This window comes from Terrihabitans rhizophilus (assembly GCF_033898525.1).
GTDB classification, from domain to species: domain Bacteria; phylum Pseudomonadota; class Alphaproteobacteria; order Rhizobiales; family Methylopilaceae; genus Flaviflagellibacter; species Flaviflagellibacter rhizophilus.
In genome coordinates this window covers 1-57,671 of record NZ_JAXAFJ010000008.1, presented here as the reverse complement: position 1 = coordinate 57,671, position 57,671 = coordinate 1, and the positions used below count along the sequence as shown (strand labels likewise).

The following is a 57,671-nucleotide window of genomic DNA, read 5'->3' as shown; positions in this document are numbered from 1 at the left end:
TTGATGTTGCAGCCGATGGCCTGCTTCTGCTCGGAGGGGCGCTCCACGCCTGCAAGAATGGCCTCGGTCGCCGCCCGCAGATCGACGCCTGTCACGGGCAGGTCGTTCTTCGGCCGGCTGTCGTCGAACTGGCCGTGGTAGAACAGCTTCTGTTCCCCATCGAACAGGTAGAGGTCGGGCGTGCACGCAGCCCCATAGGCCCGCGCCACCTCCTGCTTGCCGTCCTTCAGGTAGGGGAAGGCGTAGCCATAGGTCTCTGCCTCGATGCGGACGGCCTCGGCCGATTCCTCGGGGTACGCGCCATCATCGTTGGAGTTGATGGCGATGACGCGGATACCCTTTGCGGCGTAATCGCGGGCGTAAGCTGCGAAAGCCTCGCGAATGTGCACGACATAGGGGCAGCGGTTCGAGAGGAACGCCACCAGCAGCCCCTTGGTGCCAAGAGCGTCCGCCGGCGTCCAGATGCGTCCGTCGGCATCCGCCAGGGCAAAGCTCGGCGCCGGGGTGCCAAGGGCAATCTCGTTGGAATGGGTAAGCGGCATCACATGCTCCTGGATCGATAAGGAAGATGAAGAGGCTTGTTTCAGCTGAGCGGGGTGCCATCCGCGCGGCGGGTCTTCCAGAAGCCTTCGAGGCCCAGGTCCTTGACCGCCTTGTTCAGGAAGCTCGGGTCGATCCACGTCTTCAGATCGACGGGCTGCCGGATGAACTTGCTCTCTATGGCGAAGGCGGAGCCCGTCTCGTATTTCGCCAGCGTGAACTCATCGAGCAACGGGCTGAAGCGGGAGCGCGGGTCCTGGCTTTCGGAGTCGAGTTCGAGGGAGGCGCGCGGCGTTCCGTTCAGCTCCCAGATGTCGATCAGTTCCTTGCGGTTCTTCTCGTCGGAGGCCCAGGCGGCCGCTTTTACGAAGGAGGCGACGATGCGCTGCGTCGTCTCGGGATACTTGGCGGCGAAGCCTTCCGTGACTGTGAAGGCGCCGAACTGGTTCGCCGGCCCGATCTCCCCGCGGGAGGAATAAGTGATCTTGCCGACGCCTGAGAGCGCGAGCTCGATCAGGTTAGGGCTCCCGAAGGCAGCGTCGATGTCACCTGAGGTCAGGGCGGAGGACTGATCGGCCGCCTTCAAATTGAACACCTTGAAGTCCCGTTCCGAGAGGCCCCTCTTCTCGAGGTATCGACGGAAGCTGAGGTGATTGACGGTGCCGAAGGCCACGCCGATCTTCTTGCCCTTCAAGTCCTCGATGCTGTCGGCCGGCACATTCTTGCCGGTGACCAGGTAGGAATTGGTGACGCCGTAAGAGGCGACGATCTTCGTGGGCAGCCCGGATGCCCTGCCGACGATGTTCGGCAAACCGCCGTAGTTCGCGAAGTCAGCCTGCCCGTTCGCGATCGCTTCGTTGATCGCTGGCCCTGTTCCCTGCGGGAAGGTCCATTCGAAACGCACGTTCTCGCCCGCGAACTCCTCCTCGAGGAGCTTCTTCTCCTTCAGGACGGCGATGACGGAATGCCCATGCGGCTTTCCGTAGCCTGCGCCCTGGCCAAAGATCCGCACCACCTCCGGCGGGGCCTCCTTGGCTGAAGCGGGACCCGCGACAAGCGCGGTCAGGGCTGCAACGACAAGGGCGGTGACGCGAAAGGCCATAGACAATCTCCATCAAGTTGATAGTCATACCAACCTGATAGGACATCCTAGTCAAGATGTTTATCTACAAAGAACACAATTATCGTGTTTATTTGAGGCGCTTTTTGGCATGGCTTCGCATCGACTGACACGCAGGCCACCGGACTTCGTTGTCTTCGCCGCTGGCCAAGGCGTCTCCGCAGCCGGGATGTGGATGCAGAAGACCACGCTGGGCTGGCTTGCCTGGGAACTCACCCATTCGCCGGCTTGGGTGGGTACATTGGCGTTGACGGAGCTGTTTGCGGCAGTCGTCGTCACCCCCTTCGCGGGGGCCATGACCGACCGCACCAACGCGTTCCGCCTCATCCTTGCCACGCAGGCCGCCATGCTGGCCGTGCCTCTCGCACTCGTCGCGAGCCTGCTCGCGGGAACGCTCACGATCTGGGCGCTCCTCATTTTTGCTCTCGTTGATTCGGTGACGCAGGCGTTCAACCAGCCGGTGCGGATGAGCATCATCGGCGCGCTCGCGGGGCGTGATCGGTTGCCGCAAGCCGTGGCGAGCAATTCCATCGCCTTCAACCTTGCTCGCGCCCTCGGCCCGGCGATTGCGGGCATGATCCTGCTGAAGACCGGCGAAGCCGCCGCCGTGTTCACAGCCGTCATCCCGGCCTATGCCGCGATGCTGCTCGTTCTCGCGGTGCTGCGCATGAAGCTCAATCGCGCGGCGCCGCCGCCATCCGGGACGAACCTGTTTGGCGAAATCACGGACGGCTGCCGATACGTCCTCGCGACCCCTTCACTGCTCGTGGTCTTCCTCATGGCCGTCACGTTCTCGCTGCTTGGCCGCCCCTTTACGGAGCTTTTCCCCGCAATTGCCGGACAGACCTTCCAGGGCGGGCCGGACGTTCTATCCGCTCTGATGAGCGCGCAGGGGGTGGGCGCTCTGGTGGGGGGCTTGATCATGCTGAAGCCACGAACCTTGCCGGCGTTGGCGTTGGTCACCCTCGTCGGCGGGCTCACGATGTGCGCATCGCTCATGGTGTTTTCCGTCGCGGGCGGTGTGACGCTCGCCCTCGCGCTTATGGCGGTCGCAGGGCTCGGGCATGTGATTTGCAATATCGGCATGCAGTCCCTGATCCAATCGTCAGCGGGTTATCGCATGCGGGGCCGCGTCATCGCGCTCTACGGCCTCATCTTCAGGGGAGGACCAGCGCTCAGCGCCGCAATGCTCGGCCTGGCTGCAGAGTGGATCAGCCTCCAGCATCTTATCGGCGCCTGCGCCATGCTCTGCGCGGTGTTCATGCTCGGCATCGGGGCCGTCAGCCGCAGCATCTTCCTGCGTCCGGCGCCGGCGGAGTAGACGCATGATGCCCACGCCGGAAGCCGCGCCCTTGCCTTCGCATCAGGCAAGCGCATCGCGCCTCGTCGCCGCCGTGGTCGCCTCGGCGTATTTCATGCTGAACCTGGACGGGACTGTGATCGTCACGGCCCTGCCTTCTATGGCGGCAGATTACGGGGTGTCGGAGATCGCCATGGGACTTGGCATCACGGCGTACCTGATGGCGCTTGCGGCGTTCGTGCCGCTCGGCGGCTGGCTCGGAGAACGCCTAGGTGCACGCAAGGTGCTGGCCGCCGCCATGCTGGCCTTCAGCGCGACATCGCTCCTTTGTGCGTTTGCGCCATCCCTCGGACTGTTCGTGCTGGCGCGGGTGCTGCAGGGCCTTGCCGGCGCGTTGATCTTCCCGGTCGGGCGCCTTGCCGTGCTGCGGAATACGCCGAATTCCGGAATGCTGCAGGCGATCTCCACGATAACCTGGCCTGCGCTGATCGCCCCGGTGATCGGGCCCGTCGTCGGAGGCGCGCTGGCCGACTGGGCTGGCTGGCCTTGGATATTCCTGTTGAATTTGCCGGTAGGCGTTGCCGGTGGGGTGCTTGTTCTCATCTTCGTGCCCGGGGAGGACCGCGCACCCGCCCGTCCCTTTGACATGCGCGGGCTGGCGCTGACCTCATGCTCCTTGCTGCTGCTGGTCTACATGCTCGATGCGCTTTCCCAGCGGCAAGGTGCTCTCCTGTCTGCGGCGCTAGCTGGAACGGCGAGCCTTCTTTTGGGTGTCGCCGCGCTCCGCCACCTGAAGCGCGCTCCCCATCCGCTGATCGGCCTCCAGCCGCTGCATGATCGGGTTTTCTCCCTTACCTCGTTGGGCGCAGGCACGTTGTGTCGCGCGGCCATCAACGCGGCTCCGTTCCTGCTGCCCCTGATGTTCCAGCTCGGCTTCGGCCTGTCCTCAGTCGAGGCCGGAAGCCTCGTGCTGGTCTATTTCGCGGGAAATCTGGCGATGAAGAGCGTGACCACGCGTATCTTGCGGCGTCTGGGGTTCCGCACTGTGCTTCTGGCCAACGGCATGCTCGCGGCTGCGAGCCTTTACGCGCTGGGCTTCGTGGATCGAGAGACCCCCTATCCCGCGCTGGCGGCGGTGCTGTTCACAGCCGGCATGTTCCGCTCGCTGCAGTTCACCGCGTTGAACACGCTTGCCTTCGTCAACATCACGCAGGCAGATCGGGCCTCCGCCACCACGCTCTGGAGCATGGGTCAGCAGGTCGCCAATTGCCTTGGCTTCGCACTCAGCGGCGTGGCACTGACCGTGTCCATGAGCCTGCGAGGCGAGAACAGCTTGTCGCTCGCTGATTTCCAGATCGCATTCCTGGCAGCGGCGATGCTTGCCGGCGGCGCCGTCTGTCGCTTCGCCCTGCTGGATCCGGCGGCGGGAGACGACATCGCCAAAGCTCCTTAGCACGGCCGGGTCGAAGACCTGAGCCTCCGAACACGGGCAGAAGCACCGGGATCAGTTGCGCTCTGGTCTTGGTGGCAAGGAAACGACGCGGGATGATTGGCCAGACTCCAGATCTGCAAGCTGCGATCTGTTTCGTCCAGCTTTCTTCGCGGCGTAAAGAGCCCCGTCTGCCGCAGCTATGAACTCGTCGATTGATTTCGCATAGTCGGGGATCACGGATGCCGCCCCGATGCTGACCGTGACTGCAGCGCCACCGCCCGCAGCCCCTGTTTGTTGCAGCTTAGCCGACACAGCGAGCCGGATCGTCTCGGCAACCTTCATTGCGCCTGCCTCGTCGGTGTTCGGAAGAACGATAGCGAACTCCTCGCCCCCATAGCGAGCGGCACTGTCGGTGGCTCGCCGAAGGTTGCCGCGTATTTCGCTCGCAAGTTCCCTCAACACCTTGTCGCCTTCAGCATGCCCGAAACGGTCGTTCACCTGCTTGAACCGGTCGGCGTCGATCATGAGCAGTGACAACGGAGTTCGCTCGCGTACAGCACGCCGCCATTCGCGTTGCACGATGACATCGAATTCACGCCGGTTTGCGAGCCCGGTGAGCGCGTCTTTCGAGACGACCTCGGCAAGTGCGGCCTTGGCGTTCTCAAGTTCATCGACCTTCCCCTGCAACAGCAGTGCGAGGAAGACCAAGGCGCAACTGACGGCTAAGGAAATCCCACCGATGAGAACCGCCTCACGCCACCAATCGGCGAGGATTTCCTCCGTCGCCACCGAGACGTTCACCAGGAGAGGATACCCCGTCACCTCACCGAAGCTGATGAGCCGCTCGACACCGTCAATGGATGTGGTTGCCACCAAGGTGCCGCTGCGGCGCCCCTTGATCTCGCGAAAGTTGGCGCTGGCCGAAATATCCCTGCCAACGTCGCCCTGAGCATCACTTGAAGGCTGCCGCATCATGACGACGCCATCGTTACTCACGAGCGATATCGTGCTCTTCGGTCCAAGATCGATGCTCGAGAACAGGCTTCGAAAATGCTCAAGGCGGATTGCCGCGACAACAACTCCGCGAAACTGTCCCTGATCACCTGTAATCCGGCGGCTCAGCGCGAAACTCGGATCTCCACTGCGCAATCGGCTATTGTACGGTGGCCCGAGGTAAAGACCCTTGTCTGCTTGATCGCGGTGGACGGAAAAGTAATCCCGATCGGCGAAGTTGTCCGTTCGTTTGCTCCGCCCCGATGAATCAGCGACGCTGAAGCCCGCCGGGTCCAGTACGATAACGACCCCCGCCGCCTCAAAGTCGTGAACCATCCGGGCCAACATGCCGGAAGTGAGGTCCTGGGGCAGGCCTGCGAACTGTGGCCCGCCAAGGAGTCCCTGCGCAATGTCCAGCATCCGGCCATAAAGGGTTAGTTGCGACCGGACATCTTCAACAACGGCGCGCCTGACGTTCTCTGCTTGTTGCTCAGCTTGTTCCCAGGCTTGAGATCTGGCGATCATCAAAGTTGCCGCGACCACGACAAGCATCACCGCGATCATCGCAATGCTCATCGGCAGCAGCGCTTTTCGAGCTCCAACCAGCCGCAATACGCGGCCGAGCATTCGATCGATGTGAGGCTTACCCGAGATCATCTGCAAAGCTCTAAACACGACACCTTACCATAGTCCCCCAAAAGCTTGCTAAGATCGGCCGTCAGGATGGGTGCACAGCAAAGTGGATCTGCCGGCGGCCCCGAGCAGCGTGCCGAGCGAACCCTGTCCGTGACACCGTACGTCACGAGCAGCCGAGGCTCCCCAGCATGCATGTAAATCCGGAGGCTAGTGACTTTCAGGGAGCGACCGATGCGCGGCCCGAGTAGCAAACTTCACCTGCGTGGGCTCGAAACGCACGCTGACAGGCGACCGAAGCCTCTCGTGTCTTCGCCGGAGTTCGCCCCACCAAGCGCGGATTTCTGATAGCAATGGGACTCGCCGAACGCTGAGATCAAGCGGTTCGGCTGAGGACATCGGGATGAACGAAGCAACGGTGCTAAAAATCTCTGCTCCCGCCTCATTCCAGAAGTTAGGGGACGGAGCGGTCGTGCTAATGGCCGATAGCGGCCAGCTGTACACGGGCAACGAGACAACCGAGGCCTTTCTCGCCGCTGTCGACGGAAAGCGGACGATCGGCGAGATCGCAGACCGCATGATGTCGGAGTTCGACGTGCAACGGGACGTTCTAGCGCGCGACCTGATCGACCTTGCCGGGGATCTTGCATCGGAACAGATTGTAGAAGACGTGCGGCACCTGGCTGAATGATCGGAAGGCAGAGCCTGCTTTTGCGCCTTTTCGTGTGGTGCGAAGCGCGAAGCCTTCCTGTGAGGCTGCGGAACAGGCCTCTAGTTGATGTGCTGCGGATCGCCGACAGCCCGCCATTCATTGATTTGAGTGGAGTGCCTCAGCACGATCTCTTGAACCTGGTTGTCCGAACGACGCGGCGGCCGTGGACCATGAGGCACAGGCGCTGCCTGCGGCAGGGCGTGCTAGGCTACCGGCTTCTTCGCGCCGCCGGGGAAACACCTGAACTGGTGTTCGGTGTGGATCCAAGCAGTATCGAGGCCCCCATCGTTCGCGCCCACTGCTGGGTGGTGTCTCGTGGCGAGGTCGTTCTCAATCCTCCTGAGCCTGGGCTGGTGACCGTCCTGCGCCATACCTCCCGGTCTTGATGGCGCACGCATTTTTCAACCTGGCGGGAGCAACCCTCTGCCTGGAAAGCACCGATCCGGCCTTGCTTGCCCCGCTGCGGCTTTTGCTGGGATCGCTGGAGACGGATCAGGCGCGTGGAAAGACCACACAATGGTCCGTGGCGCATGGCATGGTGCCGCCATTGCCGCAGGACGAGATCCTGTTTCATGGGCGGTTTCCGGGTCTCGATGGGGATTGCACGCTGGCCGGCAGCGGAGAGCATCTTGTTCTCACGCTGGAGGAACAGGTTCACATTGAATTCGATCGGCTGCGAGGGCGCGGCGCAATCCTAGTTGCGCAGGGTGCCGAGCGGATCCTTGCCGGTGACATTGGTATGAGCATCGTGGATGCGGCCATCGATATGACCGGGCAAACATTGGTTCACGGAGCAGCCTTAGCCGTGCCTCACCGCGATCGCGCCATTCTCGTCTTTGCACCAAGTGGAACAGGCAAGACCACCACGGCTTTGGCGCTGTCCGCTTCGGGCTTCGCGTTGATGAGCGACGACGTGGGGGTGCTGCGGCGTGACGGGGCCGGCTTGGAGATATGGGGACTTCCCCGCAAGCCGAAGGTTCATCGTCGCACCGCAGCGCTTCTGCCGTGGCTGCTGCCGCACCTGCACGGCGACTGGGACAATGAAGGCGAGCAAGTGATCCGTCCGGAGGACGTTCCGGAGATTGCGATTGCGGCTCCCGCCGCTGCGCTGCCGCTGGCAGGCTTAATATGGTTGAGACCTCACCGGCAGGGGGCAACCATCATGGAAACTGCCGACAAGCCGGAGCTTCTGGTTGCTTTGGCTGCCGACAATCTGCGGCGCGCAAGGAGCGGAACTCCCGATTATCAGATGGACCGCTTCGAGCTTTTCTCGAGCATGGTCCGCAACGTGCCGAGCTTCACACTCGCAGTGGGCGACCGTCTGGACGGTGTAGCGGCGGTACTCTCAGCGCGTTTGGCCTGAACCATACGCGCTGAAAGGAAGGAATGCGGTAACGTTCAGCGGTTGGCGGGCCCGATTTACTTGACGCCAGACCCGGCGCTGATCGCTGTCACCGCCGACAAGGTCTGCTTCTTGGTCAGCACCGGCTTTGCATACTTCTTCATGCGGCTTCCCCCTTATAGATTGTCGAATGAAGCGTATCAGCCCTCTACTCGTCAACCTCAAGCGATATAACTTTGGATCTTCATGCAACGTTGATGCAGATGGATACGACAGAGCAACACGTTCAGCCTCTAAGCGCCGTCTTCTTTATTCACGAGAGCGTCGCTGTGGGGCCGATGATCAATGCATGGCTGGACGCCGGGCATACCGTATCGGCCATTGTCACCTGTGCGCCGACGGCCGGCTTCAGGCACCCGCTCAGGTATCTGGCACTGAAGCGTTCCTATCGGCGGAGGCTGGGTGCCACTCCGTTGCTCAACCTGCCCAAGCGACCGGACTGGGACGATCTCGCCCGGAATCTAGGCGCGACTGCGCCGGACATCGCCGTGACCTACGGCTTTATGCGCCGCATCCCCCGAGTTGTGCTGCAGGTGTTCCGACATGGCGGGGTCAACTTCCATCCCGCATTGCTGCCGCAGTACCGGGGCCCTCGCCCTTTCCACTGGCTTGCCTATGACGGCGCCTGGCGGGATTTTGGCGGCGTTACGCTGCACTTGATGACGCAGGGCTTCGACGAAGGAGACATCCTCGCATACTCGCGCTTTACAGCGCAGGACTGGTCCAGCCGAGCAAAGCGCGACCTTGCACTTGCATCGGCCATGGCGAGCATGCTTACGGGGGCGGTCCCCGAGTTCTGCGCCGGACGCATCGCTGCCACGCCTCAAGAACCGGGAACTTACCCCTATGCCCGCCTGGAGACACCCGTGGCCATGGTGCAACCGAGACATGGGCGCGATGACGTGGCCGCCTTGTGCTCATGCTTCCATCAACGACCCGGGGTTCTGGTGGATGTCGACGGCCTGCCGGTACGCCTGCTGAACGAGGTCCGCTCCCTGGGTGCGGCAACCGGAGAAAAGCCCGTGCTGACACGGTGGAGGATCGCGTTCGACACGGCGGACCACCGGGTCCTCTACCGCCGCTATAGCAGCCTGGCGCGGCGCTTGGAGCGCCTGCGGGAACGATGGAACGCGGGATTGCTGCCCGCCGAACCCTCAGCCTTCAGACTCGGTGCGCCCCCGTTCACCTGCGAGAACGGCTCTTGAGGTCTCTCCGCAGCAGCTTGAGCGGCGAACAGGCGGCGCTGCTTGTCGCCTTATCTGACCCGCTCCGCCCCGTCGCACCCGCGCTCCACCTGACCTCCGAGGAGCGCCTTTATCTGGTGGAAGCGGCGCGCAGTCACGCCGTGCTGCCCATTGTCTGGCGGAAGCTTGAGCCTTTCCTTTCCGGCGTCGAAATGGACGTGGATGAGCGGATAACGGCTATCAAAGACGAACTGCTGATCTCATCCGGTCAATCATTGCTCCTGCATCACCACGGGCGGCGCATTACGCAGGCGTTTGACGGAGCGGGTATCCGCCATTCCGTCGTGAAGGGCGAAGTCTTCGCGCGAGTTCTCTATCCAAGCCCCTCAGACCGCCCATTCACCGACATCGACGTGCTCGTCGATCCCGGGGATATCCCAAGGGCCAACGGCATCGTTGCCGATCTTGGATTCGTAGCCGAGCGCAAAGCGCTATGGGACAATTCCGAGCGAAACCAGGAGTACAAGTGGACGGTCGCAGACAACCCGAAGCTCCTGTTCGAGATCCACGGGAATCTCGTTCACTATCCCGGTCTGCGAAGACGCCGCTCCTTCGGCTACGGCGATCTGCTATCGGTCGCGGGCAGTTCCAAACATCCGGCCGCGCTCCTGATGACGGCTGTCGTTCACGCCACCTCTGGTCACAAGCTGCACATGCTCCGCCTGGTCGTGGACATCGTCCAAGCCGCTCGAGCTATCCCGGAAGGCGACGAGCAATTGTTTGCGGTGGCTGCTCGCCGGCTGCACCTCGGCTTCGATGCGGCGGTCTGCCTGGATTTCTGTGCCAAGGTCTATGAAGATCGCCGCTGCAGGGAATTAGCTCGGTGGCTTCAAGATGATTTACCGAGGCGATTAGCTCCGTGGATACTCACCTCTGCAACGGTGGTGAACGCGCCATTTGCAAACAACGGGACATCCCGGCTGCGCCGCCATGCGTTGCGAGCGCTCCAGCACCTGGCGCGCTAGCTCAAAACTGCCCTCATTTGCCTGAGCGGAAATCGGTGCGTCTTCGCGGCCCATGAACTGGAGTGCCGCCTCTGCCGGAAGAAACTCCACCTAATCGGACTTTCGACAGCGACTTACCGCCAAGCCGAAGGCGGAACCTCTCGTCCGTCAATCCGAGCCGGAAGTTCCCCCGTCACGTTACCGGCAACAGGCGATCCACGGCACCTGCACCGCCTCCCCGGGCACGGCTCGGTGTCATGCCGTAGCGCTGGCGGAATGTCCGGTTGAAGTATGACAGGTCACCAAAGCCTGCTTCGAATGCGATCTCGCTGATCTTGCGCTGAGGACCATCGCTGAGCATGTCCTTCAGGGCTGCGGCGAGGCGCGCGCTGAGGACGAATTCCGAGAACGTCGTCCCCTCTCCTTCGAACATCTTCTGCAATGTGCGTGCGGAGATGCCGTGGCGGTGGGCGACGTCTTCGACGCAGAGGGTGCTGTGCCGCAGGTTGCGCACGATGTGAAGTTTGATCGCGTCCAGCCGCGACAATCCCCCGTTCTGGTTTTCAGCCTTCAGGAGCAGGGAAAGAAGATCCTGAAGATGGTGCGCGGCCATGCGCTGCGTATCGGCCGTACCGAGTGGCAGGCTGCCCTGAAGCAGCGCTCCGCCGTAATGCGCCAGAAGCTGGAAGGCAGGCGTGTCCCGCGAGATCATGAACGGCAGCAACTCGACAAGGTCCGTCGGAGCGCTCGTTGCCACCAGGCGCGGGACGCGCAGGCAGTCCAGCCGCTCGGTGTCGCGGAGTTCCCACTCCCACGGCCGTGACGTGGAGATGACGATTGCGTCCCCGGCGGCAACGCGAAGGCATCGGCCGTTCTGTTCGACGGTCACGGTACCCCCGACAGGCCGCAGGAGCATGATGTCATCGGACCCGTCGTCCCGGCAGTGACTCTGCCGGCGGCACGCCCGGGCGCATTTCAGGAAGCAGCTTGCAAGGCTTGCTCCAGGCAATGCGCATGACAGCGTTCGAACCTCCAGAGGAATGTTCGCGATGGGCTCGAGATCGAGCAAAGACAGCAGCCCGCTCAGTTGCGCACGGCAGACAGTCAGGCGGTCGCGGTCCGCTACCCCTTCCGCCGAAAACGAGAACGGCGCGAACGCGGCTGCCATGCTGATCCCTGATGCCGTGTAACCCAGACGCATCAATACCGCGCGCTTCGCCAGAGTCCTAGTTTTACTTCGCCGCATTCCAAGATGGCGCTGGTCCTTAGGTCTAAAGAAGCCCCAGTCATGGCTTCGGGGGCCGAGAACAACTATGCGTATGCCAGCCTGGTCTGTAATTGGAATAACTCTAATCTTCCCCAGCGCAGTATTGGCGCAGGGGGAAGATGTCGCCGTCGAGCTGGAGGAGATCATCGTAACCGGGGCTCGGGCGGATCGCCCCGTATCGAGTACGCCGAGTTCCGTGAAGATCGTCGAGCGACAGGAGATCGAGGCCCAGACGCGCACCACATCGAACCCGGCTGAAGTGCTGTCGCGCCTTGTCCCCGGCTTTTCGATGTCGAACCAGACCATCTCCGGAGCTTCGGAGACCTACCGGGGCCGTGATCTGCTCGTGATGCTGGACGGCGTGCCCCTCAACACGCCGCTCCGCGACGTGTCGCGCATCCTCGCATTGATCGACCTGAACACGGTGGAACGCATCGAGTTCGTCTCGGGCGCGTCCAGCCTGTACGGCTCCGGGGCGACCGGCGGCACGGTCAATTTCATCACGAAACGGGGGAGCGAAGGCCGCCCGCAGGTTCGGATAAACACCGCCCTCAGGACGTTCACGGCGGACCCTGCCGAAGGCCTGCGTCCCGAAGCATCCGTGTCCGTCTCCGGGCGCAAGGACCAGACGGACTATGTGTTCGTCGGCTCCGGCCGTCTTGCGGACCGGACGTTCGACGGTGCCGGGCGCGAGCTGCCGTCCGACGGCATGCTGGGACAGGGAGGTGCCGATCGTTTCGAGAACGCCAACATGTTCGGGAAGGTCGGCCACGATTTCGATGCCGGGAAGCGGTTCGAGGTTTCCGCGAACTGGATCTACCTCGATCAGGAGCCCGACTGGCTGACGAGCTACACCCAGCCCTTTGCCCGCCCCGACTTCACGCGTCCCTATACCGGGAAGAGCGTGCTGGAGGATTCGAAGCAGTTCGCCGCCCGCTACACGGACGAGGGTTTCGCCCTTGGCGACCTCAAGGTCGTCGCCTTCTACAACGACGTGCAGAAGCGCTTCAATTACTCGGAGTTCGACCCGTTCTATAACAGTCTCGTCTACTATTCCGGCAACCCGCTCGCCCCGACGAGCCCGTTTAACCAGTCGGAGCTTTCGAACAAGCGCGGGGGCGTCAATCTCACCGTCGACAGTTCGCTCGACCGCGTATTCGATGGCCTGCGCCTGACCTGGGGCGCGGATGTCATCCGCGAAACCACCGCTCAGGTGACCACCGGGGGCGACGACACCTTCAATCCCATGGAACAGATGACCTATGCGGCCTTTGCCCAGCTTGAAGCGCCGCTGACGGACCGGTTCACCGTGCGCGGCGGCATGCGCTACGAGTATTTCGATCTGACGGTCGAGGACTCGGTTCGGCCGGCGGCCTATGCGGAGCTCAGCGGCTTCGACATCGTGCTGCCCGAACTGTTCGTCGGAGGCGGTGAATTCGACTACAGCGCGCCGACCTTCAACATCGGCGGCACGTTCGACCTTGTCGAGAACACCCAGTTGTTCGGCGGCTTCAGCCAGGGCTACGCCTTGCCGGATATCGGGTCGTTCACCCGGCGCGCCGGCGCCATGGGTTTCGCCGATGTGCTCAGATATGGCTGCATCGCTGGCATCAGCCCCGGAGGGCTGAACTGCACGCCGACCAGCAGCGCCACCAGCTTCGCCGCCATCGCTCCCGAAGCACAGATCGTCAACAGCTACGAACTGGGTGTGCGCGGCTCGCATGGACGGCTTCGCGGCAGCCTTGTCGGCTTTGTCAGCACCTCCGAGGAAGGCGTCACGTTCGACCCGGCTACAAACTCCATCTCGCAGCAGAAGGAAGAGATCTGGGGTGCCGAACTCACGGTGGAGATGGATGTGACCGACAAGCTCAGGCTCGGCACGTTCCTCGCCTACCGGGAGGGCCGCTACGACAGCAACAAGGACGGAGAGATCGACACCTGGCTGCCGAACAACCGCATCGCGACGCCGTTCCGGGCACTGGTCTATGGCGACTACCGCTTCGACAACGACGTCACCCTTCGTCTCGAGGGCGAGGGCTGGTCCGGCCGCGAGCGGCAGGTGCGCACCAGCACCTATCCGCTGGAGGGCGCTTTCCTCGTCAACGCGGCACTGTCCGCGCCCGTTGCGGGGGGCACCTTCAGTGCGGGTGTGCAGAACCTGTTCGACATCGACTACATGAATCCCACGGCAAGCTCGGTGCGCGAAAATCCCGCCCTCGGCACGCTGGAAGTTCATGGCTTCGGCCGCACCGTCTCTGTCGGCTACGCGAAGACTTTCTGATGGTGGAGATCGACGAGCAGGGTGCCCTTGTCACCCTGCGCTTCCAACAGCCCTATGGTGACGAGGATGCGGCGAGGTATCTCGCCGCCCTCCGGCAGGTGGAAACCAAGTCCGCACCCTTCGTGATGCTGACGGTTCTCGGCACCGGGGGTGCGTTCTCCCCCGCCGACGAGCGGGAGCAGGCGCTCTGGTTCAAGCGATCCCGCGACGGCATGAACAGGCATTGCCGAGCCATGGCGATTGTACGCCCGCATGTGAGCGAGCATATGCGCCACGTCTTCAGCAAGCTGTGGACATTCCCCGTCCTGCTCACGACAGACGAAGAGGAAGCCGCCCGGTTCCTCGATCAGCACGCGCAGGCACTGGCATGAGCGAGATCGCGGATGACCGGCCGGCCGCGGCCTCGCGCTGGCGTCTCTTCATCGTGCTGGCGGGTCTCTATCTCGCGCAGTCCATTCCCTCCTATCTGTTCGCGGCCGCATTGCCCCCGATCCTCCGGGAGGCCGGCGTATCCCGATCCTCCATCGGTCTGATCGCCATCCTTTTCCTGCCGCTCGTCCTGAAGTTCCTCTGGGCACCCTACGTGGACCGCCTGCGGCCTTTCGCGCGGCAACACAGGGCTGGGTGGATCTTCATCACGCAGGGCCTGACCGTCTTTTGCCTCGGAGGGCTGGCTTTCGTCGAGCCGCTGAACCTCTGGGCCGTGCTGATCATCGGGTTTGCGGTTTCGGTCCTCGTGTCGACGCAGGACATCGCGACTGATGGCTATGCCGCGAAACACCTGCCGCCAAAGGATCGTGCGATCGGAAACGCGATTCAGGGCGGTTCGATCGCACTTGGCGTGGTGATCGGCGGCACGCTGAGCCTGGTGCTCTACGAGCATGTGGGCTGGACACCCACGGTCCTCACCATTGCCGTGCTCTCGCTGATCCCGCTGGCTGCGGCCTTCGCCATGCGCGAGGCCGACCTTGCCTCCGCGCAGCCGCAATCCCCCACCCGGCCAAGCTTCAAGGCCTTCTGGATCCGCCCCGAAGCGCGGCAAATACTTGCGGTGGCCCTGATCTACCGGGCGTCGGAAGGCCTCGTGAAGGCCATGGAGGGCTCCTACCTCGTCGACCGGGGCGTACCGCTCGACTGGATCGGCTACATCTCGGGCGGTGGTGCGGTCACTGCCGGGCTTGCCGGTTCGGTCGTCGCGGCCGTCCTCGTCCGCAGGATAGGCACGGGCGGTGTGCTGATCCTGCTCGGCATCCTGCGCACGGCGTGCTTCGCCCTCTTTGCGCTGCATGCATTGGAGTGGATCACCGGATATGTGCCGCTGTTCGGAGCCGCAGCCTCCCAGACGCTGATCCGCTACATGGAGATCGTCGCGCTCTACAGCCTCTTCATGAGCGTCTCGTCGTCGGACCAGCCCGGCACCGACTTCACCATTCTAGCCTGTGCACAACTCGGGGTGTACCTGATTGGGTCTCTGGTGGCGGGGAAGCTCGCCGATGCGCTGGGCTATGGAGCCTTGTTCGGCATCGCGGCCGCTCTCTCGGCGGTGGCTGTTGTGCTAACCGCGGGGCTGTTGTCGAAACATCGGACGACCGCGACCGCAAGCTAGATCGGTACAGTCCCTCCAATCTGATGCCGCGCGTCGCCCGCTGCGGGACGCATGTAAAATCCTTCTCAAGGGGCTCCGCGAGAGCCCCTTCGACAGCCATGAGGACAGGCACCCTAGAAGGTGGACGGAAGCGGGAACGTGCGTCGAAGGCCGGGCCATCCGACGGCCACTGATTCGAATGGGGATGAGAGTGTCGCAAGGGGCGAAGGACGCGATTCGCTGCTGCAGCCGTGGTGAACCCGCTTTTTCGAGCCAAAGCCCGTTGGAGTTCGTTGCTCCTGCGTAGCTCCGACCCCGGAGCGAGCAACAAGCATCGCGCTAAGTTATTGAAATGAGTGGTAGCGGGAGAGGGACTCGAACCCCCGACACGCGGATTATGATACCTCTATTCAGCGTGCGAAATCAACGACGTAGGCCTTCCGCCTCCTTCTAGAACGTGTCCCGAGAACAACAAGTTAGCGTGCATTTGTCTAGAATGTGAGCCGGCCGGTCATGAGCTAATTCAGCGCGCGAAGAAGTTTGCGGAGGAGCGCAAGCCCGTCCGCAAGCAGGGGAATATTCGATCTCATCCGTCGAAGTGGTGAAGACCAGCAGGCCGTGTCCATTGACCTGCATTAGCTCCGTTATCCTGCCCTCTCTGGCAACACGGTCGAACCTCTCGGTTCTCGCCCTGTCCGGCTTACCTTCAACCGGACCATGACCTGCGGTTGTCGCTGCCTCATGCGCGAGGCTTTCAACAGAGCCGCAATCCTTGTGGAGTCTTTCTTCCGGCCGGGCGCCGGAACGGCTTCTACAGCGTAGCTTCGCTGCCTTTCCGTGTTCGTCTCTAGCTGGACTCATCGCGCCGGTCTTCGTCCCGGTGTCACGGTCTAATAACAGGGCCAGTATGGGCGGAGTCGGACAACACTCCGACGCCTCGAGGCCATCATAGCGGCGCGCTCGTCGGGATGACTTAGAATGATCGAAGGCTGATCGAAGGTCTGCTAAACGCAGCTTGAAGATGCCGCTCGGCCTGTGGCTTCGAGCACCTGCCTGCCTGTCATCATCTGTCGACGAACCGTGGCCGGAGGAACTGCAACGCTGCCAATGGCACGCGCTCTCCTTGAATGATCAAGGCGGCAGAGGTGCAGTTAGAGCTTCGCTGAAGGGTGCGGTTCAGGTTGCATCTGTCAACATACGGGTACGTTTCATGTTGCATCTGTCAACATTGGCCCGATTTCCGGTGCTCAGATACCGCTAAACAGCCTATCTAGGTTGACGATCAGGCTTTGCAGTGACCGGAAATCGGTCACGAACCAGCCGAAACTTAACCGTAAGTTTCCCAAAAGTTGACAGAAATGCCCGAAAACGGCGTTTTTGCCCAATCTGTCAACATAGAGCGCTCAAACCGAACTGCTGACACCGACACGCACCAGCGATCTATAAGCGGATAGACGCACACATCAGCACAGACGCACCGACAGCGCGCAGAACAGTCACCGACGTGATACGAGAGCGGTCAAACCGAATGCGTCTCAGCGATCACCCCTGAAGCATATCTAACTGGAGCCTCAAGAGAGGAAAGCCTCGTCCAGCTAGATGATCAAATAGCTATCCTCGGGTACGAGTTATGGACACATTCGTGCCGGCCGAGGGACGAGTGACGAACCTAGGGCTAGCCGGCGTCGATCCAGAAAGGCGCGACTGAGGATGCTTGGGAACGCGTGTAGACACGCGATGCCTAATCAATCGGTGAAAGGTGGAGGACGGGGAGACGCGCGCCGCAGACTGCTATGCGATCCGGCTGTAAATGCCCAATCCTCCGACGAGGACAGGCGCGGCTCATCTGGGAGCCGCCTAACAGGAGGAACGTGTCGGCCGGTCCGGAGCGATCATGTTCAAGAGAACGTAGCCGGCTCACCGTTCCGGAAGCGCATCCCGAGCCTTCGTCTCACTAATATATATACTACTAGATACACCTCATAAGATTAGTGAGACGTAGGCTTTTTGTGAGCGGGATGACGCTCCCGGACCAGACACTGGCAGCCGGAACAAAGCAGCGAGTTCGCTCGACCACCCTCGGCGCTAGCCAACGCAGCCCGCTTGTGCATTTCTGTTACAACAATCAGAGGTGCAGTATGGACCGGGCAAACAGCGGAGCGAGCAAGAGAGGCGTAGGGCGTCCCCGTGGTCCCGGCACGCAAGTCGTACGCTTGCCTCTGCCGGTGGCGAACCTCGCCCGTCGATTGGCCAACCAAACGCTGCGTGCTGGTGACATCAACGAGTTTCTGGACGTTGAGGCGCGGACGCACATTACAGTGCCCTTAGTCGGTGCCAATGTCGCCTGCGGCTTCCCCTCCCCGGCTGATGACTATCTGGATCGGCCGCTCGACTTCAACGAGCTGCTGATCGAGAATCAGGCTGCCACCTTTGCCGTTCGGGTGTCCGGCGAGAGCATGACGGGCGCCGGCATCTTCCCCGGTGATATCGCTGTGGTCGACCGCGCCAGAACACCGGCCAACAACTGCATCGTGCTGGCACTGGTGGAAGGCGAGTTCACGCTGAAGCGCTACTGCGTGCGCAGCGGCAGGATTATACTGCAGGCCGAGAACAAGGCTTTCCAGGACCTCCTGATCGAGGAGCACACCTCGTTCGAGGTCTGGGGCGTGGTCACCCGATCCATCCGCATGTTCTGAACATGGCGACGCCGATCGCCCTGGTCGATTGCAACAACTTCTACGCCTCCTGCGAACGCGTCTTCCAGCCGAACCTGGGTGGCAAGCCGGTGGTAGTGCTGTCGAACAATGATGGCTGCGTAATCGCGCGCTCGAACGAGGCCAAGGCTCTCGGCATCGTCATGGGCGATCCCTGGCACCTCTGCAAAGACCGCTTCAAGCGGGATGGGGTGATCGTCCGATCGAGCAATTACACTCTCTAGGGCGACATGAGCGCGAGAGTGATGCAGATCCTAGCCAATGCCGCGCCAGCCATCGAGATCTACTCCATCGATGAGGCCTTCCTCGACCTCAGCGGCTTCGGCGATCGGCTGTTGGATCATGCAGGCGCCGCGCGAGCGACGGTGCTGCAGTGGACCGGTATTCCGGTTTCGATCGGGATCGCGCCCACGAAGACCCTGGCGAAGGTCGCCAACCGCACGGCCAAGAAGCATCCCGACAGCAAGGGCGTGTGGTCGCTGATGGAAGGGGACGCGCAGACCGCCGCGCTCGAGAAGCTGGAGCTGACCGATCTGTGGGGCGTCGCGAGGTGTTTGGGGGAGCGACTGTGCGCGCTGGGGATACGGACGCAGTTGCAGCTGAGGGACGCAGATCCTGCCTATGTACGCTCGCACTTCAGCGTCGTGTTGGAGCGCATGGTGCTCGAACTCCGGGGCATCCCCTGCATCGATCTCGAGCACACATCACCCGATCGCAAGAGCATCGTGGCCTCGCAGTCATTCGGGCGCCCGGTCGAAACAGAACACGAAATGCGCGAGGCCGTGTCCAGCTACACCGCACGTGCAGCGGAGAAGATGCGCCGGCAGGGTTTGGCGGCTGCGAGCCTCGTGGTGTTCGTGCAGACCAACAAGCACAAGCCCATGGAGCCGCAGTACTTTGCAAGCCGGGCTGTCCAGGTGCCGGTCGCCACCGCCGACACCAGCAAGCTGATCGGCGCCGCCATGCATGCTCTCTCCTGCATCTGGAAGCCTGGCTACCGCTACAAGAAGGCTGGCGTGATCTTCCCGGAGCTTGGACCGGCCGGCAGCGTGCAGGGCGATCTATGGGAGACACCGGACACGCGGGAGCGCCAACGGCTGATGAAGACGCTCGACGGTCTAAACAGGCTGTATGGTCGTGATGCGGTATCGTTCGGAACGGTGCGCCGCAAAGCCTGGAAGCTCCGCAACGAGCAGCTGTCGCCGCGCTTCACAACCTGCTGGCAGGAGCTGCTCCGGGTATGAATAAGGCTGATCAGCTCAGCTGGCCTTCGTTTGATCGGACAGCAGCAAGCATGTCGCTAGATTAATGCCGTGCGCCTCATCGGAGGACCTCGTAGAGACCAGCAAGCCTGCCATGCAGTCTGGATCGCAGCGCGAGTCCGCGCTCGTTCCCCGGTCTCCTAGGGTCAAGCGGCTTCAGCACCTTTTCTCCAGTAGGAGACAATGAGCTGCTGGGCCGGTGGAATTTTGCAGCCCCTGCGGAAGAAGCGTCGAAGATCCCGGAACGTCTCGAACTCCGCGCCGGCCCAGACAAAGGTGCCTGCCTGGTCAGGCAGATCCAGCTCTTGCACCGCGCTTGCGAGGCTTGCGCCAGCATCGCGGTGTATCCAGCGAACCTCCAACCCTGCCTTAGATGAAAGCGGCACCTCGTCAGCAGGGGAATCGACCTCGATGAGCGCGAGCCCTCGCTGAGATCCGGAAAGCGTGTCCATGATCCTGCCGATCGCAGGTATCGCTGTTTCATCGCCGAGCAGCAAGTAGTAGCTAGCTGCCGGAACTGAACGCCCGCCCGGACCGATCATCCCCACGCGATCGCCGGAACTGGCCGATGCCCCGAACTTGGAGCCGGGCCCGGGATCATCGTGCAGGACAAAGTCCACGTCGATCTCGCCAGTTGCCACATCGATGCGGCGGATCGTGTATTTGCGCACAGCCGGCTTGTTCGGCCCCTCGGGCCAGCGAACAAGCCCGCTTGGCATCAGTTCAGGCCACAGGGGAGCCGATGAAATTGGCGGGAACAACAGCTTCACGTGCAGGTCCGCATTGGAACTGTAGCGCGCAAGATCCTGTCCCGTGAGGGTTACGCGACGCATCCGCGGTGCAACCATGCGCGCGCGCTTCACCGTCATGAGCCTGAAGAAAGACGGGTGAACGGCGTCGATCCCGTGCCCGCTCCAGATGAGTTCCTCCGCAGGACGTTTGCTGAACTCGATGAAGTGCGAAGCCGCGACTTCGCGGAGCGCGAGGAGATCGCCCGATGTCGCCGCCATCACCTTAAGCGCAAAGCGACCGCCATCCTCCCAGAGGCGGATGCTGCCCTTGTCGAAGACCGCTTCCCCCCGGCCCGCCTGAACGCGGACTTGGGCGCGGTGCTCTTCCAGATGCTCGCAGATCTGGCCGATGACATTAGCAGGCAGGCTGCAGACGAGCTGCGCCTCCGCCGTGAACGGGTAGTTGCTCACAAAACTCATCGCCTACAGGGCTATCGTGAAACGACCGGGAAGGGGCACCGCCAGGAAGCGGGCGTTGATCTCGGCCAAGGTGGCCTCGGGATCGAGGTCGGCGAACAGGTCGGGGTGGATCCACCGGGCCAGCGCCTCAAGAGCCACGATGTTGATCGGCGTCGCGTGAAAGAGGTGCCAGAAGCCGAAGACCCGGCCGTTTTGTATGGCTTGGATCTCCGCCACTCCGGACGCAGCCACCGCCTGCTTGAGCGTGGCCCGGGCTTCCTCGTCCCCGACGCCCGGTCCTGCCACGAGCCCTGCCTTACCGCGAAGGTGCGGCCCGCCTGTGGCCACGAACAGGTCTATGGGGTGCGACAGCACGTATTCCTTGCTGGCTTGCACCCAGGGCAGATCCCGCAACAGACCGGCTCCGATATTGGTCCCACCCGCGAACTCCACGAACCGCCCCAGCCCAGCCGATCCTGTCACCCAGCAACAGGTCCAGCCGGTCGCGCCGGCCATGGACTGCAGCATGACCGAAGGACGGTGGCCGACGGTTTTCAGCCGCTCGGAGATGCGGCGCAGGCGGCCCTCGTGGAAGCTCGCGAAATCCTCTGCCTTGCGAACGGCATCGCCGCCCAGGACCGCACCGATGCGCCGCATGCTGTCGGCCGTGTTCTTCAGCGGATCACGGAAAAAGTCGACAAACACCACCTTCATCCCCGCGCCTTGCAAGCGATCGATCAGCGCGGTGGACTGCGGGCCCGGGCCATAGCAGCCACCGACGATGGCGAGCTCCGCTCCGCTGGCGATCGCAAGCTCTGCCGAGAAGGTGTCTGCACTCGCGCGACCGACCCGCGGCACGTCTCGCAAAGCGGGAAAGCGCTCGGCGTAGATGTCCAAAATCTGAGGGCTGTGCAGGGCAAGATCGCCTTGCCAGCCGGCCAGGAGGCTCACCGGATCGGGATGGACCAGCGCCAGAGCGAGGAGCAGGTGCCCATCGCCTAGCAGCAGGCGCGGGGTCTCGGCCGCACCCGCACTTGCCGTGAAAGCCGAAGCTGCGGCACCACCGAGAAGCGCAAGCGCATCCCGGCGTGAAAGGCCCTTGCGTCCCGTCATGGTGCTCACAGCCTCACCACCGGTAGCTCACGGTCCCAAGCACCGTGCGGCCATTGCCGTAATAGCAGGTGTTCACGTCACCGCAGGTCGCCACGTAATCCTTGTCGAACAGGTTGCTGGCGTTCACCGAAACGGTTGCGCCCTTGAGCCTGTTGTCCAGATTGGCGAGATCGTATCGGGCCACGGCATCGACCAGCGTGTAGGACGGAATGTCGATATTGTTCAGCGTATTGCCGGTGTGATCGCCAAAATAGCGCACGCCGCCGCCGAGCATCAGGCCTGAGAGCGGTCCGCCATCCCAGGTGTAGCTGGCGAACAGCGCAGCCTGATGCTCCGGCGTCACCGGAAGATCGTTGCCCGAAATGTCGATCCCGCTTTGCACACCTCGGACGATTTCCGCGTCGAGGTAGCTGTAGGACGCCAGCAGGTCCCAGCCACGCGCAAGGGACATTTTGCCTTCGAACTCAAAGCCGTTGATCTCGACCTCACCGATCTGGCTGGTGGTCACACCTGTGCCGACGACGAGATTGTCCTGTTTCAGGTTGAAGACGGAGGCGGTGAACAGGCTATTCGTGCCCAGCGGTACGTATTTTACGCCGGCTTCGACCTGCTCACCCTTGGTGGGTTCGAATGGCTCGCCGTTGATGACGACAGGGCCGCTTACACCGCCGGAAAAGCCGATGTTCACCGTCGGCTGGAACGAGGTCGAGTAACTGACATAGGGCGAGAAGCCGTGGTCGAGTTCCACGACGAGGCCGGCGCGACCGGTAAACTCGCGGTCGTCCTGCTCGACCGGCGCCGCGCCCGTGAGGACGTTGGTGAAGCGGTTATCCACCCAGTCATGCCGACCGCTCAGCATCAGGATGAAGCGGTCGAAGCGAATCTGGTCCTGGAGGTAGATGCCGGTCTGCAGGATGTCCTGGCTGACATCGCCGGTCACGCCGATCACGCCAAGTGAGCCGCCGTAAACCGGATCAAAAATGTCGATAGGAGTGGCAGTGGCGGCACCGAGCGGATGGGTTGTAGTCGAGAAACGCGATTGCAGGTCACGCACGTCAATGCCGGCCAAGAACTGGTGTTCTACGGGTCCCGTCCTGGTTTCCCAGAGAAGCTGGTTATCCACGGTGAAAGCATCAATCTTGTCGTCAAAGATGACCGTACGACGGGTAACATTGCGGCACCCCGCGACCGTCGGCTCGACGGGGTTGCAGCTTGCTCCAAACCCAAAGCCGCGCACCACCGGCAGGTTCACGTCCACCTCCGTGTAGCGCAGGTTCTGGCGGAACGTCAGGCTCTCGGAAAACCGGTGCTCGAACTCGTAGCCAAGGCCGAACTCCTCGCGCTTGAAGTCGTCGAAGCCGGGTTCGCCGAGAAAGCGGTTGCGCGGAATCTGGCCGTTGGGGTTCGGCGTCAGCGTGCCCTGGGAGGGCAGGAACTGCAGCGACTTCGCATCGTCCTTGATGTAGTGCGACAGGAACGTCAGGGACGTGTCGTCCGTCGGCTTCCAGGTGAAGCTCGGCGCGATGAACGCACGGTCATCGTTGACGAAATCCACTTCGGTGTCGGACAGCCGCCCAAGACCAACGATGCGGTACAGAAGCGACTTGTCGTCGTTCATGGCCCCTGTGAAGTCGAACGCGCCTTGGAAGCGGTCATAGCTGCCAACCTGAAAACGCACCTCGCGCTGCGTCTCCTCCAGCGGGCGTTTGCTGACGAAGTTGACGAGGCCGCCGGGCGGGGATTGACCGTAGAGGATCGAGGCGGGGCCCTTCAGCACTTCCACGCGCTCGACGCCGAACGGCTCGTAGCGCGGCGTCGCGTAGGTGCTGTTCGGCAGCAGCAGGCCGTCGAGGTAGCTCGGCACGTCGATGCCCCGCACCTTGATCCAGTCATAGCGAGGATCCGCGCCGAAGCGCTCCACCTGAACGCCGGCCGTATAGCGCAGCGCCTCACTGGGATTTTGCGCGCCCAGGGTCTCGATCTGGTCCTGCGACACAACCGAGATGGATTGCGGCGTCTCGGTGATCGGGGTGTCGGTCTTCGTGCCGGTTGCACTGCGGGTCGCGACAAAGCCGTCTACAGGTCCGTTCGCGCGTTCGACGGCGATCCCGGAGGCCGAAGTCGAAGACGGCTCGCCCTCCCCTTGGACAACGATGGTCTCGAGCTCGATCTCGGCCGTTCCCTGCTGAGCCATCGCCGCAGTCGAACATGCCAAAAGCGACACCCCGGCGAAGAGGCCATGCCTGAGCACCAGAAAAAAGCCTGAGCAATCCATCATCGTCCTGCACCGGCGCCTTTCCAGGCGCCTCCCACCCCGAACCAGGGTTTGCCGTAGACCTTGAGGACGGATGACAGCAACGCGCTGCGCGTTCGCGATCTTGCCTTTGTTTTTCGCAGAAGATTAGAGGATTTGCGATCTGCCCTGACTAGCCTTGAACGGTTCTAGACGTTCGCGGGACCAGCGAACTGGGAGGCACCCCGAACCTTCTCCCGAACAATGTGGCGAAATGAGCCTGCGTGTATCCAACTGCGTTGGCTACCTGGCCGACATTCTGATGACCGCCAGCAAGCATCCGGTAAGCCGTCTGCAGGCGATGCTCCTGCAGGAAGGCATATGGGGTGGTTCCGTAAAGAACGCGGAAGCTGCGGTTGAGCTTCCCCGGGTTCATTCCGATGCGCGCAGCCAGGGCGGCAACATCTGGTGGCGCGTCGATCGCGTTGATCATGAGATCGCGCGCATGGCGGATCCGCTCTGCATCGGCCGGGGGCAGCCGCCTGCTGCTGGCGCGGCTTCGGGCGGAGTCGAACCCGTCGAGCACCAGCGAGCTGAGCTCAAGCGACTTTCCGAGCCGGTAAAGATCGTGATCAGGTCCCTCGGGGCAGGCAAGTATCTGGGCCGCCACGGCTTCGCTCGCCGGATCGGCCGGGCGAACCGCGATGACTAGGCGCGGCGTGTCCAGCGTGGCGTTCGAGGCTCGCAGGATATCTCGCGGATCCGCCCCGTGCTCGTCGGCGATGAGGGCGCGATCAATCTGAATCAGAACATATCGGAACGGCTGGCCCTCACGAAAGACCTGATCGCGCGCCACCTCACCTTCGCTGACAACCGCCACAACAGCAGGCGCGCAAACATCGATAGGAGCGTGTCGCTCGACTGTGAGGCTCATCTCGCCATTGAGCACCACCAGCAGACGCACACCATCGCGGATGGGCGATGTGACCTGGGCTGGCTCGCTGTAGAGCGTGTCGCCGGCAGCGATGAGAATGCCGCCACCAAGATGCGTTGAGATGGTGTGCGGTCCGCTACTCAACGGCAATCCTCTGATGTCTCTCGTTCAATCAAGAGGCAGAGCCTCTCGCTGCGCTACTTGTTTGGCGTCCCTCACCTAGGGATCTGACCTGCTGCAGGACATGGTGACCACAGGATCCCTGCACCTGGCGCCAGCGATGTTGAAAGCACTTCAAAAGACCTAGGCACGACTTGGTCCCCGGAACTCCGGCACCGCCGTTCCGACAGCACCGGCGTGGGCAGGCTGTTAGCTACGCTACTGCGGGCAGCTTGCCGATGAGCTTGTCGAGCGTGATCGGGTACTCGCGCACCCGAACTCCCGTCGCGTTGTAGATCGCGTTCGCCAACGCACCACCGACGCCGCACAGGCCGAGTTCGCCGACACCCTTCGCCTTCATCGGCGAGGACATTGCGTCTGCCTCCTCGAGGAACACCACCTCTTGGTGCGGAATGTCGGCGTGGACCGGCACCTCGTAGCCGGCAAGGTCATGGTTGACGAAGAAGCCGATGCGCTTATCGACCGCCAGTTCCTCCATTAGCGCCCCGCCGACGCCCATGGTCATCGCGCCGATCACCTGGCTGCGTGCCGAGATCGGGTTTAGAATGCGCCCGGCTGCACACACCGCCAGCATTCGCCGCACCCGCGTCTCACCCGTATAGGCATCAACCGCGACTTCGACGAAGTGGCCGGCGAAGGTCGACTGCTGGTGCGTCTTGCCGAGATCGCCATATTCGATGTGGTCCTCGGCGACGAGTTCGCCCGATTGCGCGGCGTCCTTCAGCGCAACACTGCGGCCGCCCGACGAAACCTGCCCGCCGGTAAAATCGACATCGCCGGAGTTGAAGCCCAGCCGCTGGGCCACCGCTTCACGCAGCTTCACGCAAGCGGCGTAGACACCGGCCGTGGAGTTGTTGGCGCCCCACTGCCCGCCGGACCCTGCCGCAGCGGGGAAGTCGCTGTCGCCCAGCTTGACCACGATGTCATCTATGCCGAGGCCCATCATTTCCGCCGCCGTCTGGGCGATGATGGTGTAGCTGCCGGTGCCGATGTCGGTCATATCCGTCTCGACCGTCACCCGGCCGTCGGCGCCGAGGCGGACGCGCGCGGCTGACTTCATCAGGAGGTTGTTGCGGAAGCCCGCCGCCACGCCCATGCCGACCAACCAACGCCCGTCGCGCACCTGCCCGGGCTTGGCCGAACGTCGGTCCCAGCCAAACTTCGCGGCGCCTTCCTGGAGACAACGCACCAGTTGGCGCTGGGAGTACGGACGATCAGGGTTCTCCGGATCGACCTGGGTGTCATTGATGATGCGGAATTCGATGGGATCGATGCCGAGCTTTTCCGCCATCTCGTCCATGGCGACCTCGAGTACCATGAGGCCCGGCGCCTCGCCCGGGGCACGCATGGCATTGCCCTCGGGGAGATCCAGCTCCGCGAGCTTCATCGCGGTAAGCCGGTTCGCCCCAGCGTAGAGCAGCTTCGTTTGTGAGACCGCCGTCTCCGGCTGCCCCTCAGGAAGATCGCCTGACGTGCTCTCATGCGCGATGGCCGTCAGCTTGCCGTCCGGCGTGGCACCCAGCCGCACGCGCTGAATGGTGGCAGGGCGATGAGTGGTGTTGTTGGCAATGAGCGGACGCTGCAGCGCCAGTTTGACCGGGCGCTTGGCCGCGCGCGCCGCCAGCGCCGCGACTACGGCATCGGCGCGGATGAACAGCTTGCCGCCGAAGCCGCCGCCGATATAGGGCGAGTCGAGCCGGACATTCTCTTCCTTGATCCCGAGCGACTTGGCGATGTCGCTCTTGCCCCAGGCGATCATCTGGTTCGATGTCCACAGGGTCAGCTTGTCGCCCTCCCAGGCCGCAATGGTGGCGTGCGGCTCCATCGCGGCGTGGCTCTCGTCGGGCGTGGTGTAAGTCTCGTCCATCTTCACCGGCGCCGACGCAAAACCGCCCTCGAAGTCGCCGTCCTCGTCGATCGGCGGCGCGCCGCTGCCCTCGCCGCTGTCGGCACCGACCGGCTTGGCGTTGATCGCCTCCTTCTGGAGATCGAAGCGGCCCGGCGATCGCTTGTACTCGACGCGCACGAGCGATGCGGCGTCGCGCGCCTGCTCGAAGGTCTCAGCCACTACGACCGCGATGGCTTGATGATAGTGCTGCACCTCCGGCCCGCCGAACAGGAAGGCGGTGTTCTTGCTGCCGCGCTCGACCCGCGGCATATCCAGCGCGGTCACGATGGTGATGACGCCGGGCGCGCGCTTGGCCTCGTCGGTAATGATTGCGGTGAGGCGGCCCTTCGCGATGGGCGAGCCGATGATCCAGCCATAGGCCTGGTTCGCCACCACGTCGTGGCGCTCATAAGCATAGGGCGCCGTGCCGGTGGTCTTGAAGCGGCCATCAATGCGCGGCGTCGGCTTGCCGACGACCTTCATCTGGTCGATCGGGTTCGTAGTGGCGGGGGTGTCGAACTTCATGACTCAGGCCCTCGCTTCCGCCAGAACGGCCGCAAGGGTGCGTTCCGCCAGCGGGATCTTGAAGTGGTTGTCTTCAGTCGGCTTTGCGCCAGCGAACAGACGCTCCGTCGCGGCCTTCGGGCCACGCGGCAGTTCGGCTTCAGCCGCCTCGTCGCGCCACGGTTTATGCGCCACGGCGCCCACTGCGAACTTGCCGGAGCCATCGGGCTGGACGACGGCCGCCACGGAGACCAGCGCAAAAGCGTAGGACGCGCGGTCACGCACCTTGCGGTAGATCTGCTTGCCGCCGACCGGCTTCGGCAGCGTCACGGCGGTGATGAGTTCGCCTGCCGTCAGGGCTGTCTCGATGTGCGGGGTTTCGCCCGGCAGGCGGTGGAAATCCGCGATCGGGATCTGCCGCGTTTGGCCGTCCGGCTTCACCGTCTCCACCACGGCATCGAGCACGCGCATGCCCACCGCCATGTCGCCGGGATGGGTGGCGATGCAGGCTTCACTGGAGCCGATCACCGCCAGTTGGCGCGTCACGCCGCCGATCGCCGCGCATCCGGAGCCGGGGCGCCGTTTGTTGCAGGGCATGTTGGTGTCGTAAAAATAGGGGCAGCGCGTGCGCTGCAGCAGATTGCCTGCCGTCGTCGCGCGGTTGCGCAACTGGCCGGATGCGCCCGCCAGGACCGAGCGTGCCAGCACGCCGTAGTCGCGCCGCACCCGCGCGTCCGCCGCCATGTCGGTGTTGCGCACCAACGCGCCGATGCGCAAGCCACCTTCCGGCGTCTCTTCGATCTTGTCGAGCGCCAGCGTATTGACGTCGATCAGATGCACCGGCGTCTCGATCTGAAGCTTCATCAGGTCCAGCAGGTTGGTGCCACCGGCGATGAATTTAGAGCCGGGGGTACGCGCCGCAGCCGCAGCGGCATCCGCCGGGCTCGTCGCGCGTTCGTAGGTGAAGGGCTTCATGCCGGCGTCCCCGCGACTTCGGTGATGGCTTCGACGATGTTAGAGTAGGCGCCGCAGCGGCAGATATTGCCGCTCATGCGCTCGCGCACTTCAGCTTCGCTGAACTCCACCTGAGTGTTGAGATTGGCCGTGACATGGCTGGGAACGCCGGCCTTGATCTCGTCCAGCACCGCAACCGACGAGCAGATCTGCCCGGGCGTGCAATAACCGCACTGGTAGCCGTCGTGCTTCACGAACGCGGCCTGCATCGGGTGCAGGTTGTCCGGCGTGCCGAGACCCTCGATCGTGGTGATCTGGCTGCCCTCGTGCATGACGGCAAGTGACAGGCAGGAGTTCATGCGGTGGCCGTCGACGATCACAGTGCAGGCACCGCATTGACCATGATCGCAGCCTTTTTTGGTGCCCGTCAGGTGCAGGTGCTCACGCAGCGCGTCGAGCAGCGAGGTGCGGGTATCGAGATCAAGCTCTTGGCCCGCCCCGTTGACAGTGAAAGACACCTTGGCCACGGAAGGTGCTGGGCCAGTGCCAATCCCCTGCGCATGAGCAACTGAATGCGGAACGGCAGCGATGGCGACGGAGGCTGCACCACCTGCGATCAAAGCTCGCCGAGAAACAGCTAAGTCCAAGGGCGTTTTCATGCCTCTGCTCCAAAAACGGTTCCGGCGGTGGCCGAGGTTCGTTCCTAGTTATAAGAGATACAATCTAGCCACGGTTCCTTGCAGGACTACCCCTCCCGGCCGGATCATCGCTGTCATGAGATCACGAAAGGGCGCGACACGGCGCCCGCAAGAAGGACGCCGACATGATACACGGCGGCCGGAAGTCGCTCGGAGCGATAGCCCCGTGATGAGGTTGCGTCTTATGACCGGAATGGAAACTGTCGGAGAGCATCGTTTCAGAGCCTGATCGTGCTCTGAGTTGCCCGTGTCGGAGCCGCGTGGTCGGCCTGCGCTTGAAACCTCACAGGGTCCGTAGGCTTGCTCGGCAGCGCTCCGTTCGAGAGTTGGCTGTCCAGTGAAACTGGTCTCTCGTTCTCGGCGCCATCCAATCAACTGGCCAGTGTTCTGGAGCAGGACGCAGGACGATAGATCCAGCCCGTGCTGTAGGAGGGCTTCATCGTCCCCTGAAGAGACGAGGCAAATGGACTGAGCAGAGGTGGATTTGCCTTTGGCAAAGGCGAGAGAATAAATGTTTTCAGGTTCGCTCGCTCCTTGGCGAGTACCTGAAGAATGTCGATCAGACGCGCATCTGCCCCGAACTGCACCGCCAGACGGACCAGTCGGCACACCCCTCGCCGCGGCAGCCCACGCAGGTGATGCGCACCTTCACTCAAGGATAATCGGAGAGTCGAGTCGGCGCTCACTGTGGGAACAAGTGGGACGCGCATAGGTGTCAATCCATGGCACAGAGACCCTGTTCTTCGCTGAATCCTTCGGCATCGATGGGCGGAAGCTGGTCGGCAGCACGGCCGAGAAGTTCACCACCGCCGAGCTTCCCAAAAGACGCCGCAGCGCATGGCGGCGACGAACGTTTGGGCTGTGGCCTTCCAATTCACCGGCGATTACGACAGCGAGTTCGACCCGCCTGTGACGCTCTTCGAAGCTTGCCGGCTGCCGAACGACCTCAAAGAGGCTGAAGTTCTGGGCCAGCCCTGACTTCGGGCTATAGAGAGCGCATCGCCCGCGCTGTGTGACGCAGATTTTGCGTATTCGCTAAGTTGTGGCTCAAGAGGCACATACAACTATGGTGTCAACGGGTAATCTGCACGCGATCCATGAGGCCACAAATGCTGCGCACCCTGCTTCTTACTTCTGTCGCTCCCGTGCTCATGGCCGGCGCTGCACTTGCGGCTGATATGCCGGCCTATCCCGTTGAGGCAGCCCAGGTTGCACCTGTGAGCGACTGGACTGGCTTTTATGCGGGTGTCCACATCGGCTACGGCTTCAGCGACTACGACTTCTCATCTTTGGAAACTGGAGACGGTGATTTCGACTATGATGGCCTGAGCCTCGAGGATGAAGATGGCATCATCGGCGGCGGCCAGGTCGGTTACAACATGCAGTTCGGAAGCTTCGTGCTCGGTGTGGAGGGCGACATCGCCGCCACCGGCATCGAAGCCAACGATCTGGACGTCGAAGATGGGTTCGACATGGATACCCGGATCAACTTCATCGCCACTGCCCGCGGCCGGCTTGGCTTCACGTTCGACAATCTCCTCGTGTATGGCACCGGTGGTGCATCGTTCGTCAGCTTTGATGCCAACTACTCTGGTGATGCAGACGAAGACATCGCTTTCGGCTGGGCAGCCGGCGGCGGCGTTGAATGGCGTTTCATGGAGAACGTCTCCGCGAAGGTAGAATACCTGCGCATCGAAGCTGATGCGGAAGATCTCGCTCTGGTGCCCGACACCGATGTCGACATCAAGCTCGACACCATCAAGGTGGGCCTGAACTACCACTTCTGAGATAGAGGAGGATCATCCTCCTGAACAGTATCGATGAAGCCCGCCGCAATCTAACACGCGGCGGGCTTCATGCATTTACGACGGTTTTCACCCGGGTCAGCCGCCGGATCACCCGATGCTCAGTGCCTCCAGCGCCGCAGTCAGCAGGTAGTGCGGGCCGCGCAGCCAGACGCCAGACTCTGGTCGGCGTGGGGGCCCACCTCGACATGCTCCGACTTGATAGCGGCCCGGAGTTGCACTGCGTAGGCATCGGGGTCCCCTATTGGGTCAAGAACCGGAAGATCGGATGGAAGACGATCAACGCCCGCGCCGAGACGGTCGCCACCGCACCTGCTTTCCGATCAGCATTGCAGAAGCGCCGCTGCATCGTACCGGCCGATGCATTCTACGAGTGGACCGGTGCGAAAGGCTTAAACAGCCGCACGCCATCGCCATGAAGGATCGTGCTCTGTTTGAGTTCGCCGGTTTCTGGGAGAACTGGAAGCCCCCGGCGACCGAGCAGTGGCTGCGCACCTTCACGATCATCACCACGCGGGCAAACGAGACCATTGCGGATCTGCACCAGCGCATGCTGGTGGTTCTGAAGCCGGACAGCTACGAGCAATGGCTGTCGCCCGATGCCGTTGCGCGCGAGTTGCTGCGCTCTACTCGGCTGACGAGATGGAGAACTGGATAATCAGCCCGCGAGTGAACAGATCGGCGCGCGCGACGACGGGGGAGATGCTTAACTCGTTGTAGCTGCAAGGTTGCTCAGGCGGGATTAACAGGGGAGCTACGTCGTTAACCGCAAACAAGCGCCGAGTGTTTTTTGAATTCATCTCGGCCCAGTATTATGACAATCTTACGGGTGAGCAGCCCGAGTGGCACTGCCCAGGGGCCTGCAAAGCGCTGCTGCTCAAAGGCGGTGTTGGCATGCACCCTTATATTTTGATTGCGCTCTGGGGCTCGATTGTCGTCACCGCAGTTTATGCGTTGCTGCTGATGATCGGAGGCGAAGATAGCCAAGAAGGCGAAGAATAGAGCGGCCTACCGGCTCGTTAGATGATCAGAGGCTCGAGTGTTTCCACTCGTCGGATGGGGGCCGCATTCTTCGTCCGACGGCGCGGGCCGTCGCCCCATCCACCATAGATTGATGGGAGACGGCCTTAGCTCCCGCCAGCAAGCTCCCTGCACCCGCCATCCCACTTGGGGTCGTGCAGGGCAGTGCTTCCAAAAGGCGGTGTGCGGGAACTGCGCTCCCAAGCCATGAACCCGTAGTGGGCGAAAGCTCACCCCTGCAGCTACAACGCTGCCGTCAGTTGATAGTGCGGTCCACGCAGCCAAACGCCGAACGGAGCCGAAACCGCCTGGACATGAGCTTTGCTGATCGTCCCGAGAAGCTGCACCGCGTAAGCGTCTGAATCCTGTGATGGTAGGAGCGTTCAGCACTAGGTCCAATGCCGCGCCGTGCTGTTCGGCTGCTCCGCTAGATGCTCTTGGAGCTCTACAGTCTTACCGCCGTCCATGTGGACAAAGCTGCGATGCACAATGTCGAATTCATGCTCGCCACTCGTCAGGATAGAGAGCGAGTCGCCAAGACGTCTGATCTAACAAGAAGGGCGTGAGCAGATCGCCACATGCCCTCCGAGTTGCAGTCGCAGCTGCTAGCGACCGAAGTGGTAAGACAGACCGGCCTTCACAAGCACGTTGCTCGCATGCGCTGTGTACTCGCCGCCTTCTTCAGTCGTGCCGGCCTGTTCATCGAAGGTTGTGTAGAGCCCCTCAGCCTTCACACTGAGCTTGTCCGAAAGAGCATGTTCCACACCCAGTCCCACGACCCAGCCGATTGTGGTGTCGTCGAAGCTGATGCTGTCGTCTTCATCGCCGAATTCGCCAAGGAAAGATTGGCTGGTTTCCATATCAGCGATGGCCAAGCCAGCTGTGCCGTAGATGTAGCTGCTACCTGTGGCGATACCAGCGCGACCCCGCAACGTCGCCATCCAGTTCAGCTGGGATGCGATCTCGCGGTAGTCCTCGTCAGCGTCAACGTCACTCTCATCGTTCGTGAAGGCGGCGAAGTCTGCGACTGCACCGTATACGAAGCTGCGGTTCTGCCAATTGTAGCCGGCATGAACGCCGCCACCCGCACCCAGGCTCGGGATCTCGTAAGTGCCGCCAAATTCGAAGTAGTCGACGTCTGAGACGGAACCCTTGCTGTAAGCGCCTGCGACATCAGCACCGACATAGGCGCCGCCCCAGGAAACTGCAGTCTCTTCGATGCCGCCGCCGAGTTCGCTGCCGCCGAGGCGATAATTCAAGCCTGTGCGAACCGTCACAACCTCTACGCTGGTGCGGAACGTCGCCTCCCCAACCGTGACTTCCTCTTCCGGGAACGCCGAGAATGTGCCCTCGACGAATGCACTGAGGTGCGATGTCACCTTCTGCTCGAAGCCACCGCCAACGATGAGCCCGACCTGAGTACCGCTCATGTCGAAGGCATCGTCACCATCAACGCTCTCGTCATAAACACTGTTGATGTCAGCAATCGCGATGCCGCCGGTGAGGTACATCAGCGAGTCGCCGATGGCGACACCCATCTTCCCGCGTACAGAGGCCATCCACTCGACGCCGGTCGTGATGATGGCCTGCGGATCCTCTTCATCGTAGTAGTTCTGGCTGTCATCATTCGAGAGGCCGTTGAAGTCGGCAACCAGACCCAGAACCGTCGAACCAACCTGCCAGTCGTGGCCGACCTGAACCCCGCCACTGATACCAAGGTCGTTGTGGTCGTAGGTGCCACCGTACATCTCGTACCAGATATCGCTTTGCGACACGGCGCTGAGCGCGCCACCTAAATTGGCGCCGACATACAGCCCTGAGAAATCTGCCGGCGCCCCGGACACGATGTCCTGCCCCTCTCCGCCTTCATTGGCACCAAAGTGGTAGTTCAAACCGACCCTGGCGAACGCGATCGTGTCGGAAGGCCGCATGTCCTCCCCTTCTGCGTTCGTCGCCAGATTCTCTTCGAAGCGAGCAAGCAGACCTTCAACGCGGGCGCTCAGGCGATTGCTGAACGCGTGCTCAATACCGATGCCAGCAATACCACCGACTTTAGTGTCGCCGAGGTACGGCCAACTATCTGATGCATCGCCATCTTCCAGCCATGACGCGTCCGTTTCCGCGACGGCGACACCGCCGGTTACGTAGACCAGCGTGTTGCCAAGCCCTAGGCCAATCCGGCCGCGAAACGTCGCCATCCAGTTCATGTCGTAGGAGATGTCGACGCTCCCGGAATAGCGCTCATCGATCTCGTTGCCGAAGGCAGTTACGTCAGCCTCGACGCCGAACACGGCCGCGCCAACCTGCCAGTTGTAGCCGGCCTGGACACCGCCAGCGGCTCCGCCGGACTGCAGGTCTTTGATGTGTCCGTACCAATTGTAGTTCGGATCCTCTAAAGTGGCCGTATGGGAAGCGTACCCGATGCTCGCACCAGCATAGAAGCCCGACCAGTCGAAGCCGTTAGGAGTGCGGGCGATGTCTGCGGCCGACGCCGAAGCAGTCAGTGCAATAGTGCTGATCGTTGCAAGCAAAAGCGTCTTCAAGGTCAGTCCCCCAAATTCTCTCGGGAACGACAACACAAGCGCTTCGTATCGGCTACTTCTAAAGGATAGCGCAGCTTTGTTATGTTGAATCAGTTGCCGATTTGACACACGTGAAACTCGGCGCGCTTTTGCTCCTTGCTGAGTGATGTAGCCATACTCGGCCAACCAGCGTGGATCGATAACGGGCAAGGTTCGCGCCTGTTACTATCTCAGTACTGCATCTGCTGACACGGGGCCTCGTCTCCTACGGGGTCAAGAACCGGAAGATCGGATGGGAAGACGATCAACGCCCGCGCCGAGACCGACGCCACCGCGCCTGCTTTCCGATCAGCATTCCAGAAGCGCCGCTGCATCGTGCCAGCCAACGCCTTCTACGAGTGGACGGGCGAGAAGGGCTCTAAACAGCCGCATGCCATCGGCATGAAGGATCGCGCTTGTTCGGCTTCGCAGGGCTTTGGGAGAGTTGAGAGGACGCAGCCACCGAGCAGTGGCTGCGCACCTTCACCATCATCACGACACGCGGCAATGAGACCATATACGATCTGCACCAGCGCATGCCGGTTATCCTGAAGCCCGACACCTACGAGCAGGTGGCTGGCTCCGGCTGCCGATGTGCGCGATCTGCTGCGCCCCTACCCGGCTGGCGAGATGGAGCACTGGATGTTTAGCCCACGCGTGAACGGTTCGGCGCTGGACGATGCTGGCATGCTCAATTCGCTTTGATCATTGTCCTCTGGAAGACCGGCCTGCTGGAGCCACGCCTGCCACGCTCTTCCAACCGCCTCTAAAGCACCGTCTCGACTGCTGGATGTTCCAAGACACGCCAACTCAGGCGGCTCAAGCCCATGCACCACCCATTGCCAAATTTCCGGCTCGTTTGAGACCTGAGAAATCCGGCCGAGGTCAAGGTCTCCTGTCACCACCGCGAAGTGAGCATCAGGATTGTCGAGCTTTCCGAAGAGCGGATAGTCATGGGTCACAGACAGTAGGCGAAGAGGCATGGGATCCTGCTAAGCGGTTTACGCAAGAACCATCGGCGCAAGGCATGGTTGCCAGCTGCGGCGTTATGGCCGCCGATAGGTTGTCCTCACCGCGGCCGGGACTTGGGCTGCTGATCGCGAACGAGCTCAGTGCAGAACTCGCGCGTTGGTGAGCTCATGTCGCGGCAGATTTCCGGAACAGGGTCATGATGCCACCAGAAATAGACGTACGCCGTGAGCAGGACCGTCAGGATCGATCCCAGAATAAGCGCCGTCGCTTTCCCTTCAGGCAAGGGTGAACGGGACCTCTGCCGCATTGCCGCTCATCGGGGTGACGTGGCGATTAAGCTCGACGCCGCGCACCGGGCCCATCTCTGCCTCGATGGGGTCGACAAGCTCCTCCCGGTGTTCGCGGCTGCGGGCTTGGATCACGAGCTTGAAGTCGTCTGGATTAAGCCGATGGTCTCGGAGGAACCGAGCGAGCGGGGTCATTGCGCCCCTCATGGTGTCATTCATTCTGCAAGGCCGACGACGAAAAGAAGCCCCGCGGCTCTGGGGGAGGTGCGAGGCTTCGAAGGTGTCAGTTGAGCAACGTTCTTAGACTGAAGTGGTAGGCTGCGGTGATGATGACGCGCAATGAGTAAGTCCCCTTGGTAGTTCTCCGGAAAGTCGGGCGCTGGCCGGGTCGCGCCCTCGACATCCTGAGAGCGCACGCCGCACTTCGAATCGTACTTGCCTGGTGGCCGCTGCTAAGGCTTGCGCGCATAGCGACAGTCGTGCGAGTTCCTGCAGCACGTCGATCAGACGCGCGTCTGCTCCGAACTGCACCGCCATGCGCACTAGCCGATAAACGCCTCGCCGTAGGCAGAACACGCAGGTGATGCGCACCTTCACCACGGATAATCGAAGAGCCAACTCGACACCCGCTCGTAAGAAGAAGTCGCGAACTTGCTCCCAAGTCGCGCGAACGCCCGATCTGCTTATCAGGCTCGATAACGAAGTGCGTCCGCAACCAGCCTGAACGCAGCCGACGGCTGCCGACGGCTTGAATAGTAGAGGTAGTAACCTGGGAATGGTTCGCACCAATCCTGGAGAACGCTGATCAGAACCCCCGAGGCCACCAGCGGTTCGACATAGTCCGCAGGAAGATAAGCAAGTCCTGCTCCATCGCGCGCACCGAGGCGTGCTAATGCGATGGAATTGACCAGCAACTGGCCCTCGACCCGGACGTTGAGGGGACGTCCGTTCTTCTCAAAATCCCAGACAGCCCACCCGCTGTTGGCCGTGTAGCGCAGGTTGATGCAGCTGTGCTCCGCGAGGTCATGCGGCGTCGCGGGCGGTTTGCGGGTGCTGAAGTAGTCCGTCGAGCCAACCACCGCCATGCGCATGTCTGGGCCTATCGGGATCGCCACCATGTCCTTGGCAACCGTTTCGCCAAGGCGCACTCCAGCATCGAAGCGTTCGGCAACGATGTCGACGAAGCCCGCATTGAGATTGATCTCCACGCTTAGATCCGGGTAGTCGGGCAGCAGTTTTGCGATGGCTGGCAGGATGATGCTTTCGGCGGGTTGGTCGCCGACGGTCAACCGCACCCGACCCGCCGGCTTATCCCGCATGTCCGTGAGGTCAGCAAGCCCGGCCTCGATCCCATCGAAATGCGGAGCGATCGTCTGCAGAAGGCGCTCGCCCGCTTCAGTCGTTGAGACGCTGCGTGTGGTCCGGTTTAGAAGCCGCAGCCCAAGTCGTGCCTCCAGTTCGCGCACGGTTTGGCTGAGGGCGGGTTGCGAGACGCCAAGATGCTTGGCCGCGCGCGTGAAGCTGCCGGACCTTGCGACGGCGAGGAAAGCGACAAGATCCCCTACGTTCTGGCGCACGACTGATAATCCCCGCTTATAGCTCCCAGCAAGACTTAGCGGCTAATCGGCTGGCGAGACAGGCCTTACCTTCCTCATCAACACCGGGCCTTTGATCCAAAGACGCTGTCCGAAGGTCCGCCTCGTCACCCCTGTACCAGGACTGGAACCCTCCATGAATGGAATGGCCTTGTCTCTCTCCCTGGCCTTGGCTTCCGCCTTCCTCGTGATGATGCCCGAGCGCCAAGCCTTTGCGCAGGACATGTCGAACGGCGCGGACAACTTCTACAAGAGCACCACCGTCGACCTCCAGAAGGTGACCTTCCGGAACAAGGTCGGCATGACCATCGCAGGCAACCTCTTCGTGCCCAAGAACTTGGACCGCCGTACCACGGCCCCGGCGATCATCGTCGGGCATCCCATGGGCGCCGTGAAGGAGCAGAGCTCCAATCTTTACGCCCAGAAGCTGGCCGAGCAGGGCTTCGTCACCCTGTCGTTTGATCTGCCATTCTGGGGTGAAAGCGAAGGCCAGCCGCGTAACGCCGTGGTGCCGGAACTGTACGCTGATAGCTTCAGCGCCGCCGTTGACTTCCTGAGCACGCAAGCCCTCGTCAACGCGCAGAACATCGGCGTTTTGGGGATTTGCGGCAGCGGCAGCTTCGCCCTGAGTGCGGCGCAGATCGACCCACGTATGAAGGCGATCGCGACGGTCAGCATGTACGACATGGGCGCCGCCAACCGGGACGGACTTCGCAATGGCGTCTCGCTCGACCAGCGTAAGAAGGTCCTCGCCGAGGCTGCGAAGCAGCGGTTCGCCGAGTTCACCGGCAAGCCCATAGCTTATACCGGCGGCACGGTGACCGAGCTCTCGGCAGATACCCATCCGATCCAGCGTGAGTTCTACGACTTCTACAGGACAGCGCGCGGTCAGTTCACCCCGCCCGGGCAACCGGAGATCCCGACCACGCAACTCACGCTGAGCAGCAATGCCGCGTTCATGAACTTCTATCCGTTCGCGGCGATCGAGACGATCTCACCGCGCCCGCTCCTGTTTATCGCAGGCAGCGAAGCACACTCGATCGAGTTCAGCGAGGACGCCTACGCGCTGGCGGCCGAGCCGAAGGAACTGGTGATCGTGCCGGGTGCCGGTCATGTCGATCTCTACGACCGGACGAACCTGATCCCATTCGGGAAGCTGACCGACTTCTTCCGCGGCAATCTGAGCTGAGGGAGCCCGCGCCGCCCGAGCCGGACGCTCATCCAGCCATGCATGCCGGAACCAGGAGAGACATCATGTCCGACACTCAACGATTCACCGGGAAAGTTGCCTTCATCACCGGGGCGGCTAGCGGAATTGGCCGCGCCACAGCCATGGCTTTCGCCACCGAAGGCGCACGACTTTCCATTCTCGACCGCACCGAGGATCCATTGCGCGAAACCGCTGATGCCGTTCGGCGCGCCGGTGGCGAGGTGCTGATCGTGGCCTGCGATGTATCGCAGCCCGACGAGGTCGAGCGGGCGATCGCACGTACCGTGGAAACCTTTGGGCGGCTCGACATCGCGTTCAACAATGCCGGCGTCGAGAACAAGGCCGCGCCTGTTGCCGACATCGATCTCGACGAGTGGGACCGCATCCTCGACATCAACCTGCGCGGCACCTTTGTGTGCATGAAGCACGAACTGGCGCAGATGGTGCGCCAGGGCGGTGGCGTGGTGATCAACACCTCATCGGGAGCAGGTGTGCGCGGGGTGGCCGGCGGTGCCGCCTATGCGGCATCCAAGCACGCAATCATCGGGCTGACGAAGTCCGCCGCGCTCGATTACGCAAAGTCGAACATCCGCGTTAACGCCATCCTTCCGGGGAACATCGAGACGCCAATGATGGACCGCTTTACAGGCGGCGACATCCAGAAGGCGATCGATCTCGAGCCGGTCGGCCGGCTTGGCAAGCCCGAGGAGATCGCAAACGCCGTGCTGTGGATGAGCGCCGATCTCGGAGCGTTCGTCACCGGTGCCGCAATCTCGGTAGATGGCGGGTGGTCGCTGTGACGCGCTCGGGAATGATCACGCGCAGGGGCGTCATCGCTGGCGCCGGAGCGCTAGCTGTCACGACGTCTGCAGCCATTGCAGCGCAAGGCGTGGACAACCTCGACCCGACAAGGAGCTCTAGCATGCAGATCAAACAACTTGGCTCGCAGCCCTCCAGTCCGGGACCGGCGGACTACTTCACAGGAACGGTCCGGATCGACCTGCTTTTTGAGGCCATCGCCCCCGCACGTACCTCTGGCGCGAGCGTTACCTTTGAACCCGGCGCTCGTACGGCGTGGCACACGCATCCGTTGGGCCAGACTTTGATTGTCACCTCAGGCGTGGGCTGGGCGCAGAGCGAAGGCGGACCGGTCGAAGAAGTCCGGCCCGGCGACGTGGTGTGGTTCCCGCCGGGCGTGCGACATTGGCACGGGGCGGCGCCGACTGTCGCAGTGACGCACATCGCCATCCATGAAGCCGAGAACGGCAAGGTTGTCGACTGGCTGGAGCACGTCACCGACGAGCAGTACGGCCGTGGCCGGAAACGGACGTGACCCAGAAGGAGTGCCTGGATGAACGTCTTCTACAAAACACTCGTGATCACATTGAGCGTGATGGGACCTGCCATGGCGGAACAGCGCATCGCAATTTCCTCTGAATGGGGACGCGTCACGGCCGACCTGGAGAGAAACGCCGCCGCCAAAGCGTTGGTCGAGTTGCTGCCGGTGACGATCGAGATGCGCGACCACCTTCGTCAGGAAAAAACCGGAAACCTGCCAGCCGCTTTGCCTGAGGGGGAACGGCAGCTCGACTTCTCCACCGGTACCCTGGGCCTATGGGAATCCGATGACTTCGTCATCTACTACAAGACAGGCCGCGTACCCCAGCCAGGCATCATCAAGCTTGGACAGGTGAGAGGCGACGTCTCGATCTTCGATCGGCCGGGTCCGGTTACAGTGCGCGTCGAACTCCACTTGTCAAGGGAACCCCCGCCGCCGTGACAGAACGATATCTCCCCGCCCTGCACGGCTGACCCTGATCAAAGTGCTGGCAGATGTGTCTATGTAACGACCGTTTTCCAGACGACCAAGGTGTCTCCGGGCCGAAGATAGCTCAGAGCCGACGATAGCTGCGGTCGGTCCAACGCTGCCCCGGATGCCCTGTCAACGAAGAGCTTGTCGCAACCCGCCTTCTTGAGAGCGTCGAGTTGGAGCTCCGGCCTTTGATCTTGAGTTGATACGCAAGCATATCCGACGAGCATGCGACAGGTTTATTCTCCTATACGTCATCGCTCAAGAAGTGATCTCGCGATGATCAGACTGAGAAGACGTTTGAACGATGATGGGCGAGATACTGCCTGTGCCGTCAGCCAGCTTTAACAAGCTGGCGGCGCCAGAAATGCCGGCTGCTAACCGCTGGTTCGCCGGCAGCTTCGGCGAAACAATATTGGAGCCGTTATCCTGGAAGCTGATCAGCCCCGCATCGAATGCAGAGTCGTAGCTGACGCTAGCATCAAACCATTCATGACATTCAAGCGCTCGCGGTTATCGGAATCACGCCAAGGCTTGATGTGAGACGCACGCAGCAAGGCCTCCACCTCGAGGCCGGTAACAGCGCACTTTCCTGCCCAGTGCTTCATCAGGTCACGTCGCCAGCGCCCCTGATCGATGCGCGCCTTCACGAGAGCGTCCCGTGCAGTTTCGTCCGGCACCGTCTGGGTGAGCGTCTCGGCGACGAGTTCCTCGATCGGTGCCAGAAATCAAGCCGCTCGCAGATCAGCTGGCCAGCTTTAGGAGGAATGGCAAACAGGTATCCCTGAACGCCTTTCTTCAGGTTGGTGATTGGAGAGTTTCGCTCTGGTAGGAGCGAGATCAGGTCGTCTACGAACGTTGCAAGACGCACCGCGGGGTTGATCGTGCGATAGACCACGTCGACCTTCCGGCCGTCGAGGTCCCAGGCGTTCTCGAACTCTTCCGGCTGCGGTGCATCGTAGGCAGCGCTGGAAGCGACACCCACTGCGCCTATTGACTGCTTGGCGTACGAGAAGATCACGTCTCCAGGACGTCCCTACTGACTAGCCCCTCGACAGGTTTGCGCAGGAGGGCAGGATCAGCGCCTACGCCGTGTATCTACAGATATCAGGATCTCTTCATTGTTCGACCGAAAGGCCCCTGGCGTCGAGCCTGTGACCTTCTTAAAGCTTCTCGTGAAGCTGACCTGGTCTCCGAAGCCGCATTCCAGTGCGATTAACGCGATGGGAGTATCGGTTTCACGCAGCAGACGTTGCGCCGCGTCGATCCGGGACCTGATGACAAACTGGTAAAGGGTCATGCCGGTCGTGATCTTGAACCGGCGGCTAAGCTGATCCGGTCCCAGCTTTACCTGATCGGCGATATCGTTGATGGTCACCGGCTCATCGAGATGCGCTTCGATGAAGTCCCGGATCACCGACAGCGTCCGCGAACCCAGTTCACGATCCGAGGCTGAAACGGGTTGCTCGACGGCGGTAGAATATTTGCGGATCAGATACGCGCACAGAATACGGGCTAGGTGTTCGACGTAGAGCGCAGAGAATTCCGGATTGCCCTGAAGAGCCTCCCGAGCCTCGTTGCACAGGTTGTGCAGGAACGGATCCGACACACCCATGCGCGGCCTGATGATGATCGCTTGTGGATCGGACTTGACGACCGACCCGGCGACTTCATCGAACAGTGATCGCTTGACGTAGACGTGCGTGGTCTTGATCGCGCTCACGAGATCGACGTGCAAGTCGTGCATATCCGGCACGATGGAGACCGCACCCGACACTGCGCGCAGGTGCTCGGACGATTGCGCGACTGCCACATTGGCCCGCACCGGCCCGACATCCAGGGCGCTCACGAGGATCACGGGCTTTCCGGACAGGCTTGCCGTATAGGGCGCTTCGGATTGATGCGAGACATAGAGCGACGACCAGCCCAAACCCGTGCTGTCCGCCTGCAAGGTGAAACCTTTGATCTGGGAGAAGTTGAGCGTCTCTTCCGCTCGAAATTCCGGTGCCAGGTTAGTCATCTAAGTGCCGCATGCATTGGGGCACATGGCTGTTGGAGCTTCATCCCGTCTCCGCACTCGTTCATGGCGACACATTCTACTTAAGTAGCAAGACCGTGAGGTCTCATCACGATTCCGTGACTCAGAAATATGGGTTCTCGTGGAGCAAAATATCTGTGGTTTGCGGGCCTCCCAAGTTTTCGGTAACGTAGTCTTACGGTGTTGACGCGCTTCTGATCGGGTACGCGCGTCAAAACGGCTACTGGAACTTTTTGCATTCAGAATCTATTATGGGCTTCGCTCGCGGTTTGGCGGAACTGCAGTTCACTTCTCCTCAGGGCGGCAGAGACTCTCATGCTCATCAGGTTTGGCTTTGAAGCTGTAAGCACCGCAGCGATCAAGAAGCTCGAGATGATCGAAGATGAAACCGCTGCGGCGGGCCTTTGCTATCAGGTCACTTACCTCGACAACGATGTCGAGACTTTTCGGTCCACATTCGATCTCGACGAGCAGTTCGCCGTGCCTGTCGCCGCGCCACCGGGATACTTCATCGTTCATTCCGACACGTCTCGCCGAGAGCAGGTTCTGGCCTTCCTGATTGATCCGCTGACTGCACGCACGGCGACACCGACCCCGGTCACCGCGACTGGGGCCTGCGTACTGGACGGGAAGCGCGGCCTGCTCGCTCCTGATGGCGGTGTTTCAACCATCATTGAAACCTTCGATGACTACGACGACTTCGCCGCCGCCCGGTCGGAGCACTCGCCATCGGCCCACCTGGATGGCGCCGGCAAAGGGCCCCATACCCCGCCCTCCAAGCTCGACGGAGCGGGCAGAGCCTGAGGGCTGGTAAGGAGCCGGACACGCCTGGGATTGCGTGCGTTCGGACATTCAGTGCCACCATTCGATCAGTACGCGAACTTTCGCGATCTCATCGCCGCCTTCATCCCGGACGACGACCGCCAGCGACTGTCCATACTCGTTCAGGACCGCCTCGCGCGTGAGGTCGACGACGCTATCGGCCGCAACCGACTTGGCGTTCTGCGTACCGGACAAGATCTGTCCGTCGAGGTCTGACACGACGTCGCTGCCGTTATGCCGGTCGAAGAAGAATCTGGGCATGCGGGAACTCTGCACTTCACATGACAAGGGATGATTGCCCGCACCGGATGGCGTGAACGCGGACATCGGCCTCGCCGACGCCGATGCCGAGGGCTCGCAGCAGTCCAGCGAGGACTGGATCGAGCACGGCGCCTGCCGGCTGTACCAGCTTGAAGACTGCGTCCTCGATGCCGCCGAGACCGAGCCCGATGCCCAGACCGAGGGCTTGCGCCGAAACTTGCGGCTTGGTGAACAGCGCGCCGAAGAGTGCGCCCAGAGGGCGTGAGGTCGGCACGGTCTTTACCTCCCCCCGGCTGATCTCCGCAGCCGAGAACGTGGAGGCGGCTTCGAATTCCTGCTGTGCGGGGGTACCTGCGGAGACGTTGACCTTCACCAGCCCCAGGACATTCAGAACGGTCGCCGGCCGGATATCTGGGGCCGAGAATTCATTCCACGCGGCCTCGCTCTTGGGTTCTCCGATCCAGGCTGCGGCCAATGAGGGCTGCACGAGGAGCGTTGCCGTGGCGTCGGTGGCGGGATCCTTGCCGCAGGTGATGTTCTGAAGCTTGGCGTCAGCTGCGGCAATGTCGACCATCACCGGCAGGGAAACCAGAGGTGCGAAGCCCTTGATGGTGCCCAGTTCAGCGTTCAGCCGCACGCGTGTTTGCGCAGTGTGAACGATCGTTCCTTCCGGTCCCGTCGTTATCCATGATGAGTTCTGCGGGGGCTCCCCGAGCGTTATCGTCGCGGTAAGACCGGCGAGCGTGGGCACCTGTAGTCCAAGGTCGAGCTTGATCTGGCTTGTTCCCGCAGCTTGCGCAGTGGCCCGCACCAGATCATAGGCCGAAATCTTGGCTGCCACGCCGGAGGGCGTCTCGCCCACCGAAAGCGAGCCAATATCCCCCGGGTTCAGGACTTTGCGCCCGGTGACGCCGAGACGCCTGAGGTCCGTGTTGCCGGCCAATTGGCGCAACGCGATGTCCGCAGCGCCCTGCCCCTGCGATGATGCGACCACGGCTGCCGCGTTCAGGATCTGATCCACATGCAGAGCGGAATCCAGCAGTTCCTCATAGGTCCCGGCGGACACGCTCGCTTCCGTCGCCAGGCCCTTCAATAGGCTCACCAGATCGAGATCAGCCGCCGCCAATGCCGTATAGTCCATCGCGCGCAAGCTGATCCTGGTGCCGAAAAGACCGCTCAACAGCGCGTTCGCCAGCCCGCCATCCAGCGAGAGCAGGCGTGAGCCGATGGAGAACTGCGCGATGTTCTCCCGTGCCGCTGTCGCCTCCACCCTGATCAGGGGCCCGGCGCCACTGTAGAAGACCCGAGCGAAGTAGATGGACGCCGTCTTCTCCATCTCCACCCGCACCGCGTTGGACTCGCCGACGGAGCCGAATCTGTTCGCCACTGGCAGCGATGACGTCGCCGTGTAGCTGCCGACCTCTACCCGCGCGGCGACCTTGCTGCCCGCATTGTTGACCGCCAGAACGTTCTGAACGATCTCCTCGGCCTTTTCAGGCTGATCAGCGGCGGAGATCGCCGCCAGGTCGGCCAGTCCCTGGAGGGTTCGACGTTCGAGGTGCATGCTTGCGACATCAATGGCGAGCGCCATGCATCCGAAAACGCAGGGAAGAACGACCGCCGACATGACGGCAACCGATCCCCGCTGATCTCTGCCGAGATGCCGCAGGCGCGCCCGCACCCTCAATAGCCTCCGCGCCTGATAACGGCACCGCGGTGGATCATCTTCGGGGGAAGCGGAAGCAGCCGCTCGAACGCCCAGATGCCCATCCCGGATGTATCGTAGGACAGGTCGATGTTGATGAGGTTGGCGTCGGCGGGATCGGCGTTCACGGCCAAGCTCAGCGCCGCGGGATCGAGGAGCGTGTAGCTCGGCAGGCTGTTGGTCACCAAGCCCTGCGCCAGGGACGAGCGTTCCGCCGGCGATAAGCCCGCCACGCTGGCACGAGCCGCCTCCGCCGCCAGTTGCTGGACGCAATGCGCCGTTCCCAGATAAAGGCCGAATGCGAAGATGCCGATCACCAGCATCAGGAAGACGGGGGCAACCAGCGCGAATTCAACGGCCGAGGCGCCACCTTCATCCTTCAGAAGGCCTGATCGTCGGGTCGGGCGTGCCGGAGTGCAGGAAAGCCGCGGCTGAACTGAAGGACCGTGAAGAAAACTGAACCGCATAATACCGACACGACTGCTTGTAAGCCCGAGACTAGCCATCTCACGCGGCGGCCGGTCTTTTCCAAAACAGGAGCGGCTGAACAAAAACAGGCGCGAGCAGATCCGCGGGCGGTGCTGGTAAAGCTGCTTGTTTCTGATCCTCTAGATGTTTCTTCTCCACATTTGCTAGATGTAAACTGTCGAGGCGAAACAGATCGGGCCATCTCACCTTCCGGTCAGGGGCAGGCTTTTGGTAACGGCAGCAGCATCTCGCGAATTGTCAGAAAGGCTGGAGCGGCTGTACCGCGCGTCGTCGGAGCACAACCCGGGTTCAGCGCAGCCGGGCGCTCCTGTCGTGCTCTTCTTCTCCGCGAGCGATGGAAACGAGCGCGCCCATGTCGTCCACGCCACCGCCGCCAGCTTCGAGGAGGTCTGGCGGATCGGCTGCGATGGGCTGACGGCCCTCATGGCACGCCGTGGCCTGCGTGGAGGATGGCTCAGGATAGACTGGATTACCTCGACCACACCGCTGACCGTCGGGCGCCTCAAGACCAGCCTTGCCCGCGTGAAGCGCAACTACTTCCGTCTCGGGCTGGCATTCGGTGCGGATTTCGAGACCGCCCTCCTCGAGCAGGAACTCAACGCCAATGCCGCGCTTTACGGCGGCAACACCGTGGAACATGCCATCCTGCACGAGAAGAACCTTATGCTCTATGCAGCGCGCAGGTTCGGCAGCGAACGACGCATCGACTTCTCAGATGAAGCACCCGTAACGGCGTTCACCACCAAGGGAGCCTTCTGCGACGGCAGCGCGGTGCATCTTCTGGACGGAGAGGGCATGGACACCGGCCGGCGCAGCGTGGCGCGGCTGCGCCCGGATGATGTGCGCAGCCTTATCAGAAGCGGATCGGATTTCCTGGCCCGGCAGGTAGGTGATGATGGCCGCTTCATCTACGGCTACCATCCGTGTTTCGATCGCCGGATCGAAGCCTATAATGCGCTGCGTCACGCCAGCACCACCTACTCCATGGTCGAGGCTTGGCAGGTCACCGCCGAGCCGGACCTAGGACAGGCAATCGAGCGGGCGTTGCGACGGCTCGTCGACGGGTTGATCCGTCATGTCGTGCTGCCCGATGGCCGCGAGGCGGCCTTCCTCGTGGACGTGGGAGACGAGATCAAGCTTGGCGGCAATGCCGTGGCGCTTCTCGCATTGGCTAAACACGCCGAAGTCGCGGGCCGGCTCGACCATCTTCCGCTGATGGAGAAGCTCGCCACCGGCATCCTGTTCATGCAGGATCCCGTGAGGGGAAGCTTCCGACATGTGCTGAACTTTCCGGATCTTTCCCTGAAGGCCGCGCATCGCACGGTCTACTATGACGGGGAAGCTGCCTTCGGCCTGATGCGGCTTTATGGATTCACGCGCGATCCGCGGTGGATCGCAGCCGTTGAGAAGGCTTTCGACCACTTCATCGCGCAGGACCATGCCAGGCATCACGACCACTGGCTAAGCTATTGCGTCAACGAACTGACGGCGTTCCGTCCCGAGGAACGGTACTTCCGCTTCGGCATCCACAACGTGGCGGATTACCTCGACTTTGTCCGGAACCGCGTCACCACATTCCCTACTTTGCTGGAGCTGATGATGGCGGCGAGAGCCATGCTCAGCCGCCTCGATGCGCTGCCGGAGCAGCGTCACCTTCTCGCGGAAGTCGACTTGGCGAAGTTCCGGGATGCCCTGGAGCACCGCGCCCATTACCTGCTCAACGGCCACTTCTGGCCGGAGATGGCCATGTACTTCCGACGGCCGGACAAGATCGTCGGCTCTTTCTTCATTCGTCATCACGGCTTTCGCGTCCGCATCGACGATGTCGAGCATTACCTGTCGGGACTGATCGCCTATCTCGACTATCTCGATGTGCGCGATGACTTCGAACGCATCGCAAGTGAAGCCAACTCTCATCCGGTTTCTCACCCCAATGAGGTCGAGCATGGGGCAAGATGGAGCCCGGCCCTCCTAGCCAAATTGACGGGGGGCACGTGGCTGGTGCCGCCCGCGCCCGGCTGGGCAGCAACCGGGCTGTCCACCTACGCGCCCGCAATGCAGCCCGGCAACATCGTGGCCGTGCGCGTTGGCAAAGATCCTCCCGGCGTGCCAAAGGCCGCCCTGCCCCGCTTGGAGTTTTCGCCCTCCGCGCTGATCGTCCAGGAGACGGGTCCCGGTCCGGCCATGGACGTTCCGGTGCTGGGCGTGCCGGACGTCAGCGCAGCCATCATCGCGATGGGGACCTATGCCCGCAGCCGGATGAGCGGCAAGGTGCTCGCGGTCACTGGAAGCGCGGGCAAGACAACCACGGCCGCCATGCTGGCGCACGCGCTGGGTGGCTATGGAGAGGTGGCGCAGACAGCCCACAATGCCAACCTTCCCCATGGTGTGGCCTGGAACCTCGCTTCTATGCCTTGGGGCGTCGATCATGCCGTGCTGGAATTGGCGGTTGGCCGCATGGGGCAGAGTGCACGCATGGTCCGTCCAGACATTGCGGTGTTCACCAATGTGCTCCCCGCGCATCTGAAACCCGGAAGCACCATCCAGGCCATCGCCCGCACCAAGGCGGCGATCTTCTCCGGCATGTCACGCGGCGGCACAGCCGTGCTCAACCGCGACATGCAGGAATGGCAGACAGTCCACGCAGCCGCGGAGGCGCGCGGCTTGCGCATCGTGCACTTCGGGGAGGCGGAAGGCTGCGATGCGAGACTGCTGGACTATGACCAGCATCACGGCGAGGTGCTTGCGAGCCTGCGCGGCGAGGAGGTGCGCTATCGCCTCGGCGTCATCGGCCGGCACATGGCCATCAACAGCCTTGCCGTCCTTGCGGCCGTTCAGGCTCTCGATCTCGACGCTGGCCCAGCCCTTGAGCGGCTGAGCGGTTTCATGTCGTTGTCTCAACGCGGCGAGGCCGTCCACCTGAGCCTCGATAGCCGCCGCCTGAAGGTCATCGACGATACCTACAACGCCAATCCCGGCTCCATGCAGGCCGCGCTCGAACGGCTGGCGAAGGAAGCCGGAAGCGGCCGGCGGATTGCGGTGCTCGGCGAGATGGCGGAACTCGGGCCCGGAGCCCCCAGCCATCATGACGCCCTTGCCAATACAGCAGTCCGGCTCGGCATCGACAGTTTTCACCTGGTTGGTGCCCTCTATTCCGGGATGTGGGACGCTCTCGCCCCTGAACGGAAAGGCTCTTTTCACACCCGCTTCGAGACCCTGCTCGATGTGCTGGATGCGGGTCTCCGCGACGGAGACATCGTGTTGGTGAAAGGCTCGCGCAGCGCGGGAATGGACCGCGTCGTCGACTGGATGAAGGCCCGCGCTTCCGAAGCGTCGGCCGCCCTGGAACCTCGGCAAGCGCCCGCTTAGTCGAAGTCCCCGGGCCCGATCTCCGCGAGCGCGCGGCGCACCTCCCTGTTGCTCGCGCCCCCAGCCACAAGAGCCGCCGCGGTTCGGGCGTGCTGAACCAGCAGGTGGTGCCGCTTGTCGCTTGCGCTCGCATAGATGTGCTGCGGCCTGAAGCCCGCCGCCCGCAGGCGACGAACGTAATACAGCTGCGTGTAGAAGGGCACGATGCGGTCCTCGGGATCTGAGATCACGAAGATCCGGGGCATCGGATCCTTCCGGATGCTGCCGAGACCGTCCACAGGATCGATGTACCCGTCGGCATCGTAGATTACGCCTTCCGGCACCTTCCGCCGCCTGTCCCAGTGCTCGACCACTTGCCGGACGGAAACTAGCCCGGACGAGATCACCACCGCATCCACGTCGTGGCGCCTGTTCAGCAGGGCAGCGGCAAGATGCCCTCCCCCGGAATGGCCGGCGATGATGAAGCGAGTCGTGCCGTAGCGATCCTTCAGAAGGTCCAGTGCCCGGTCGACAAGATCCACCTCTCTTTTCAACCGCCGCATCAGGTGGCTCCCGGACGAACCGTGCAAGCCCGGGCGCGCTAGATACACAGCGGCCATCGCGGCCTCGGCCGCCCATTTCTCAGTCTCTGCCTGAATGGCGTTCGGCGAACGCGCCGCATAGCTGTCCACAACGAAGCGGACGCCACCTGAGGTGCGGCTGACGGCATCGCCGGAAAGATAGACGAGAAGAGCAGAAGCTTGCCCGTTCTCCACGCCTGCGCTGTAGTGGCGGATGCATTCCGCTTGGCCACCCGCCTCGGTCCAGAGGCCGCCCGGCACGGTCATGCACTGCTGGCGGGAACTGGTGGCGCCGTGCAGCGCTTCCCGGGCGCTGAAGGCCTCGTCGTCCTTGGCAATCCGCAGTTCCTGCGGGCTTGGCCGATCCAGCGGCCCCAGCCGATCATCGTCGGCCAGCGCTTCTCCCGTCAGCTTCAGATAGCCGAGAACGAAGATCCAACGGAAGCGACGCGACAGGTGGCGGAAGCGGGAGCGCATCACCGCTCCCGAAGTGCTTCCTGCGCCCGGTTCAATGGCTTGATCAGGTAGTCCAGCACGGTCTTCGAACCGGTGTGGATGTCCACAGTTGCCACCATGCCGGGCGAGATCGGGAAGCGCTGGCCCGCTTTGTTGACGAGCGCGTCGCTCTCCGTGCGAATGAAGACGCGGTAGTAATAGACCTGCGGATCCGCCTCGTCCTGAATGGTGTCTGGCGAGATGGTGGTCACGAGCCCCTTCAGGTCTCCATAGATCGAGTAATCGTAGGCGGTGACCTTTACGCTGGCCGCCTGATTGGGATGGATATAGGCGATGTCGCGCGGGGCGATCCGGGCCTCGATGAGCAGGCGATCGTCCAATGGCACGATGTCCATGAGCTTGCCGTTGGGCGGAATGACGCCGCCGATCGTGGACACCTCGATGTTCTTGACGATGCCTCGAACGGGCGAGCGAAGGTTCAGGCGCGACAGGGCGTCCGTGCGGCCCTTGATGACCGATGTGAGCGACTTGATTTCCGCGCTGGCCTTGGCGAGCTCCTCGCGTGCCGACACCAGATAGTCGTTGCGGACCTCGACCTGTTTGAGCTCCAGCTCGGCCATTTGCCGCTTGAGGCGGATGACCTCCACATTGCTGGCGGCACCGATGCTGGACAGCGATTGGCTGATCTTCAGTTCCTCCTGCACAAGCCGCATGGATTCCGAGATCCAGCGCAAGCTGTCGTCGAGACCCTTGCGCCGCGTCTGGTAAAGCTGCGTCTCGGCTGCCTTCAGCTCCGGGTGGGTGTCGAGTTCCGGCGGGAAGGATAAGGCGGTCTGGTCGACCTCCGCCGTCAGGCGCGCGCTCCGCGCCAAGGCAGCGCGGTACTTCGCGGCATTCTCCTCGACATCGGACTCCGTGATCGTGGGATCGAGCTGCGCGATCAACTGGCCCGGTTCCACGATGTCGTCCTGCTTCACCCGCAGGCTGGACAGGATGCCGCCTTCGAGGGACTGGATGACCTGCTCGCGCAGGCTTGGAACGACGCGGCCGCTGCCTGTGGAGACCTCGTCGAGAACGGCGAAATAGGCCCAGGCCCCGAAGACCAGGAACGCCGCCACCGACATCCACACCGCCCGCATGGAGCGTGCCAGCCGCACATCGTCCGTGTCGCCGAATGCAAAGCTCGATGCAGCGGCCATCTCAGCTTCTCCGTCCCTGCGACACGTCGGCCAGTCCACGGAGCTTCTTCAGGGCCGCATCCTTGCCCTCGTCGAGGCTTATGCGGCCGCCATCGACGACGATGAGGCGGGACACCAGTTCCAGCACGCGCATGCGGTGCGTGGCGATAAGAACTGTGCGGTCCTGGCTCCAGGTCATGAAGTTCGAGATGAAGTGCCGTTCGGTGGCCTCGTCCATGGCGGCTGTCGGCTCGTCCAGCAGCACCACGGATGGCTGGCGGATGAGCAGCCGGGCCAGCAGCACGGCCTGGCGCTGCCCGCCCGAGAGGCCATGTCCACCTTCGGAGACGAGGTGATCGAGCCCCTTCGGGAGCTTCCGCACGAACTCGTCCGCGCCGACCATTGCGAGGGTGGACAGGATCTCGTCCTGCGAGGCCCGCGGCGCGCCCATGAGGATGTTCTCGCGCAGCGTGCCGTGGAAGAGGCGCGAATTCTGCGTCAGGAGCCCGATGTCGCGGCGCAGGTCCGACGGATCGACCTGGTTCATCGCCAGGTGATCCACCAGCACTTCACCGGCGCCGGTCTGGAGCAGCCCCGCCATGGCTTGCAGCAGGGTGGACTTTCCCGCACCGTTGCGGCCGAGGACCGCGATCTTCTCGCCCGGCTGGATCCTGAGGTCGCGCACAGTCAGCGCCAGCGGCGAGGTTTCGTCGCCATAGCGGAACTGCGCACCCTTGAGGTGGAAGTGTCCCTGCACGCGTGCGATGTGGATGCGGCTTTCTGCCTCCGGATGATCCACCGGCAGCTTCATGAGCTGGTCGAGGCCATTCCTGGCGACCTTCGCCTGCTGCCAGCGTGTCAGGACCGTGCTCAGCTGCCCCATCGGAGCCATCATGCGCGAGCCGAGGATGGACGCGCCGACGAGCGCGCCCGTCGTCAGGTCACCGGCAATCACCATCGGTGCGCCGATCAGGACCGTTGCGGCATAGGCCGCGGTCTGCACATTGCCGGACCAGACATTCAGGCTGTTGGTCACGCCGCGCTGCTTCAGCTGCGCCTCTGCCGTGACCGCGTTCAGATGGTTCCACTGCTGCTGAAACCGCTCCTCCGCCTGCAGCCCCTTGATGTCCTCGCCCCCCTGCACGGCCTCCACAAGGATGGCGTTCCTCAGCGAGGCCTCGCGCATGGCTTCGCTCGCATACGCCTTCAGCCGTCGCTGCAGCAGCAGGCCCGGCACCAGGATGAGCAGCAGGGCCACGACCGGAACGAGGACGAGCACGCCTCCGATGTAGAAGAAGATGACAAGGAAGAGCAGGAAGAACGGCAGGTCGGCGAACGCCGAAACGGTGGTGGAGGTCAGCAGTTCGCGAACCTGATCAAGGTCGCGCAGTTGGGCGATGAAGGTGCCGGTCGATGGCGGGCGGGATGCATTGCGCACCCGCAATGCATGGCCGAACACGCGGTCCGAGATTTCGCGGTCCGCGCGCTTGCCGACCACGTCGATGATGCCCATCCGCAGGCGACGCAGCATGAAATCGAACAGGATGGCCAGCAGCACGCCGCTCGCGAGCACATAAAGCGTGCTGTAGGACTGCGCCGGCACCACGCGGTCGTAGACCTGCATCGAAAAGATGACGCCCGCGAGCCCCAGCACATTGGCGATCAGCGAAGCCACCATGACGTGGGCGTAGGGGCGCAGATCCCTGAGGATGATACGCCGGAACCAGTGCTCCTCCACCGGGCGGATATAGGTGTCCACCCGTGCGTCCGGCACGCTCTGAGCCGGCCTGGGAATGGCGACCAGCTGCGCGGCTGCCAGCAGCTTTTCGAACTTCACGGGCCTCGGCAGGCCCTGGTCGCCGGCAAAGATGACGCCGGCATCGACCGCGCCGACGGACGTGACCGTTCCCGCCGTCCCGTCGCGCATGATAACGATGAACGGTGCGTTCCAGCCGGTGAGTGTTGCGGAACCGGGATCCACGAACCGGACCTTGAGCCCGAAATGCCGGGCCACTTCGCGGAAGCCGTCCTGCAAGGAACCGCTGTTCCGCCAGAGCGCCGCCTGCCGCGCCGATTGTTCGGACACGTTGAGCCCGAAGCGCTCGGTGACGATGCGCAGGGCTTCGATGCAGCTGTCCGAATCGAAGAGGGGTGCGTTCTCCGTGGCTTTCTGGATGCCGTCCCGAGCCTGCGTCATGAATCCAGCGCCACCCCGCGCACCGTCTTGCCGCCCATCCGGAAGGCTTGCCGCGTCTGCCCGGAATTGAACAGGCAGTCCGTGTTGAGCCGCCGCACGTCGTGCGCCGTGTTCACCGTGTCGAACATGGCCGAGTGCAGTTCCTGCTCGGAGTTCAGGAGATCGAGAAGCGTCCGGGTGCCGAGTTCGAAATATTGCTGGCGGTAGAGGTCCCGTGTCTGGGCCATCATGGCGCTGCGGGACGCCAGCGAGGCCTGGAGCCGGCTGAGATCCGAAAGCTGGCCGCGTGCCTCCGCAAGGCTGCGGTTGACCTGGAACCGGGCGTTCTCACGGGCCGCCTCGGCCGCAATGAGGGCATGCGACGCAGCCTCGCGGCGGGCACCGCCGGCACCGCCCTCATACAGCTTGGAGCTGACATTCAGCCCTATGTTGAAGTCTTCCTGATCCCGGCTTTGCCGGCTGAAGCTATTCTCATTGAGATCGTAACCCGCACCGGCTTCGAGCGAGACGGTGGGCAGGCTGTTGGCACGGCTCCCCTTGAGCAGGGCCACGGCCTCCTCGCGGCGGGCGTCCGCCTCCATCATGGCTGGCACGCGCGACCAGTCCAGATTTCCGGCCGAGGTGCAGGAACTCATCAACCAAGGGGGCACGTTCTCATCCACCGCGAAGGTGCCGCCGGTCGCCCCCATGAAGGCGGCAAGGATGCCCTCCCAGCGGCTGACCTCCGCCTCGATCTGCAGGAGCGTGGACTGCGCGGCTTCGACCCGCGCGCGGGCCTGTATGTCGTCCGATCGGGTGGAGGCACCCTGCCCGCTGCGTTGGCTGACGAGATCGGCAATGGCGCGGATGCCCTCGAGCTGTTCTTCGGCGACGGCCCTAAGCGCCCGGCTGCGCTGCACCTCGATAACCGCCTGCGCGGTGTCGCGGATCAGGGTGTCGACCGCCACGAGAAGCTGCGCGCGGCTGACATTCTCGAGCGCCTCGCGGGCTCCGACCTCGCTCGACACCTTGCCGAAATCGTACAGCATCTGCGATCCGGTGACGTTCAGGCGCGGACGCCAGCCATCGCGGTCGTAGCTGTTGTAGCGGGAGTTCATGCCCGTGCTGATCTGCGGCCGGTAGCCTGCGCGTGCGATGGCGATCTCCGCGCTGCTCTGGTTCAGGCGGCCCACGGCTTCAGCGACAGCGGGGTGCCAGTCCACAGCCCGGTCCACGGCCGCTTGGAGGCCAAGCGCCGAAGCAGATGAGCGCGCCGCGGGTCCGGATACCGCCCGAGTAGCGGTCACGGGAACAACGACCGGCTCCGGCAGGGCTGCCGTCTTAACCACGGGCGCGGGCGCTTCAGCCTGCGCCGCGTTGAGGCCCATCCCCTCGCTCGCAGGGTTGGACGAGGCGCAGGCGGACAGGCATAGGGCCGCCGCAAGCGCTGCGGGTACGCGAACAATCCTGGGCATCAACTGGATCACTGGCTACGCCGATCGCGGGGTACTTGCCTGCGATGCATCGGAGCCGTGCCCCGATGCATCCTTATTTGCGCGGGTGTCACCCAAGGGGGTGCTGCTGGGGATCGTCCTCGACCGGGCTCATCGGCAGGTAGCTGAGGGTATCCTCCGGCACCTGCGCCGCTTCCGCTGCGGCACCGTCGTCTTCGCCGAACGCCAGCTCTTCGGAGTCTTCGGAGAAGAGACCATCCACGGCCACCTCGTTCGGAGCATCGCCCGCTCCCGCCTCCGCCGGATCATCGCCGTCGTCATCCCCGCCCGACAGGTTGTCGAACTCGATGGCGTCGTCGGCGGCCAGCATCAGGGCCAGAAGGGTGTCGCCGCCCTCTGCTAGCAAGGGCTCGGGTGCGGCATCCACTGCCGGATCCTCACCCTGCAGCGTCCCGTTGACCTGGACCGTGAGCGTTGCCTCCTGAACCTCCCCGTCAACTTCGACGCGGTAGTAGAAGGTGTCCTCGAACTGGCCGACGCCTGCGTCGTCATCCGGCGTGTAGGTGTAGGTGCCGTCGCCGTTGACGACGAGATCGCCATACAGGCCCGAGATGATGACCGGCCCGCCCGTCACGGCGGTGAATGCCGTGCCGTCAGCGGAGACGAGAAGCGAACCCGCATCGGCGCCCGGCAGATCGTTCTCGAACAGATCTCCCTCGACCGGGAATACCTCGCTGACCTCCAGCGCATCGGGATCGTTCACAATGGAGGTGACATCGACCTCGACGCTTCCACCCACCCCGAGCACGAAGTCGATGTCGGCCCGGACGCGGTAGGTGCCCGGCGGAACACCCGCGATCAGGATGCTGCCGTCGCCCCCGGTGCCGAGGAGGCTCACAAGAGCATCGGCGTCGATCGTCGCATACTCGGTCCATGCCGTTGGACCGCCGGACTCCAGGATGAGCGTGACCTGACTGCCGAGACCCAGCAGGCCGTTGACGTCGACATCGAGGGTGACGTCCTGGGTTGTTCCCGCGGCAACGGTAAAGCTGTCGCCGATGAGATCGCCCGCTGCGCCGACGACTACCTGAGCCAGACCAAGATTTGCTACTGCGGTGAAGCTGTAGTTGACCGTATCTTGGAGGCTTACACCCGGCAGTGGGGCGTAGTCGTACTCGATGCCGGCCTGAGCCACGTCGTCGGCGACGATCTCTCCGTCGATGGCGATGGTCAGCGTCGCCGTCACCTCATTGGTGCCGTCGGAGACGGTGTAGGTGAACACGTCCGTTGCACCGACCGACGCGCTGCTGCCGTTCGGCAGGTAGCTGTAGGAGCCATCGGGATTGATGGTCAGCGTGCCGAACTCACCTTCGATCACGGTCGCGCCGTTAACCTCCACAGGCGCGCCGCCCTCGGCCTGCACCTGTGTCACCACGGAGCCGGGAACCACCGTGTCTTCCCCGGCCTCGCCCTCGGTTCCCAAGTTGGGATCGATGACATTGCCGGTTGCCGGCGTGCCGGCGCCCTCGAATGTCTGCTCCGTCACCACGACCGTCACCGACGTGTCCTGAAGCAAAGTGAGCGTGTTGCTGAGCAGCGTCTCGGCGACGATGTCCAGCACCGTGGCGATCTGCTCCGTGAGGCCCAGCGAGGTCAGCGTGTCGGTGAGGGCCACCACCAGATCGGCTGCGCCAAGCTCGTCCGTCGTATCGAGCAGGACCTCAAGAATCCCACGGACAACCGTACCGAGCCCAAGACCCGGAGTTCCATTGAGAGCTGTCTGGACCGCGTTCAGGACAGCCGTTTCATTCCCGGCTCCAAGGACAACGCCGCCCTGTCCCAATTCTTCAAGAGTGATGCCGTCGTTATCGGTATCCAGCAGGGTACCGAGGGCACTTGTTCCTTTCCGCACCACCACAAAGTAATCGCCCGGCGGAAGGCCTGGGAACGTGGCGGTGACCGTGTTGTCGGAGGTCAGGCCGAGAAGGACGATACCCGCGACATCGCCCACCAGCGGATTGCCGTCGGAATCCGCCACTGCGACCAGTTGCCCGTCTGCGGTGTAGACCTCGATGTTGAAGGCATCGGCCACCGCGACAAGCGCCGTTTGGCTGACCTCGACCGCCACATCGCCAGTCGAGCCCTCCGGGATGGTGATAGCCACCCCGTTGGTGACCGTGCCGGTATCCGTGAGGCCGAGAACCAAGAGGCTTTCGTCAGTGATGGGAGCACGGGTAACCGAGGTCCGCTCACCGAGATCGACGGTGTTGGTATCGCCTGCGGCATCGGGTTCGATCACTGCCGCGACGGGAACGATGTCAACCGGACTAATGTTGCCGGCGTCATCGATCTGACGAACCTGAACCTGGCCGGGACCATAGGTGCCCGGATCAAGTTCGAAGCTCGTGCCCGAGCCGTCGATCCACGTCTCGCCGGCGTCGAGGCTGTACTGCCAGGTGGTATCCTCTTCGAGGCCGGTAACGTTGACCGTGCCGTCGCTGGTGATGCCATCGCCATCGAAGCCGGTGTCATCGGCAAGTGCCGCCTCCAGAGCCGCCGGGACGGATGTATCAATCGTGATGGGCGGCAACGTGCCGAGCAGGCTCGTATTGCCGGCAAGGTCGGTCTGGCGAACCAGCACGTCGCCGGTCTCGTACTCGCCGGCAGGCAGTTCGAAGCTCGTCCCCGTGCCGTCGAGCCAGGTCTCGCCGCCATCGGTGCTGTACTCCCAGCTGGCGCCGGGCTCCAGGCCGCCGACATTGACCGTCGCATCGCTGGTG

General features: G+C 62.7%; 49 protein-coding genes and 3 pseudogenes (1 of these 52 running past the window's edge). 26 read left to right on the top strand and 26 right to left on the bottom strand.

The window, feature by feature from the left end; translation table 11 throughout:
• Together SCD90_RS12825 and SCD90_RS12820 are read right to left on the bottom strand one after the other, a co-directional pair.
• Window positions 1–542, bottom strand: the 5' portion of a protein-coding gene (locus SCD90_RS12825; protein WP_319845083.1) for a thioredoxin family protein. Its footprint begins 55 nt before the window's first position; only the first 542 of its 597 coding nucleotides appear in the window; the start codon lies at window positions 540–542; its stop codon lies off the left edge, out of view.
• 41 nt (window positions 543–583) lie between these two features.
• The gene (locus SCD90_RS12820) at window positions 584–1,642 is read right to left on the bottom strand and encodes an ABC transporter substrate-binding protein (RefSeq protein WP_319845082.1); all 1,059 of its coding nucleotides are present in this window, start codon (window positions 1,640–1,642) and stop codon (window positions 584–586) included.
• Here SCD90_RS12820 and SCD90_RS12815 point away from each other — a divergent pair.
• Together SCD90_RS12815 and SCD90_RS12810 are read left to right on the top strand one after the other, a co-directional pair.
• Window positions 1,626–2,981 carry an MFS transporter gene (locus SCD90_RS12815; RefSeq protein WP_319845081.1) on the top strand — a complete coding sequence of 452 codons (1,356 nt, stop codon included), beginning with the start codon at window positions 1,626–1,628 and terminating at the stop codon, window positions 2,979–2,981. The two genes, SCD90_RS12820 and SCD90_RS12815, sit on opposite strands and share 17 nt — an antisense overlap.
• A gap of 4 nt (window positions 2,982–2,985) precedes the next feature.
• Window positions 2,986–4,413 (top strand): MFS transporter, encoded by a 1,428-nt coding sequence (locus SCD90_RS12810; protein ID WP_319845080.1) that lies wholly within the window; start codon window positions 2,986–2,988, stop codon window positions 4,411–4,413.
• 51 nt (window positions 4,414–4,464) lie between these two features.
• Here the strand turns inward: SCD90_RS12810 and SCD90_RS12805 are convergent, their stop codons facing one another.
• Entirely contained in the window at window positions 4,465–6,060 is a 1,596-nt protein-coding gene (locus SCD90_RS12805) for a GGDEF domain-containing protein (protein ID WP_319845079.1), read from the bottom strand.
• Between the two features lie 361 nt (window positions 6,061–6,421).
• Between SCD90_RS12805 and SCD90_RS12800 the strand changes: the two genes are divergently transcribed.
• The 5 genes from SCD90_RS12800 (at window position 6,422) to SCD90_RS12785 (ending at window position 10,341) form a co-directional block, all read left to right on the top strand.
• Window positions 6,422–6,709, top strand: coding sequence for a PqqD family protein (locus tag SCD90_RS12800; RefSeq protein WP_319845078.1), 288 nt, complete (start codon window positions 6,422–6,424; stop codon window positions 6,707–6,709).
• Window positions 6,706–7,116, top strand: a complete 411-nt coding sequence (locus SCD90_RS16665) for a lasso peptide biosynthesis B2 protein (protein WP_425265687.1) — start codon at window positions 6,706–6,708, stop codon at window positions 7,114–7,116. Before SCD90_RS12800 ends, SCD90_RS16665 begins: the two co-directional genes overlap by 4 nt.
• Entirely contained in the window at window positions 7,113–8,093 is a 981-nt protein-coding gene (locus tag SCD90_RS12795; RefSeq protein WP_319845077.1) for a hypothetical protein, read from the top strand. The genes SCD90_RS16665 and SCD90_RS12795 overlap by 4 nt, the downstream gene beginning before the upstream one ends.
• Before the next feature lie 317 nt (window positions 8,094–8,410).
• Window positions 8,411–9,337 carry a formyltransferase family protein gene (locus SCD90_RS12790; RefSeq protein ID WP_319845076.1) on the top strand — a complete coding sequence of 309 codons (927 nt, stop codon included), beginning with the start codon at window positions 8,411–8,413 and terminating at the stop codon, window positions 9,335–9,337.
• Window positions 9,338–9,354: 17 nt separating this feature from the next.
• Window positions 9,355–10,341, top strand: a complete 987-nt coding sequence (locus tag SCD90_RS12785) for a nucleotidyltransferase family protein (protein WP_319845075.1) — start codon at window positions 9,355–9,357, stop codon at window positions 10,339–10,341.
• A 172-nt stretch (window positions 10,342–10,513) separates the two neighbouring features.
• On the opposite strand, the gene SCD90_RS12780 is transcribed toward SCD90_RS12785, so the two are convergent.
• Window positions 10,514–11,488 (bottom strand): helix-turn-helix transcriptional regulator, encoded by a 975-nt coding sequence (locus SCD90_RS12780; RefSeq protein ID WP_319845074.1) that lies wholly within the window; start codon window positions 11,486–11,488, stop codon window positions 10,514–10,516.
• 202 nt (window positions 11,489–11,690) lie between these two features.
• Between SCD90_RS12780 and SCD90_RS12775 the strand changes: the two genes are divergently transcribed.
• The 6 genes and pseudogenes from SCD90_RS12775 to SCD90_RS12750 all read left to right on the top strand — a co-directional run bounded on the left by SCD90_RS12775 (window position 11,691) and on the right by SCD90_RS12750 (window position 19,411).
• Window positions 11,691–13,868: a TonB-dependent receptor gene (locus SCD90_RS12775; RefSeq protein WP_319845073.1), complete on the top strand. Its 2,178-nt coding sequence runs from the start codon at window positions 11,691–11,693 to the stop codon at window positions 13,866–13,868.
• On the top strand, window positions 13,868–14,239 hold the full coding sequence (locus tag SCD90_RS12770) for a hypothetical protein (RefSeq protein ID WP_319845072.1): 372 nt from the start codon (window positions 13,868–13,870) through the stop codon (window positions 14,237–14,239). The genes SCD90_RS12775 and SCD90_RS12770 overlap by 1 nt, the downstream gene beginning before the upstream one ends.
• The gene (locus tag SCD90_RS12765; protein ID WP_319845071.1) at window positions 14,236–15,474 is read left to right on the top strand and encodes an MFS transporter; all 1,239 of its coding nucleotides are present in this window, start codon (window positions 14,236–14,238) and stop codon (window positions 15,472–15,474) included. Before SCD90_RS12770 ends, SCD90_RS12765 begins: the two co-directional genes overlap by 4 nt.
• A gap of 2,225 nt (window positions 15,475–17,699) precedes the next feature.
• Window positions 17,700–18,149: a LexA family protein gene (locus SCD90_RS12760; protein ID WP_319845070.1), complete on the top strand. Its 450-nt coding sequence runs from the start codon at window positions 17,700–17,702 to the stop codon at window positions 18,147–18,149.
• Window positions 18,150–18,151: 2 nt separating this feature from the next.
• Window positions 18,152–18,592 (top strand): annotated as a pseudogene (locus SCD90_RS12755) (Y-family DNA polymerase); the annotation flags it as partial.
• Between the two features lie 57 nt (window positions 18,593–18,649).
• Entirely contained in the window at window positions 18,650–19,411 is a 762-nt protein-coding gene (locus tag SCD90_RS12750) for a DinB/UmuC family translesion DNA polymerase (RefSeq protein WP_319845187.1), read from the top strand.
• Window positions 19,412–19,575: 164 nt separating this feature from the next.
• Here the strand turns inward: SCD90_RS12750 and SCD90_RS12745 are convergent, their stop codons facing one another.
• The 4 genes from SCD90_RS12745 to SCD90_RS16660 form a co-directional block, all read right to left on the bottom strand.
• On the bottom strand, window positions 19,576–20,640 hold the full coding sequence (locus SCD90_RS12745; protein ID WP_319845069.1) for a siderophore-interacting protein: 1,065 nt from the start codon (window positions 20,638–20,640) through the stop codon (window positions 19,576–19,578).
• A gap of 3 nt (window positions 20,641–20,643) precedes the next feature.
• Window positions 20,644–21,732, bottom strand: coding sequence for a TroA family protein (locus SCD90_RS12740; RefSeq protein WP_319845068.1), 1,089 nt, complete (start codon window positions 21,730–21,732; stop codon window positions 20,644–20,646).
• A gap of 13 nt (window positions 21,733–21,745) precedes the next feature.
• On the bottom strand, window positions 21,746–23,926 hold the full coding sequence (locus tag SCD90_RS12735; protein WP_319845067.1) for a TonB-dependent siderophore receptor: 2,181 nt from the start codon (window positions 23,924–23,926) through the stop codon (window positions 21,746–21,748).
• 232 nt (window positions 23,927–24,158) lie between these two features.
• Window positions 24,159–24,401 (bottom strand): helix-turn-helix transcriptional regulator, encoded by a 243-nt coding sequence (locus SCD90_RS16660; RefSeq protein WP_425265691.1) that lies wholly within the window; start codon window positions 24,399–24,401, stop codon window positions 24,159–24,161.
• Window positions 24,402–24,734: 333 nt separating this feature from the next.
• Between SCD90_RS16660 and SCD90_RS12725 the strand changes: the two genes are divergently transcribed.
• Window positions 24,735–25,019 (top strand): hypothetical protein, encoded by a 285-nt coding sequence (locus tag SCD90_RS12725; protein ID WP_319845065.1) that lies wholly within the window; start codon window positions 24,735–24,737, stop codon window positions 25,017–25,019.
• Window positions 25,020–25,272: 253 nt separating this feature from the next.
• On the opposite strand, the gene paoC is transcribed toward SCD90_RS12725, so the two are convergent.
• From paoC to paoA, 3 genes are read right to left on the bottom strand one after another with little or no spacing between them, the layout of a single operon-like run.
• The gene (gene paoC, locus SCD90_RS12720) at window positions 25,273–27,492 is read right to left on the bottom strand and encodes an aldehyde oxidoreductase molybdenum-binding subunit PaoC (protein ID WP_319845064.1); all 2,220 of its coding nucleotides are present in this window, start codon (window positions 27,490–27,492) and stop codon (window positions 25,273–25,275) included.
• A 3-nt stretch (window positions 27,493–27,495) separates the two neighbouring features.
• On the bottom strand, window positions 27,496–28,446 hold the full coding sequence (locus SCD90_RS12715) for an FAD binding domain-containing protein (RefSeq protein ID WP_319845063.1): 951 nt from the start codon (window positions 28,444–28,446) through the stop codon (window positions 27,496–27,498).
• Window positions 28,443–29,084 carry an aldehyde dehydrogenase iron-sulfur subunit PaoA gene (gene paoA, locus SCD90_RS12710; RefSeq protein ID WP_319845062.1) on the bottom strand — a complete coding sequence of 214 codons (642 nt, stop codon included), beginning with the start codon at window positions 29,082–29,084 and terminating at the stop codon, window positions 28,443–28,445. The genes SCD90_RS12715 and paoA overlap by 4 nt, the downstream gene beginning before the upstream one ends.
• Window positions 29,085–29,960: 876 nt before the next feature.
• On the opposite strand from paoA, the gene SCD90_RS12705 reads away from it, so the two are divergent.
• The 4 genes and pseudogenes from SCD90_RS12705 to SCD90_RS12690 all read left to right on the top strand — a co-directional run bounded on the left by SCD90_RS12705 (window position 29,961) and on the right by SCD90_RS12690 (window position 31,930).
• Window positions 29,961–30,101 (top strand): hypothetical protein, encoded by a 141-nt coding sequence (locus tag SCD90_RS12705; RefSeq protein ID WP_319845061.1) that lies wholly within the window; start codon window positions 29,961–29,963, stop codon window positions 30,099–30,101.
• 131 nt (window positions 30,102–30,232) lie between these two features.
• Window positions 30,233–30,910, top strand: coding sequence for an outer membrane protein (locus tag SCD90_RS12700; RefSeq protein ID WP_319845060.1), 678 nt, complete (start codon window positions 30,233–30,235; stop codon window positions 30,908–30,910).
• 206 nt (window positions 30,911–31,116) lie between these two features.
• A pseudogene (locus SCD90_RS12695) lies at window positions 31,117–31,586 on the top strand (SOS response-associated peptidase).
• A 125-nt stretch (window positions 31,587–31,711) separates the two neighbouring features.
• The gene (locus SCD90_RS12690) at window positions 31,712–31,930 is read left to right on the top strand and encodes a hypothetical protein (RefSeq protein ID WP_319845058.1); all 219 of its coding nucleotides are present in this window, start codon (window positions 31,712–31,714) and stop codon (window positions 31,928–31,930) included.
• A 623-nt stretch (window positions 31,931–32,553) separates the two neighbouring features.
• On the opposite strand, the gene SCD90_RS12685 is transcribed toward SCD90_RS12690, so the two are convergent.
• Complete coding sequence (locus tag SCD90_RS12685; RefSeq protein WP_319845057.1) at window positions 32,554–34,491, bottom strand: outer membrane protein; 1,938 nt, start codon at window positions 34,489–34,491, stop codon at window positions 32,554–32,556.
• Window positions 34,492–34,767: 276 nt separating this feature from the next.
• Between SCD90_RS12685 and SCD90_RS16655 the strand changes: the two are divergent.
• Window positions 34,768–35,061 (top strand): annotated as a pseudogene (locus SCD90_RS16655) (SOS response-associated peptidase family protein); the annotation flags it as partial.
• The gene (locus SCD90_RS16650; protein WP_425265690.1) at window positions 34,983–35,159 is read left to right on the top strand and encodes an SOS response-associated peptidase family protein; all 177 of its coding nucleotides are present in this window, start codon (window positions 34,983–34,985) and stop codon (window positions 35,157–35,159) included. The pseudogene SCD90_RS16655 and the gene SCD90_RS16650, both read left to right, overlap by 79 nt.
• 597 nt (window positions 35,160–35,756) lie before the next feature.
• Here the strand turns inward: SCD90_RS16650 and SCD90_RS12680 are convergent.
• Together SCD90_RS12680 and SCD90_RS12675 are read right to left on the bottom strand one after the other, a co-directional pair.
• Window positions 35,757–35,963 (bottom strand): hypothetical protein, encoded by a 207-nt coding sequence (locus SCD90_RS12680; RefSeq protein WP_319845056.1) that lies wholly within the window; start codon window positions 35,961–35,963, stop codon window positions 35,757–35,759.
• A 491-nt stretch (window positions 35,964–36,454) separates the two neighbouring features.
• On the bottom strand, window positions 36,455–37,345 hold the full coding sequence (locus tag SCD90_RS12675; protein WP_319845055.1) for a LysR family transcriptional regulator: 891 nt from the start codon (window positions 37,343–37,345) through the stop codon (window positions 36,455–36,457).
• Window positions 37,346–37,664: 319 nt separating this feature from the next.
• Here SCD90_RS12675 and SCD90_RS12670 point away from each other — a divergent pair, with 319 nt between their 5' ends.
• The 4 genes from SCD90_RS12670 (at window position 37,665) to SCD90_RS12655 (ending at window position 40,353) form a co-directional block, all read left to right on the top strand.
• The gene (locus tag SCD90_RS12670; RefSeq protein WP_319845054.1) at window positions 37,665–38,552 is read left to right on the top strand and encodes an alpha/beta hydrolase; all 888 of its coding nucleotides are present in this window, start codon (window positions 37,665–37,667) and stop codon (window positions 38,550–38,552) included.
• A 65-nt stretch (window positions 38,553–38,617) separates the two neighbouring features.
• The gene (locus tag SCD90_RS12665; protein WP_319845053.1) at window positions 38,618–39,373 is read left to right on the top strand and encodes a glucose 1-dehydrogenase; all 756 of its coding nucleotides are present in this window, start codon (window positions 38,618–38,620) and stop codon (window positions 39,371–39,373) included.
• 122 nt (window positions 39,374–39,495) lie between these two features.
• On the top strand, window positions 39,496–39,906 hold the full coding sequence (locus tag SCD90_RS12660; RefSeq protein WP_319845052.1) for a (R)-mandelonitrile lyase: 411 nt from the start codon (window positions 39,496–39,498) through the stop codon (window positions 39,904–39,906).
• Between the two features lie 18 nt (window positions 39,907–39,924).
• Complete coding sequence (locus tag SCD90_RS12655; protein WP_319845051.1) at window positions 39,925–40,353, top strand: cyclophilin-like fold protein; 429 nt, start codon at window positions 39,925–39,927, stop codon at window positions 40,351–40,353.
• Between the two features lie 59 nt (window positions 40,354–40,412).
• On the opposite strand, the gene SCD90_RS12650 is transcribed toward SCD90_RS12655, so the two are convergent.
• The 4 genes from SCD90_RS12650 to SCD90_RS12640 form a co-directional block, all read right to left on the bottom strand.
• Window positions 40,413–40,613 (bottom strand): recombinase family protein, encoded by a 201-nt coding sequence (locus SCD90_RS12650; RefSeq protein ID WP_482258157.1) that lies wholly within the window; start codon window positions 40,611–40,613, stop codon window positions 40,413–40,415.
• 210 nt (window positions 40,614–40,823) lie between these two features.
• Window positions 40,824–40,991: an HNH endonuclease gene (locus SCD90_RS16645; RefSeq protein ID WP_425265689.1), complete on the bottom strand. Its 168-nt coding sequence runs from the start codon at window positions 40,989–40,991 to the stop codon at window positions 40,824–40,826.
• A 38-nt stretch (window positions 40,992–41,029) separates the two neighbouring features.
• Window positions 41,030–41,404 carry a hypothetical protein gene (locus SCD90_RS12645; protein ID WP_319845050.1) on the bottom strand — a complete coding sequence of 125 codons (375 nt, stop codon included), beginning with the start codon at window positions 41,402–41,404 and terminating at the stop codon, window positions 41,030–41,032.
• A gap of 57 nt (window positions 41,405–41,461) precedes the next feature.
• Window positions 41,462–42,403 (bottom strand): AraC family transcriptional regulator, encoded by a 942-nt coding sequence (locus tag SCD90_RS12640; protein ID WP_319845049.1) that lies wholly within the window; start codon window positions 42,401–42,403, stop codon window positions 41,462–41,464.
• 333 nt (window positions 42,404–42,736) lie between these two features.
• On the opposite strand from SCD90_RS12640, the gene SCD90_RS12635 reads away from it, so the two are divergent.
• A complete protein-coding gene (locus SCD90_RS12635) occupies window positions 42,737–43,225 on the top strand; it encodes a hypothetical protein (protein WP_319845048.1) in 489 nt (162 codons plus the stop codon).
• Window positions 43,226–43,273: 48 nt separating this feature from the next.
• Here the strand turns inward: SCD90_RS12635 and SCD90_RS12630 are convergent, their stop codons facing one another.
• From SCD90_RS12630 to SCD90_RS12620, 3 genes are read right to left on the bottom strand one after another with little or no spacing between them, the layout of a single operon-like run.
• Window positions 43,274–43,504, bottom strand: coding sequence for a DUF6894 family protein (locus SCD90_RS12630; RefSeq protein WP_319845047.1), 231 nt, complete (start codon window positions 43,502–43,504; stop codon window positions 43,274–43,276).
• Window positions 43,505–43,520: 16 nt separating this feature from the next.
• The gene (locus tag SCD90_RS12625) at window positions 43,521–45,185 is read right to left on the bottom strand and encodes a pilus assembly protein TadG-related protein (protein WP_319845046.1); all 1,665 of its coding nucleotides are present in this window, start codon (window positions 45,183–45,185) and stop codon (window positions 43,521–43,523) included.
• A 2-nt stretch (window positions 45,186–45,187) separates the two neighbouring features.
• Entirely contained in the window at window positions 45,188–45,592 is a 405-nt protein-coding gene (locus tag SCD90_RS12620) for a TadE/TadG family type IV pilus assembly protein (RefSeq protein ID WP_319845186.1), read from the bottom strand.
• A gap of 340 nt (window positions 45,593–45,932) precedes the next feature.
• Between SCD90_RS12620 and SCD90_RS12615 the strand changes: the two genes are divergently transcribed.
• Window positions 45,933–49,067 (top strand): Mur ligase family protein, encoded by a 3,135-nt coding sequence (locus SCD90_RS12615; protein WP_319845045.1) that lies wholly within the window; start codon window positions 45,933–45,935, stop codon window positions 49,065–49,067.
• On the opposite strand, the gene SCD90_RS12610 is transcribed toward SCD90_RS12615, so the two are convergent.
• The 5 genes from SCD90_RS12610 to SCD90_RS12590 all read right to left on the bottom strand — a co-directional run.
• Window positions 49,064–50,104, bottom strand: a complete 1,041-nt coding sequence (locus SCD90_RS12610) for an alpha/beta hydrolase family protein (RefSeq protein ID WP_319845044.1) — start codon at window positions 50,102–50,104, stop codon at window positions 49,064–49,066. The genes SCD90_RS12615 and SCD90_RS12610 overlap by 4 nt on opposite strands.
• Window positions 50,104–51,282, bottom strand: a complete 1,179-nt coding sequence (locus SCD90_RS12605) for an HlyD family type I secretion periplasmic adaptor subunit (RefSeq protein ID WP_319845043.1) — start codon at window positions 51,280–51,282, stop codon at window positions 50,104–50,106. Before SCD90_RS12605 ends, SCD90_RS12610 begins: the two co-directional genes overlap by 1 nt.
• Window position 51,283: 1 nt before the next feature.
• On the bottom strand, window positions 51,284–53,458 hold the full coding sequence (locus SCD90_RS12600; protein ID WP_319845042.1) for a type I secretion system permease/ATPase: 2,175 nt from the start codon (window positions 53,456–53,458) through the stop codon (window positions 51,284–51,286).
• On the bottom strand, window positions 53,455–54,912 hold the full coding sequence (locus SCD90_RS12595) for a TolC family protein (protein WP_319845041.1): 1,458 nt from the start codon (window positions 54,910–54,912) through the stop codon (window positions 53,455–53,457). The genes SCD90_RS12600 and SCD90_RS12595 overlap by 4 nt, the downstream gene beginning before the upstream one ends.
• Window positions 54,913–55,000: 88 nt before the next feature.
• Window positions 55,001–57,671, bottom strand: a 2,671-nt coding sequence (locus SCD90_RS12590; protein ID WP_319845040.1) for a BapA/Bap/LapF family large adhesin, incomplete at its 5' end; no start/stop codon positions are given.

Coding starts and splice junctions, on each gene's coding strand:
- SCD90_RS16645 (WP_425265689.1), bottom strand. CDS start 40,991: ATGAAGCACTGGGCAGGAAAGTGCGCTGTTACCGGCCTCGAGGTGGAG.
- SCD90_RS12745 (WP_319845069.1), bottom strand. CDS start 20,640: ATGAGTTTTGTGAGCAACTACCCGTTCACGGCGGAGGCGCAGCTCGTC.
- SCD90_RS12670 (WP_319845054.1), top strand. CDS start 37,665: ATGACCATCGCAGGCAACCTCTTCGTGCCCAAGAACTTGGACCGCCGT.
- SCD90_RS12655 (WP_319845051.1), top strand. CDS start 39,925: ATGAACGTCTTCTACAAAACACTCGTGATCACATTGAGCGTGATGGGA.
- SCD90_RS12750 (WP_319845187.1), top strand. CDS start 18,650: ATGGAAGGGGACGCGCAGACCGCCGCGCTCGAGAAGCTGGAGCTGACC.
- SCD90_RS12800 (WP_319845078.1), top strand. CDS start 6,422: ATGAACGAAGCAACGGTGCTAAAAATCTCTGCTCCCGCCTCATTCCAG.
- SCD90_RS12640 (WP_319845049.1), bottom strand. CDS start 42,403: ATGACTAACCTGGCACCGGAATTTCGAGCGGAAGAGACGCTCAACTTC.
- SCD90_RS16660 (WP_425265691.1), bottom strand. CDS start 24,401: ATGAACCCGGGGAAGCTCAACCGCAGCTTCCGCGTTCTTTACGGAACC.
- SCD90_RS12765 (WP_319845071.1), top strand. CDS start 14,236: ATGAGCGAGATCGCGGATGACCGGCCGGCCGCGGCCTCGCGCTGGCGT.
- SCD90_RS12740 (WP_319845068.1), bottom strand. CDS start 21,732: ATGACGGGACGCAAGGGCCTTTCACGCCGGGATGCGCTTGCGCTTCTC.
- SCD90_RS12705 (WP_319845061.1), top strand. CDS start 29,961: ATGGCGGCGACGAACGTTTGGGCTGTGGCCTTCCAATTCACCGGCGAT.
- SCD90_RS12610 (WP_319845044.1), bottom strand. CDS start 50,104: ATGCGCTCCCGCTTCCGCCACCTGTCGCGTCGCTTCCGTTGGATCTTC.
- SCD90_RS12790 (WP_319845076.1), top strand. CDS start 8,411: ATGATCAATGCATGGCTGGACGCCGGGCATACCGTATCGGCCATTGTC.
- SCD90_RS12735 (WP_319845067.1), bottom strand. CDS start 23,926: ATGGCTCAGCAGGGAACGGCCGAGATCGAGCTCGAGACCATCGTTGTC.
- SCD90_RS12605 (WP_319845043.1), bottom strand. CDS start 51,282: ATGGCCGCTGCATCGAGCTTTGCATTCGGCGACACGGACGATGTGCGG.
- SCD90_RS12660 (WP_319845052.1), top strand. CDS start 39,496: ATGCAGATCAAACAACTTGGCTCGCAGCCCTCCAGTCCGGGACCGGCG.
- SCD90_RS12780 (WP_319845074.1), bottom strand. CDS start 11,488: ATGGCAGCCGCGTTCGCGCCGTTCTCGTTTTCGGCGGAAGGGGTAGCG.
- SCD90_RS12680 (WP_319845056.1), bottom strand. CDS start 35,963: ATGACCCCGCTCGCTCGGTTCCTCCGAGACCATCGGCTTAATCCAGAC.
- SCD90_RS12810 (WP_319845080.1), top strand. CDS start 2,986: ATGATGCCCACGCCGGAAGCCGCGCCCTTGCCTTCGCATCAGGCAAGC.
- SCD90_RS12665 (WP_319845053.1), top strand. CDS start 38,618: ATGTCCGACACTCAACGATTCACCGGGAAAGTTGCCTTCATCACCGGG.
- SCD90_RS12635 (WP_319845048.1), top strand. CDS start 42,737: ATGCTCATCAGGTTTGGCTTTGAAGCTGTAAGCACCGCAGCGATCAAG.
- SCD90_RS12630 (WP_319845047.1), bottom strand. CDS start 43,504: ATGCCCAGATTCTTCTTCGACCGGCATAACGGCAGCGACGTCGTGTCA.
- SCD90_RS12820 (WP_319845082.1), bottom strand. CDS start 1,642: ATGGCCTTTCGCGTCACCGCCCTTGTCGTTGCAGCCCTGACCGCGCTT.
- SCD90_RS12595 (WP_319845041.1), bottom strand. CDS start 54,912: ATGCCCAGGATTGTTCGCGTACCCGCAGCGCTTGCGGCGGCCCTATGC.
- paoC (WP_319845064.1), bottom strand. CDS start 27,492: ATGAAGTTCGACACCCCCGCCACTACGAACCCGATCGACCAGATGAAG.
- SCD90_RS12600 (WP_319845042.1), bottom strand. CDS start 53,458: ATGACGCAGGCTCGGGACGGCATCCAGAAAGCCACGGAGAACGCACCC.
- SCD90_RS12650 (WP_482258157.1), bottom strand. CDS start 40,613: ATGCTCGTCGGATATGCTTGCGTATCAACTCAAGATCAAAGGCCGGAG.
- SCD90_RS16665 (WP_425265687.1), top strand. CDS start 6,706: ATGATCGGAAGGCAGAGCCTGCTTTTGCGCCTTTTCGTGTGGTGCGAA.
- SCD90_RS12770 (WP_319845072.1), top strand. CDS start 13,868: ATGGTGGAGATCGACGAGCAGGGTGCCCTTGTCACCCTGCGCTTCCAA.
- paoA (WP_319845062.1), bottom strand. CDS start 29,084: ATGAAAACGCCCTTGGACTTAGCTGTTTCTCGGCGAGCTTTGATCGCA.
- SCD90_RS12715 (WP_319845063.1), bottom strand. CDS start 28,446: ATGAAGCCCTTCACCTACGAACGCGCGACGAGCCCGGCGGATGCCGCT.
- SCD90_RS12700 (WP_319845060.1), top strand. CDS start 30,233: ATGCTGCGCACCCTGCTTCTTACTTCTGTCGCTCCCGTGCTCATGGCC.